The organism is Roseibium sp. TrichSKD4, assembly GCF_000148725.1.
Classification (GTDB): Bacteria; Pseudomonadota; Alphaproteobacteria; order Rhizobiales; family Stappiaceae; genus Roseibium.
Window position 1 is genome coordinate 440,235 of sequence record NZ_GL476320.1, and the last position, 53,918, is coordinate 494,152.

Consider the following 53,918-nt stretch of genomic DNA (forward strand, 5'->3'; position numbering starts at 1 on the left):
CATGTACTATTTGAAACATATACACACCGCTGCTGCGGTTGCTGCCGTTGCCCTTGGGGCGGCGGTGTTCTCTTCGCCGTCATTTGCAGAAGGTGATGCTGTAAATGGTGAGAATATTTTTCGCAAATGCCGCGCCTGCCACCAAATTGGCGAAGGCGCCCGCAATGGCGTTGGCCCTAATCTAACCGGTGTTGTCGGTCGGCCCATGGGAAGCTTCGAAGGTTATAAGTATGCCACCGGCCTGAAGGCTGCCAACGAAGCTGGCGGTGTCTGGGATGAAGAGATGATCGTCGAGTGGCTGGCGAGCCCGAAGGACTACATTCGCTCTTTCACTGGCAACGACAAAGCCCGCACGAAGATGACCTTCCGCTTGAAGAAAGAGCAGGATCGCCGGGATGTGGCTGCTTATCTGGCAACCTTTTCCAAGGCCGACGAAGCTAGCATGCCAGCCACTGAAGAGCGCATGACGCATGGCGATGCTCCAGCTGGTGACATAGCAGACGGAACAGAGGCGAAAGTTGACCTGTCCGGCTATGAGCGCGTGAAACAGGAACTCGTCATGCCGCCATTCGCGCCCAAACACGAGCAGGTCGCAACGGGCAAGCCGAAGATTGTGGAAATTGATTTCACCATCGAGGAAAAGAAGATCCAGATCGATCCGGATGGAACGGAAATCGTCGCACTCACATTTAACGGCTCTGTCCCCGGTCCGATGATCGTCGTTCATGAAGGCGACTATGTCGAACTGACACTGAAGAACCCTGAAACCAACTTGATGGAGCACAACATCGATCTTCACGTCGCCACAGGTGCGCTGGGCGGAGCGGGCATCACAACGTTACTTCCGGGTGAAGAGGCATTGTTGCGCTTCAAAGCAACCAAGCCGGGCGTCTTCATCTATCACTGTGCACCCGAAGGCTCCATGACACCGTACCATGTTACCCATGGCATGAACGGCATCATCATGGTTTTGCCGCGTGAAGGCCTGAAGGACGAGAAAGGCAACTCGCTTTCTTACGACAAGCTCTACTACATCACCGAGCAAGAGTACTACGTGCCACGTGACGAAAATGGGAACTTCAAGTCCTACAATTTCGCCGGCGAAGATTTCGCAGAGTGGGTTGATGTGATGCGCGGTTTGATCCCGAGCCATATCGTCTTCAATGGGGCAGTCGGATCGCTTGTTGGCGAGAACGCGCTGAAGGCCAGCGTCGGTGAAACCGTGCTGTTTGTGCATTCTCAGGCCAACCGTGACACCCGTCCGCACCTGATCGGTGGGCATGGAGACTACGTTTGGGAAGAAGGTAGCTTCAACAACCCTCCAATGAAGGATCTGGAAACCTGGTTTATCCGCGGCGGCTCTGCAGGCGCAGCGCTCTACAAGTTCCTTCAGCCAGGTGTTTATGTCTACCTGAACCACAATCTGATCGAGGCAGTTGAACTTGGCGCTGCCGCTCATGTGGTGGTCGATGGGAAATGGGATAACTCCCTGATGGAACAGGTCTATCATGGGCCCATCCGCAACTAATTCGTTGCTGCTCCGCGTGGCTCTCCTTCTCCTCCTTGGGGGAGCCTCCGGTTATGCAGCCGGTCCCATGATAACTGGCCTGATGGCGGCGCAATCGCCGCCATCAGGTTTCGTTCCTGTCGATGTTGGCGGCGAAAGCCCGCTTTTGGTTCAAAAACAACAGGTCACGACATCCGACTGGCTGGCATGCGTCGCAGATCAGGCTTGCCCGCAGGTTCCTGTGAAGTCGACGGCTGATGAGCCAATGTTCGGGATCAACCTTCTGGATGTTCACGCTTATATCCGGTGGAAGGGCAAGCGGGACCAGATTTCTTATCGTTTGCCGACCCACGAAGAATGGATGTTGCTGGCTGCCGAACAAGTGCCGCAAGCCGATGAGGTGTTGTTTGATGCCCCCGAACTCAGTTGGGCTTCAAATTTCCGGATGAGTGATCCAAACCCGGTTATTGAAACACCGAACCAGTTCGGGATCGAACAGCTCCGCGACACAACTTGGGAATGGACAGCCTCCTGCTTGGAAGCCGGGGAGACACGCAGCGGCAACTGCGAAAGCCTTCGCATTGCCATGGGGAACCACAAGGCAGTTCTGTCGGTGTTGGTGCGCGATACGGCCAAGGCGGGATGCGGAGGGGGAACGCCCCCGGCACGCGTCGGGTTTCGTCTTGTCGCAGATGGTTAGGTGCCTAATGCGTGGGTGTCAGCTGAGCGCTCAGCTGGCGCCCATGTGCCCCAGTCGATCCAGAAAACCTTGAAGGATGAAGGCTGCGGCCATCTTGTCGACAACCTCGGCCCGCTTTGCTCGGCTGGAATCGGCTTCCAGCAATGTTCGCGTGACTGCAGCAGTGGAGAGGCGTTCATCCCAATAGGTGATTGGAAGCTCGGTTTTCTGAGACAAGTTCCGGCAAAAGGCGCGGGTTGCCTGCGCACGCGGTCCTTCGGAGCCGTCCATATTAAGTGGCAACCCCAGAACCAGACCACTAACTTCCTGCTTGGCACAGATGTCGAGCAACTTTTCCGCATCCTGCGTGAACTTTTTGCGCCGGATGGTTTCCATCGGCGTAGCTATTCCGCGACCGAGATCGGAAAGGGCAAGGCCAATTGTCTTTGTTCCCAAATCCAGCCCGATCAAACGGCTGTTTGGGGGAAGGACGGACAGGAAGTCGTCCAGAGAAAGTGCAGGATCTGATGCCATCGTCGGCCTTTAGCAGGAAGAGAGCGGAAACGCCATAAAGGATGAACAGAAAACAACAATGCAGCTCAGATGTTGTGTGGCGGTGTGGTTCGGCTATCTTGCAACTGATTTGTTTTGTGGAGGAATTTAAATGAAGCTGACCTGGTATGGCCATTCTGCATTCAAGGTTGAAATTTCAGACGCATCGATCCTGATTGATCCGTTTTTGAGCGGAAACCCGTCCTTTCCGAACGACCTCAGTGTTGATCAGGTTGCGGAGGGTGTCACTCATGTTCTGCTGACCCATGGCCATGATGACCATGTTGGCGACAGCATCGAGATCTTGAAGAAGACTGGCGCACAGCTGACAGCCAATTTTGAGATCTGCATGTGGGCCGGGGCCAAGGGTATCGAAAACATAAACCCGATGGGAGCAGGTGGCTGTGTGGATGTCGGGCCGTTCAAGGTCGCGCTGACAACTGCGCATCATACATCTTCGACAATTCCGGAAAGCGGCGAGCCGGTTTGTCTTGGAAATCCAAACGGCATCATCGTGGAAGCACCGGGTGAGCCGACGCTCTATCATATGGGGGACACGGATGTATTTTCCGACATGGCTCTGATCAATGAGCTCTACGCTCCGAAAGTTGGGATCGTTCCTATTGGAGATCGGTTCACGATGGGAGCCAGAGCTGCAGCACTTGCCTGCCAGCGGTTCTTCGAGTTCAACACCATCGTGCCATGCCACTTTGGAACATTCCCGATCCTTGATCAGAAAGCGAACAGCTTTGTCTCTGCGCTGGGAACTGAGAGCGGCAAGGTCAGAGAAATGACGCCGGGTGGAGACCTGTCGGTTTAGGGCTTTGGAATAAGCGTTTGTAAAAACGAAAAAATCCCGCGAGAATCGCATCTCGCGGGAAAGTGGGTGGAGGCTGCTTGGGGAGGTTGATCAGCGAATGATCGGTTCTTTCAGGTCTTCAGGTTTCACGTCCTTGATGATTTCCCAGTTCAAGGTCGCATTATTGATGTGCTCGTCCGGATTTTTGTTGAAGCGTTCTTGAACCTTCAGCGAGTTGTTCAGGTAGAGCTTGCCGTCTTTGATTTGCCAAGCTTCAGCCACTACGGGAACCTTGAAGCCCTTGCCAGCTCCAAAGGCGCAAAAGCCACCGAATTGGGGAGCATATTTTTCAGGGTTTGCTTCAAACAAGTCACGGTTTTCTGCTGACGCGAACTTCCACGTCACATCATCATAAACGGCGGTAAATTCATCAGAACCTGCAACCGGTTTGCCTTGCGTGAAATAGGCAACCGGGTCAGTGCCGCCGATGGCTGCTCCGTTCTCAACATAGGTCGTGATCTCATCGGCAAATGCAGCGCCCGACAAAAGGCTGACGGTAAAAGCAGCTGCGGCGATGAGCGGTTTAAAAGTCATGTGAAGATCTCCCGAATTCTTGAAAACTGAGGCGGACGCTTCGCGTTGAGACGCCGCTTACAAACTCAAGGTGGGAAAGCCTGCGCAGTTCTGCCAATCACGCTTGATCACACAGACGCGACAGCGATGTCATTGAGTTGGTGTGGTCAGGCGGTGAGGCCCAAAACGGTGAGGATGGCGTGGTCCAGCTTTTGCGCACTGGAGAGGCCAGAAATGTCGTTCTCGGACACCTGCGCCTGATGCCACAGGAAGGCGATAAACAGCTCTATGCGAACCGCCATATCCGCTTCAAACGGTGTTGCAATCAGAATCTGACGGATATGAAACTGAAGTTCCTGTTCAAGCCCAAGCGCAATTGGCTCAAAAGCGGGTAGGTGCCGGATTTTGAGGAGCGCTCTGCCGGGATCATTCAAAAAAACATTCTGCCGGTAGGCTTGCAGGAGGCGAGATAAGTCTCGCGCCGGGTTGGAGCGCTCCGGAGTTGGTGGCAGAAACGTCGTCAGAGCGGCGTCCAGACTGGCGCGTGCGAGCTCCTCTTTCGACGAAAAACGCCGATAGAGAGCTTGCTTGCTGGTGCCAATGTCTGCGGCAAGACGGGCCAGAGACAGCCCTTCCAGCCCGCCAGCAGCAAGATGCGCCAGACAGGTTGTCAGGATGCGGTCGGTGAGTTCCGCATCAGGGCGCCGGCCTTTGCTCTCTTTTTCGGTCCTCATGGAGACCGTATTAGCGTTTTTCTCCCGCCACGCCAATGGCTTTTGCTTGTCATGATGAAAGGGTTTTCGGAAAAGAGGGTCACCAATTCCAACACAAGAGGCAGTTATGTCCGTTGATACAGATACCGTAAAGCGCGTTGCGCGCCTCGCTCGCATCAAGGTGAGTGAAGAGGAAGCCACCCGCATGACCGGGGAATTGAATGGCATTCTTGGCTTTGTCGAACAGCTCGATGAAGTGAATATTGACGGCGTTGAGCCGCTGACCTCCGTTGTCGAACAGGCCATGAAAAAGCGGGTCGACGGCGTGACCGATGGCGGAAAAGCGAACGACATCACAGCCAACGCACCAGCTTCTGAAGATAATTTCTTCATGGTGCCGAAGGTGGTTGAATAGCCGAGGCCAACTGGGATGGAACAAGAGACCACAGTCAGCATCAAGGTTGAGACACCGCTTTCCGATGACATGCGGGAGATGATTTCCGAGCTCAGCACCTTGCTGCTCAGCCTGTCATCAGAAGAGGCCTGCCACCACCTGACAGCCGAGCAGATGGCCAACGAACGGACCACCGTTTTTGTTGCGCGCGCGGATGGCAAGGTTGCTGCGTGCGGCGCTTTGTACCGCCACGAGAACAAGGTTGCCGAAGTCAAACGCATGTACACGCGTCCCGGCTTTCAAGGGCTGGGCCTTGGGCGAAAGATCCTCAAGGAAGTGATCCATTTGGCGGAGGAGGAGGGGTTTTCAGAACTCGTCCTCGAAACCGGTGTGAACTTTAAACCGGCACGAAGCCTATATGAGAGCGCTGGTTTTAAAAAATGTGGCCCTGTTCTCGATTATCCCGAACATCCTGAATCCGTTTTCTATTCACGGCCGGTAACGGCCTAAGAGACACAAAATCATGACCGATCTGACAAACAAGACCATTGCCGAGGCCCGCGAAGGGCTAAAGAACAAGGAGTTCACGGCTGTTGAACTCACCGACGCCTTCCTGAAGAACATTGAGGCAGGCAACGAAAAGCTGAACGCCTATGTTGCCGTCACCGGCGACAAGGCCCGTGAGATGGCCAAGGCGTCTGATGAGCGCCTTGCCAAAGGTGAAGCTGGCACGCTGGAAGGCATTCCACTTGGCATCAAGGATCTCTTTGCCACTGAAGGCGTTCACACCCAAGCCTGCAGCCACATTCTGGATGGCTTCAAGCCGAAGTACGAATCCACCGTTACTGCCAATCTCTGGGCGGATGGTGCGGTTATGCTTGGCAAGCTGAACATGGACGAGTTCGCGATGGGCTCCTCCAACGAGACATCCTACTATGGCGACGTGATAAACCCGTGGCGCAAGAACGGCTCCAATCAGGATCTGGTTCCAGGCGGCTCGTCCGGCGGGTCGGCGTCTGCGGTCGCGGGACGCCTGTGCATGGGCGCGACAGCAACGGATACCGGCGGGTCCATTCGTCAGCCAGCTGCGTTCACCGGCACAGTCGGCATCAAGCCAACTTATGGCCGCTGCTCGCGCTGGGGCACAGTTGCCTTCGCATCCTCGCTGGATCAGGCAGGCCCGATTGCCCAAACGGTTCGCGACAGCGCGATCCTTTTGAAGTCCATGGCCTCTGTTGATCCGAAAGACACCACTTCGGTCGATCTGCCGGTGCCGAATTACGAAGATGCGCTGGGCAAATCCGTCAAGGGTTTGAAAATCGGCATTCCGGCGGAGTACCGTCTAGATGGGATGCCTGCCGAGATCGAGGAACTCTGGCAAAAGGGTATCCAGTGGCTGAAGGATGCTGGTGCCGAGATCGTCGATATCAATCTGCCGCACACGAAATACGCGTTGCCAGCTTATTACATTGTGGCTCCGGCCGAAGCGTCCTCGAACCTTGCTCGTTATGACGGCGTTCGCTACGGCCTGCGCGTTCCGGGCAAGGACATCGTCGAGATGTATGAAAACACCCGCGCAGAAGGGTTCGGTGACGAGGTCAAGCGCCGCGTTCTGATCGGAACTTATGTTCTGTCCGCCGGTTATTATGACGCCTACTACCTGAAAGCCCAAAAGGTCCGCACCCTCATCAAGCGCGACTTTGATCTGGCTTGGGAAAACGGTGTTGATGCAATCCTGACCCCGGCAACGCCATCTGCTGCCTTTGGTGTCGCTGATCAGGACCTTCATGCTGACCCAGTGAAGATGTACCTGAACGACATCTTCACCGTAACTGTGAACATGGCCGGTCTACCGGGCATTTCCGTTCCAGCCGGTCTCGACAAGGACGGTCTGCCACTTGGCCTGCAATTGATTGGCAAGCCGTTTGACGAAGCAACCCTGTTCCAGGTTGGGCAAGTCATCGAAGACGCCGCTGGCACCTTCACTGCCGAGAAGTGGTGGGGCTGATCGCCACATAAGCTACGGCCCCAGACTTGATCCGGGGCCTTCTTTTGAAGTTGTCAAAGGTCCCGGCTCTAAGGCCGGGACTGCATCCTTTTTCGGGACATTGTCTCATGCATGACATTGAAACCATCGTGATCGGGGCAGGGGTCGTTGGTCTCTCCATCGCTCGGTCCTTGGCGGCATCAGGCCGCGAAGTGATGGTTCTTGAGCGTCATGATCTGATCGGCTCGGAGACGAGTGCGCGCAATTCAGAAGTCATTCATGCCGGGATTTATTATCCGCAAGGCAGCTTGAAGGCGCAGCTGTGTGTTGAGGGAAAGCACGCGCTATACGAGTTCTGTGCTGAGCGCGGCGTTTCTCACGACCGGATCGGAAAACTGATTGTAGCTTCTAATGAGGCGCAGCTTGGCGAGTTGAACACGATCCGTCAGAAAGCTGCGGCGAATGGAGTAAGCGACCTCATCCTGCTTTCGCGGGATGAAACACTGGCCATGGAACCGGCACTGGATGTAGCTGGCGCGCTGTTTTCTCCGTCAACCGGCATTGTCGATAGCCATGGGCTGATGTTGGCTTTGGAAGGAGAACTGACTTCCAACGGCGGGCAGGTTGTTTTGAACACGGCTGTGGAGCGCGTCGAACCACTGCCCGGCGGCGGATATCAAGTCCATGTGCGCGACAGTGAGGTCGGTGAATACGCGGTTACATCAAAGGAACTGATTATCAGCGCTGGCCACATGGCCCCGGAACTGGGCCGGCAATTGGTCGGTCCCAAAGCCCCACAAGCGTATCTTGCCAAGGGAAGCTACTTGAAACTTGATGGGCGTGCGCCGTTCTCAAAACTGATCTATCCCGTTCCTGAACCCGGTGGTCTCGGCGTGCATCTGACACTGGATCTTCAGCATCAGGCCCGGTTTGGCCCTGATGTGGAGTGGGTGGAGGAAATCGCTTACGAGGTCGACACGGCTCGCGGTGAGTCTTTCTATTCAGCCATCCGGCAATACTGGCCCGATCTGTTAGATGGGGCCTTGGTGCCGGATTATTCCGGCATTCGCCCAAAAATCGTGCCTGCGGGAGAAGCCGCCGCAGACTTCCGGATCGATGGACCTGAGGCCCACGGGTTATCCGGACTGATTGCGCTTTACGGGATCGAGTCGCCGGGGCTGACCGCGGCACTGGCAATCGGACGGCATGTCCGCGATATTTTGAATTGAGGGTAGGGGCCACCGATCTATGAACCGGTGACCCCTTTTATGATTATCGGTTGTCAAGCTGGGCGCGGACCCGCCTCAGGCCCAATTGGGTGATGTGATAAGGACCGCCGCCGCGCGACCCGATATATCCACGCCGTTTCAGTTTCTTGAAAAGGGCCAGATTGCAGCCTGACCAATACCAACCGTCTCGCGTGACAGTTCGATTTTCAACAATGCGCCCGCGGTCGTCCTTTTCCACGACGATGCGGCCACCTTGTGCAAGCAGGTGCAAGACCCGCTGCTCAGCCTTTGAGATGTCCATGAGTAATGAAGTCTTTTTGAATGCATGTCATCTTTTGCCGCAGCACACGCATGCGACACGATGTGGTTCAATGACCCGGCATTTCGAACATTAATCTACTGAGCCGGGCGTTACCGGGACTCTTGAGATCCGCGCATAAATACTCCAAAAAATGTGCGGTAGATCGTTAGCAAGTCAGCTGTTGATTTGCAACTGTGGCCTTGGGGCTTGCCTCTAACTTCCTTCGGCTGGCCAGTACCCGGTGCCCGGATGGCGTTCGACCGGGAATGTGCGAACATCCTCAGACCCGCACTGAGCGCAGCGCAGTTTCCTGGCAATTTTGGACACTATCGTGTTTGCCGGATAACGATGGGTGCGCATGTAGCGAAAGCGATGACACTCACAACACTTGAGCCCCAATCGGCGGTCAGACTGATCCAACTCTTCCACAGTAACCTTTTCGGGGCTGGTAACCTGACATGCGTCCATGCGTTTCTCTCTCTACCAGAGCGTGTTTCGACCTTGCCGATAACCAAATTAGTACACCACTTAGCATAAATAAAGGTTGTAACGCGGTTGTGTTGTTGAAAATTTTCGAAACTATGATGAATATGCAATAAAATTACACTCGAAAACAGCGCTGTCTCTTGGTAAAGACACGCCATGGATATTTTGAATGGAACATGGGCAGATCTGTTGACGCTGTCCGGATTGCTAAACCCGCCTGCGCTGTTGATCGGCCTATTACTTGGGCGCAAGGCCGATGCCTTTGCCAAGATCTGGATTGCTGGCTTTGCAGCGGCCGCCTTGTCTCTTATGGCAGAAACAGGCTTGAAACTATTGGGAGTTCCATTGCCGATCTCGCAGGATGCCGGCGCTTTGGCAATGTTCCCGTTTCGCTTTATTGGTGGCGCGGTGGTTGCGTTTGTCGCCTATCGGTTTTTCCCGGCGGCAAAGTAACGAACAGGTTGCAAGCAGCGGCGGCAGCGCCGTCGCTGGATTGCAAAACCATCACATTCTGTCGGCCCAGTTCTTGAAAACGCCTGCATTCGGACATGTCGGCATCGGAGCGCTCGTGCCATCTTTATGCGCCTCCAGCCAAGCATGGCAGTCGGTTGAGTGTTCACAGGAACGACAGCGCTCAACTGCAAGGCGTACTTCTTCCTTGTTGGATTTGGCGGTGAGTTCGGGTGCATTCACTCCCAAAGTGTCGAGCATACGGCCCATTAGTTCGGCCCGCTCGCTCATGCGGCTCATCCAGTCCATGCTTCCTCCCTCATGCCATGTTCCGGCCAGAAGGCTGTGAATTTGTTGCAATCAATGTATCTTCACCTTGATCAGGGTCAATCTGTCGCATTTTTTTGACCTAAGGTCACTTTTGAGCCTTTTAGACACTTTGTCTGGTGCACCTCGTTGAGGGTTTGAAAATGGTTGTTCCGGTGGAAGCAGTTCAGGCTTCACTGACGCAAAAGACGACTGGCGGCGGGTTTCCGCTGAAGCCGGGGGCAGAGGTCGCCGCCAAAGTTGATGCGGTTTTGCCCAATAATGTCGTGCGCTTGAATGTTGCTGGCACTTCGGTTGATGTGCGCGTCAGCCAGCCCCTGCCGGAAGGAACCGAACTGACGGTAAAGGTTGAGGGAAGTGCGGCCAAGCCGGAGGTCCAGCTGTTGCCGCGTCAGCAAGCAGCTCCGCCATCCCCGCAGGCACCGGCGCAAAACCCGGCGAATTCTCAAGGCGCTATTCCACAGCAGCAAACAGCGACAAATCAAACATCTCCTCCGCCCGACAGTGGACGCCCGGTTTCCCAAGCCGCTTTGCAACCTTTGAATGTGCAAACCGGTAGCAGCGGATTGCCGCAAAAACCTGTCGCCCTGCTGCTGGATGTCACCGGACGACCCGTTGGTGCTCCGGTTCTGCCACAAACAGGGGGAGGTGCGGGCGCTCCCCAGTCCGCTCACAAGTCTACCCCTTTAACCCCGCAAACGCCGGGTGCGCCCTCTCAAGGAACTCCGGCTCCCCAAGCGCCACAATCGAGAAGCACCAACGCTCCGGCAGCATCCGCGCCCTCTACGGCGGGGACAACACAGGCACAGGGTGTTCAAACTTCCTTGCCTGCGTCCACTACGCCCCCAACCTCAACAGGCGGTTCCTCTACCGGAGCTGCGGCGCCATTGCCACAAACTGGAGGCAACCCGACAAGTGTTCAGGGAGGCGGAACCATACCGACGACTGCGCAGGGCCAAACCGCTGCGCAAACCGGTACCCCTTCTGGCCCCTCGGCAGCGACCACTCCGACCGGTGCACAAGCCGGAGGCTCACCTCCACAGACAGGGCAGCCTCCAGTCACCAGTTCTCAGCCGACAACGGCGCAAGGGTTTGCGCCACAATCTGCCAACCCAGCGTCTGGCACCATTCCACCCTCGGGAACGCCAACAACGCCTGCTGCAGGTGGAGCGCCTCCCTCAAGTGGCTCGAATGTCGCTGCACCTCCAATTGCTCCTGGACAACAAGGAACGGTGCAGCAAACACCAAACCAAGGGGCGCCTGGCCAATCTACGCTTACACAGCCTGCAACCGGTTTACCGCAGGGTGCGCCTGCTTCCTCAGCGAATCCCGCCACATCACAATCGCCTTTACCGGCTCAGACACAGGCATCGGGGCGGGTCGGTCAGCCCGTTTCGCTGTCAGGACAAGCGTCTGTGCCGCAGGCACAAAGGGGTGGCCGCTCTGGACCAAGTCAAAACGCGAATGCGCCTTCCGTTCCCACGGGCTCAGCACCCCCGGGAACGCAAAAAGCTGCAAATGGCGCAACTCAAGCGACTGCCCAAACACTCGGCCAAACACTAGGTGGAACCAAGCCGCCGGTGAGCGCAGATGTTGCGAGAGCTGCACAAACCGTCTTGCCGAAATTGACCGAACAGCAAGCCAGTCTGTCTGGAGCCTTTGCACAATTGGCTAGCCTGTCGTCCAGATCCGCCATCGGTATCTCGAAAGTGCCAGAACCTGTTCAAACCGTTGTTCAACAACTGTTGGGGCTGAGGCTCGGAAGTGGCGAGACAACGGGCAAGGACGTGCAAAATCTGGTCAAGAACTCCGGCGTTTTTCGCGAGGCAGCTCTGGCGCGCGGCGGAGGACTTTTGCCGCCCGGAGCCTTGAGCGGGCAAGGCGCGCAGCAGGCGGGCGGTGATATCAAATCCCTGCTCCTCCAACTACGCGGTTTTTTGAAGGGTATGGGGATTGACCCAGCCCCCCAAAAACCTTTGACCCAGCCGCCTGTTCCAAGCCTCGTTGGCGGGCCAAGGGGGCAGCGTCCCTCATTGCCAAGCTCCGGTCCGGATGGAGATGAAATCCAGCAACTCTCCAAGCTCTTGAGCGATACGGATGCGGCCCTGTCGCGCATCCGCCTTACGCAAATGGTTAGCCGGGGCATGACGGAGGAAGTACAGGCGCAGGCTGGCCGCGCAATGGATGTGGTGGTGGAGCTGCCGTTAAATCTTGGTCAGGAAAACAGCGTCTTGCAAATGCAGGTCGGTCGTGATCCCGACCATACAGGCGAAGATGAAAACGGTGAACCCGGTTGGCGTTTGAGGTTCGCTCTTGATCTAACGGCCACTGGCCCGATGGAAGCCGCCGTTAGCCTGCGCGGCGGGGGAACCTTTGTCAGCCTCTGGATGGAGCGCGGGGAAACCTTCAAGGCTATGTCTGGTGAACGCGAGGCAATGGAAGCGACTTTTGCTCATGCCGGGTTGGACTTGAAGGAACTTCGTTTTCTGCGCGGATTGCCCAAAAAAGCCGACGCCCGATATGGCGTGAAACTGGATCGCACGTCATGAGCAAACAGCCGCCAAAAAAGTCAGCCCCTGAGAAGAAAGTCGCCGTCGCTCTGCGCTATGACAATGAGGGAGCACCGACGGTAACAGCCAAAGGCACTGGATCGGTCGCCGACCGGATTGAGGAAATTGCGCGGGAATCGGGTGTGCCTATCGAGCAAGACCCGATGATGGCCGAGGCCTTGTCACAAATTGATATTGATGAGGAAATTCCGATCGAACTTTATCAGGCGGTCGCGGTGTTGATCGGATTTGTCATGCGAACGGGAAAAGCGCAGCACCCGCCAGAGAACGAGTGACGCGTCAACAAACGTCAGGTGTATTTAACAAACAGATATGCCGCACCCACGGCAAGCCCAGCGCCAAACAGGGGCCAGAGCAGAAAGACAATTTCGACATTGCTCATACGCAATCAAGCCTCTCCAGAATTCGATTTCCTCCATAATGTAATACGAAACTGGTAAAAAACAAAACCGCACTGCCAATGGGAATGCGCCAGACAAGGGCGGCATTCATGTTTTCAAAGTCATAGACCAGAGAAAAAAGAGGCGCGATGACACCTGTCACCATGGTTCCCGCTGCCATGATGTTCAGCCAACTTGCTGTCAGCTTGATTTTTTCCTTTTGTGCTTCGCTCATCCGATTACCTTTGCCCAAAGGGCAAGCTATCTTTGTTCAGTGAATTGAACAACTCTTCAGCATTTTATGCCCGGATGATGTGCAAGACAGCGCTTTGCCCAACGAAACCCTTGCGACAAACGAAAATCCCGACTAGGCATCATTTCCAAAGATTTGACCGCGCCGGGCAGGGGGCTTCCCCGGTTTTGGCCCAATGCGCACAGTTCAAAACAACAGGACAGAAGACGCAATGACACTTGTCGAAGCCCGCACACCCGATCCGAAGAAGTTTATCAAGGGCGCGACCGGCGACTGGGAAATCGTAATCGGCATGGAAGTGCATGCTCAGGTCACGTCTGAAGCAAAGCTCTTTTCCGGCGCTTCCACTGAGTTCGGCAAGGACCCGAATGACAACGTTTCGCTGGTTGACGCGGCCATGCCCGGCATGCTGCCGGTTATCAACGAAGAATGCGTGCGTCAGGCGATCCGCACCGGCCTCGGCATGAAGGCAGAGATCAATCTGAAATCTGTCTTTGACCGCAAAAACTATTTCTATCCGGATCTGCCGCAGGGCTATCAGATTTCCCAGTTCAAGCAGCCGATCGTTGGCGAGGGCATCATCCTGCTGGATATGGAAGAGGGCCGCGTGGAAATCGGCGTCGAGCGTCTACACCTGGAGCAGGATGCCGGCAAGTCGCTGCACGATCAGCACCCGTCCATGTCTTTCGTGGATTTGAACCGCTCTGGCGTTGCCCTGATGGAAATCGTCTCCAAGCCGGACCTGCGCTCGTCAGACGAAGCCAAGGCGTATCTAACCAAGCTGCGCACCATCTTGCGCTATCTTGGCACCTGTGACGGAAACATGGACCAAGGCTCCATGCGCGCTGACGTGAACGTCTCCGTGCGCCGTCCGGGCGAAGGTTTTGGCACACGCTGCGAAATCAAGAACGTCAACTCCATCCGCTTTGTCGGTCAGGCGATTGAATATGAAGCGCGCCGTCAGGTCTCTATTCTGGAAGATGGTGGCTCCATCGATCAGGAAACCCGCCTGTTTGACGCCGTGAAGGGCGAAACCCGTTCCATGCGCTCCAAGGAGGAGGCGCACGACTATCGCTACTTCCCGGACCCGGATCTGCTGCCGCTGGAATTCAGCCAAGCTTATGTCGACGAGCTGGCCCAGCATCTTCCCGAACTTCCGGACGACAAAAAGGCTCGTTTCGTCAAGGATTACGGCCTGACCGAATATGACGCCGATGTTCTGATCATCGAAAAGGTCTCGGCTGACTTCTTCGAAGAGGTGGCAAAGGGTCGCGACGCGAAACTGGCCGCGAACTGGGTGATTAACGAACTCTTTGGCCGCTTGAACAAGGAAGGCAAGGACGTTGAGACCTCCCCGATGTCCGCCGCACAATTGGGCGCGATCATTGATCTGATCAAAGCCGGCACGATCTCTGGCAAGATCGCCAAGGACTTGTTCGAAATCGTCTGGACCGAAGGCGGTGATCCGGCACAGATCGTAGAAGATCGCGGCATGAAGCAGGTGACCGACCTTGGCGCGATTGAAGCCATCGTCGACGAAATCATGGCCGCCAACCCGGACAAGGTTCAGCAGGCCAAGGAAAAGCCAAACCTCGTTGGTTGGTTCGTCGGTCAGGTCATGAAAGCCTCAAAAGGCAAAGCTAACCCACAAGCCGTGAACGACCTTCTGAAACAGAAGATCGGCGTGGAGTGATTGGTTTGAAGACCGCTGATTGAATGCAAGGAGGCCTGCGCAAGCGGGCCTCTTTTTTTGTAAAATTAGGAATTGAATATGCCGGACATCCAAATCCAAAAAGCCAACGCAGATCACCTCGAAGCCATCGTTGCTATCATCAATGCAGGCGCAACGAGTGTACGCAAAGACAAGAAGTTTGCGAACTGGCAGGACTATCGCCCCTCATTTGAAGCGCTCCAGAATGCACCCGAGATGGACATCTATGTGGCGCTTGAGGGCGAAGAGGTTGTTGGCACATTCCAGATCCACTTCCTGAAAGGTCTGGCGTTTCAGGGGCGTCCGCGCGTTGAGCTGGAAAGTGTTCATGTCCGAAGGGATCAGCAATGCAAAGGCATTGGCCGGATCATGATGGACTATGCCGAAGACCTCGCCAAGGAAGCGGGTGCCTGCATGGTTCAGCTGACGTCCAACAAGGAGCGTGAAGGCTCGCACCACTTCTACGGTCGCCTCGGCTATGACCAAAGCCACCTTGGCTACAAGAAGATGCTGGTGTAGCGCAGTTTAAACCCTCCGGTTATCGTCAAGGCAGACAAGCGCAGCAAGGCTGTGCGCTGATCTGGAATCCAGAAATCAGCTGCGCCAACGGCGCTCAATCCATCAACAAGCCGGAACTATCACATGAACAGGCGAGACGTGCTCTTGGGAGGAGCGGTGATGGGGATAAGTGCTCTGGTGAGCGGTCGCGGTGTAGCCGTATCGCCGAGCGGCTTTCATGTGCCGCCCGAGGAAGTGCCGCATGAGTGGACGTTCATGCAGTGGCCGGTCAGCCGGAAGGTCTATGCCGATCCCGTGTTTCTGGAGATGACGCAGCAGACCATTGCGGATATCGCAAATACGATAGCGGATTTTGAGCCAGTTGTGCTCATGGCTGACAAGAGCGACCATGCGCGGATCAAACGTCAGGTCTCGTCAGACGTCGAGCTGTGGGATATCCCGACAGAAGATCTGTGGTGCAGGGACGCCGGTCCGCTGTTCGCCATTAACGGGGCAGGGAAGCGCATTGCCAGCCACATTCAGTTCAACGGCCGGGGCGAAAAGCAGGCTCATGCCCGTGATGCCAAGATTGCCGAGCGAGTTGCGGTCCGTCTTGGGGTGCCGCTGGTTCCCTCAGATCTGAAAGGTGAAGCGGGCGGCGTAGAGCAGGATGGTCACGGCCTTTTATTGGCACATGAAAGCTCGTGGGTGAATGACAATCGTAATCCCGGCTTGTCACGGGAGGAAATTGAAGCGCGTCTTCTTAAAGCCTACGGCGCAGATCGAATGATTTGGAGTGACGGTGTCTGGGGCGAAGACATCACCGATTATCATATAGACAGTCTTGCCCGCTTCACCGGGCCGGGCCGGGTGCTGATCAATCTGCCGGATGAACCAGATGTAGATGATCCGTTCCATCAGGCCGCGCTGCAGACATATGATGTCGTCGTTGAAGCTGGACTGGACGTCGAAGTCATCCCCGAGCCGCACAAGCGACGGGTACGCAGCCCAGAATTCGTAGCCTCCTATGCCAATTATTATGTCTGCAATGGCGGTGTAATCTCGGCGCAGTTCGGAGACCCGGAAACCGACGCCATCGCCAAGGAGGCGTTACAGCGACATTACCTTGACCGCGAGGTGGTGCAGCTCAATATCGATCCACTTGGCGAACTCGGCGGCGGCATCCATTGTGCCACTCAACAAATGCCGAAGGTGTAACAGTCTGGGGGCAGATGCAGGTTGAAGTTGCAGGTCGTGTCACTTACCTGATTAAGTGATTAGAGCGCGACAAACGGCGAAAGCCGACCGGGAGGAGCACAAAATGTCCGTCACGCAGACCAAACCGATTGAACTTCACTACTGGCCGACACCGAACGGCTGGAAAGTCTCCATTTTGCTTGAGGAGCTTGGCGTTCCCTATGACTTGAAGCTTGTGAACATTGGCACAGGCGATCAGTTCAAGCCGGAGTTTCTGCAAATAGCTCCAAACAACCGGATGCCAGCGATCGTCGACCCGGAAGGGCCGGGCGGAGAACCGATCTCGGTTTTTGAATCCGGAGCCATTCTCCAGTATCTGGGCCGCAAGTTTGACAAGTTTTATCCCAGCGATGAGCGAGCCCGTGTGGAAACGGAAGAGTGGCTGATGTGGCAGATGGGCGGCTTCGGGCCCATGCTTGGTCAAAACCACCATTTCCGCATCTACGCACCGGAAAAGATCGACTATGCCATGGACCGCTATCTTAACGAGACCCACCGGCTCTACGGTGTACTCGACAAACGCCTGGAAGGACGAGATTTCGTGGCGGCCGGCGAATACACCATTGCAGATATGGCTATCCTTGGCTGGGCCCAGGGGTGGGAGCGTCAGGGCACGGACCTGGAGGAATTTCCCAATGTCAAACGCTGGAAAGAAGCGTTGGACGCCCGCCCTGCGGTGCAAGCCGGTTTGAAAGTGGGCAAGGAAGAGCGTGAAAAGTTTGCGCTCGACACTGACAAGAATGCGCAAAGCGTGCTTTTTGGTCAGCGTGCCCGTTAGGCAGAGTAAATGATTAGGGCAACTAGCGATGCCGCTAGCTGCCCCAAAAAAATGTCTTCTAGAACTTCTTTTCCAACTTTTTGGCGAGGTCCTTAAAGGCCTTTTTCTTCGGGTGAAGCTCGTCATGCCAACGTGATCCGACAATGCCCCGGAAATTCGCATAGTCAAAGCGGCCCGGATACTGGAACTTGACTCGGCGCAGCATGCCATAGAGGTGGTCTATCATCACGACGACGATTTTCTTGCCAAGTTTTTGCTTAAGTATTCCTTGACGCGCCATCGGCTTACCGATCCAGTATCCGTTTTGCGGAAATGCATAATCGTATCCATGGCTCAGGATCTTTATGTCACCGTTTTGGGAGTGCTCAAGAGTCTCCTCAATAATCTCGCAGTAGAGCGTTTCCATGTGAGCGAGTTTAGTGAAAAAGGACGCTTTGAGATAATCTTCCGGTTCCCGATCCTTGTCGTAGACCCTTAAGTGCCTGTAGAGGTCTCCGCCGCCAAGAAGGTCATTTCCGCTGCCACACAGGAGAAAGACGTCATAATTGGTTTTCTCCAATGCTGACTTATAGTCTCCGGCCGCTGCGATCTGGGTAAGCGTATCGCCAAAATGGGCGATGCTGTCGATGGTATGGCCGCGTTTACGCAAGCTGCGCACCAAGTCAGTATCAACCCCACCAACAATCGGAAGTCCAATAGGAAAGTCTGGTAGGTTGAACCAGCTATCGCCCTCCGCCAGCGCCTAGATCTTTGCGGGCATGAAATCCTCCCTCGTTTAATGAATGACTTAAAACCACAGCCAGTTAATCAAACGAGGGAAGAAATTGTCAATTTTAAGGGGGGCGGGGTTTACTTCACACGCGACCAGGTTTCGCCCTTGCAGATGAGGCCACCAAGAACGCAGCCTTCCAACTTCATCTTATTTGCACCGTTAAGCTGAACATAGCCGGTGTAGGTCTTGCCATCCTCGGCGTTATAGAGCTTACCCTTCCATTGGCCCGCCTTTTTGGTTGGCTTCATGCCACGAATAATCTGCACACCAACCAGTGGACGGCCCCGTTTGGACGCATCGCGGTTCTGGGTGTCGTTGCGCGGGCTTTTCAGCCACGCAATCTTGCCACACAGGTTTGCCCCGCAAGAGTAGATCTTGATCTGGGACGCTCCGTTTGGCCGCGCCCAGGTACCATTTGCATCAGCCGCGAAGGCTGGGGTTGCCAATTGCAGGGCTGCGCCAACGGCAAAAAACATAGCGGTTTGTTTCAGTTTCATATGTTCCTCCCGGCGGAAAATAGTTTCCGTTAACGGAAGCTATCGGCTAATTTGCGGGCTGAAAAGACGTGTCCCTACGTCAGGCCGTCAGATTTTTTTCAAAAACTGCCGTTGCGGGGTCAAATACACACCTGCAAACAAGCAAAAAATCGCCCAAAAGAATCCAGGGTAAATAGAAGCTTGCTAGCTAAAAAGCAAATTGAGTCAATGCGTGCTGAAAAATCAGAGAAAATCGGTCCGTTATTATTACCAAATAATGAAGTAAAATATTTGATAAGTAATTGTTCGTCTTGTGTTAAGCACATTATTTAACCGGCCCTTTAATCGCTTTCCCGAATATATCTTCAAGAAACGCAACGTAAGTTTGTCAGTCAGCGTTTCGGGGATACGCCGAAAAGGCAAAGTAAACAGGGGAGAGCACAATGGCTCGTTACGAAGTACATTCAGAAGAACTTGCAGGCTTTGGCGAAAGCCAGATGTCCGCCGACATTCTCTTTCAAATGGGTCTGGACAGTGCATGCGGCCGCAACGGCTTCACAGATCTGGTGACCGCACACAAGTGGTTCAACATTGCCGCATTGAAGGGCAACAAGGCCGCCGTTCAGTACCGCAAGGAAATTTCCGACGAAATGACCCGCGAAGAAATTGCAGAAGCGCAGCGCTCTGCGCGTGAATGGTTGTCAATGCATTGATCTGCCATCTGCGTCGACCGGCGGCGGGGTGCCGGACGCGCGATCTGACAGGGCAGAAGCCTGTCAGGAACCATGACATTTCAGGCGAATGAGCGTACGCAGAAGCAACGTCATTCGCCTCTTATTTGCCAAGGGCTCGATAGGAGCCTGATGATTTTCTTTTTTGGATTTAACGATGAAAAATTCAGTCAATTTGCCTTGGTTTGCGCTGGTCTACATCGCGACAATTGTTGGATTAATCGCCTTCATGTTTCTCGTGGCACTTGTCTTCAACATCAAAATTCCAATGAGCGCTATTCAGTTGGTCCCAGTGTTGGTGGCAACCGTGCATGTAGGAAAAATGTACTTTGAGGATTATCAAGAAGTGCCGGATGCAAAAGAAGCTTGGGTGGCTTCGTGGCGGATGACGCTAGTGGAAATAGCAATTGCATTACCAGTTTTGACCGGACTTTTTTTCTTAACGTTTGGAATGGAACCACTCAGACATTGGTCCTTTTTGCTTCCATTGGCATTGATTGGAGCACTGTTCGTTTTTTGGGTGTCGCTGTGGGGCAAGAAAACGCTTTTTCTACACGCTGCAATAGCTGCCCAAACCCAGCAGAACAAAGAGCAGAACCCCTAAGTTATCCCAAGTCTCGGATCAAAGCGCAAAAGATAAAAATCCCAATTATCTAAAGAAATTATCGAAAACAGATGACGTTTTCAGTCGAGATAATCGGTAGTTGTAATGGTGGTGTAAAAGAGAGGTGGAGTGATGATTTCCATAAAAAAGCTAACGCGTTTTTCTTTGTTTTTTTTAGCGAGTTGGCTCAGTATAATTATAACGGCTCTTGTAGTGACGTACGCAGGGGTGGACTATTCTTCGGATATATTATGGTTGACGGTAGTTCCTGCGTGTCTGGCAGCGACAGATGCAGGGAGTCAATACTATGAGGATTGCGAACGCCTTCCAGACAGTCGGTTCTCTTGGCTAGCGTCATTTCAAATGACGCTTGTTGAGATTGCGATCTCATTCCCTGTCATTCTTGCCCTTCACTATGCGGTTATTGCGGAGAACGAGGGCGAAGTTATGCTTGGTAGGCTCATTCTAGCAACTATGGCCGCTTTTGCAGTTCCCTATGCTATTTCATTTGTTGGCAAGAGATTTGCCTTTTCAATCGCTGCTGAAAGTAAGCGTAAAGAGGTCAGAAGAAAAAACGACAAAATCTATATCACGGAGTGACTTATGGGCGTAGGCAATGAAAAACGCTCTGTAGTCGAGCAATAATGTCTTAAGGGAATTCCGGAGTGTCAGGCGAATGAGCGTGCGCAGAAGCAACGTCATTCGCCTTTTTGTTAAAGTGCCGCAGTTCGTTGCAGGGCGACTTGAAAATCGGCTCCACCAGCTGCGTGATTTTGCACCCAGATGCGCCCGTTTTGGGCTTCTACGGCCTGTTTACAAAAGGCCAATCCCAAACCGGAGGCCTTTAGGCCGGGCTTTTTGTGTTCCGGAATTCGATAAAATTGTTCGAATATCCGCTCTCTCTCCGGTTCTGGAATACCAGGACCCTTGTCTCGGACACTGATGATCACTTCCTGATCAGAGTCTTTTTGAACCGAGATTTTAATCTGCCCATGTTCTCCAGCATATTTTTTGGCGTTGAAACACAGGTTGGCAAGCACGCGATTGGTCAATTGGCTGTCTGCATAAACCGAGTGTTCCGACTGTTCGAACTCAAACAGGGGGTCTCGTCCGAGGATTTCCGCGGTTTGCTGGAACAGCTCAGTCACCTTCATCGGAGCCAGCTGAACTGGCATCTTACCCGTTTTGATTTTACTGACCTCAAGCATGTCATCAACGAAGCCGATGGCTTGGCTTAAGCTGATTTGAGCTCTCTCAAGTTTTTCGGTCAGCCCGGGGTCGCTGGAGATTTTCTGGTTTGCCAATACGAGCTCGTGAACGCCAGAAATGATCTGTAGCGGAGAGCGAAGGTCGTGAACGAGCATTGCCGTTTGATCTTCTTTTTGTTTTTCAGCAACAATGCGTTCTTTAAGGAGCTGTTCAAGCAGGGAAGAACGGGCGTTTTGGGCACGCCTTGCAGCTTCCAGACCAAGGTGAACATTAAGTCGAGCCGCCACTTCCTGAGCATTGTATGGTTTTTCAATGTAGTCGCTGGCACCAATGGAAAAGGCCTGAACCTTGTCTTCAGGGGTAATCCGTCCACTGAGGAAAATGATTGGAATGTGCCGATATTGCGGGCTTTCCTTCAATATTCGGCAAAGTTCCAATCCACCCATTCCAGGCATCACGACATCAAGGAGTATCAAATCTGGCGCGGACGCCTTTATCGATTTGAGACCTATTTCGGCGCTGGTCCCGGCTCGAACTTCGTACCCAAGGCCGCGTAAGATGTGCGACAGCAATTTAAGGCTGTCGTTTGTTGATTTTCACTGAGAACTGACCCGGTGGCCCCATAAATTGTCACTGAGAACTGACCCATGTGAACACACTACCCCGACGTTTTTGGCTCGGGGGATATGGAGTGATCGACATGGGATTTTTGAGTGTCATTCGACGCTGGGCATTGCGTGACAAAATGCCAATCAGAGAGATTTCCCGTCGCACGGGTTTATCTCGCAACACGGTGAAGAAGTATCTGCGCGAGGGCATTGTTGAGCCGAAGTTCAAAACCCCGCCGCGACCAACCAAACTTGATCCGTATGCGGACCGTTTGTCTTCTTGGTTTGTGGCCCAGACGCGCAAGTCGCGCAAAGAGCGTCGAACCGTCAAACAGATGCACGTGGATCTGGTGCAGTTAGGGTATGATGGCTCCTATGAACGTGTGGCGGCCTTTGTCCGTGCGTGGCGTGCGGACCGGCAGCGGGCGGAACAGACGACAGGGCGCGGCACATTTGTGCCTCTGATCTTCCAGCCCGGCGAAGCTTTCCAGTTTGATTGGAGTGAAGACTGGGCCAATATTGGCGGCGAGCGACTGAAGCTTCAGGTCGCGCATATCAAGTTGTCACACAGTCGGGCGTTTTTGGTCCGGGCTTACCTGCTGCAAACGCACGAGATGCTGTTTGACGCCCATTGGCACGCGTTCCGCGTGTTTGGCGGCGTTCCTGGCCGAGGGATCTATGACAATATGAAGACAGCGGTTGATCGCGTCGGCAAAGGCAAGCAGCGGGACATCAACGTCCGTTTCAAGGCGATGGCTAGCCACTACGTCTTTGAGCCTGAGTTCTGCAATCCGGCTTCAGGTTGGGAGAAAGGCCAGGTCGAGAAGAACGTCCAGGACGCGCGCAATCGGCTTTGGCAGGTCATGCCCGTCCTTGCAGATCTGGCTGAACTGAACCAATGGCTTGAAGATCGGTGCATCGCCCTTTGGGCGGAGACGCCGCACAAAGCCTTGCCGGGGTCTCTCGCCGATGTGTGGAAAGCTGAGAAGCCAATGCTGATGGCTCTGCCGCCGGCCTTCGATGGATTTATCGAACATAGCAAGCGAGTGTCTCCCACATGCCTGATCACATTCGAACGCAACAGGTATAGCGTGCCCGCCAGCTTTGCGAACCGCCGTGTCAGCCTGCATGTCTACCCTGACCGACTGGTCGTTGTGGCCGAAGGGCAAACAGTTTGTGAACATGCACGGCTCATTGATCGGTCCTGCCGCAAATCAGGCAAGGTTGTTTATGACTGGCGGCACTATCTTGCTGTCATTCAGCGCAAACCTGGCGCCCTTCGCAATGGCGCGCCCTTCACCGAGATGCCGGAAGCCTTCCAACGGCTGCAGGAACGCATGTTACGCAAGGAGGGGGGTGACAGGGAAATGGTCGACATCCTCTCATTGGTTCTGCAGCATAACGAAGAGGACGTGTTACGCGCCGTGGACAAGGCGCTGGAAGCGGGTGTGCCAACCAAGACGCATATCCTGAACCTTCTACACCGGTTGATCGACCGTAAGCCGACGGAACATCCAGAAGTCGACCCACCGGACGCCTTGGCATTGCAAACCACGCCCGAGGCAAATCTAAATCGTTACGATGGCCTGAGACAGGCTGGGGAGAAGCGCCATGCGTCATGACCCAGCCGGAGCCTCTATCGTCATCATGCTGCGCAGCCTCAAGCTCTATGGCATGGCAAATGCCGTCGAAGACCTGGTCGCCCAAGGTGCCCCAGCCTTTGAAGCCGCGACCCCGATGTTATCACAGCTGCTCAAGGCTGAAATGGCGGAACGAGAGGTTCGATCCATCGCTTACCACACAAAGGTCGCCCGCTTCCCTGCATACAAAGACCTCACCGGCTTTGATTTTGCGTCCAGTGAAATTAACGAAGCGAAAGTCCGGCAGTTACACCGGTGTGAGTTTATCGAAAACACCGAGAATGTCGTTCTGATCGGTGGGCCCGGCACGGGCAAAAGCCACACCGCCACAGCAATCGGCGTTCAGGCGATCGAACACCACAGGCGCAAGGTTCGGTTCTTCTCAACAGTGGAGCTGGTCAATGCACTGGAGCAAGAAAAAGCGATTGGCAAGGCTGGGAAAATCGCTGATATGCTGACCAAAGTCGACTTGGTCATCCTGGATGAGCTCGGTTACCTGCCGTTCAGTTCATCAGGTGGGGCGCTGCTCTTTCACCTGCTCAGCAAGCTCTACGAGCGCACAAGCGTCATCATCACAACCAACCTTAGCTTCTCAGAATGGGCGCAGGTCTTCACAGATGCAAAGATGACCACCGCTCTCTTAGACCGCCTCACGCACCGCTGCCACATCTTGGAAACAGGCAACGACAGCTACCGCTTCAAAGCCAGTTCCAAGGATACAAAGAAAACTAGAAAGGAGACCCCAACATTGACCGCGTCATAGACCACGACGCATAACTAAAGGTGGGTCAATTCTCGGTGAAAATACCGGGTCAGTTCTCAGTGAAAATCAACAGTAATGAAACTCACCCTCTGACAGGACCTGCATCAGCGGTCCCCGGAGTTCGTACAGCCTCGGAAACCCGCGTCAAATCCCTTGCTGTCGATTGGTACATCAAGGCAGCGGATACGGTTGATGACCCGGAAACCGTACAGGCGCTGGCCTATGTTGCATCGCTCAATGCTGTTGTTTCCAAAGCAGATGCGCTGGAGGCTCAAGTCGCAGAGAAGCAAAACAGCTCTGACTTTGTGATGCTTACAGGGCATGTGTTCAACGTGAATAATTACGTTATCCCGCTACCTGCCGGGTTTGCCGAGAGCGAATGCGATTTCTTTTGGTGCGCTGCGGGGACGAACAATTCCAGTTATTCGATGGCTTTTGCCCGAACAGGTGCGGGCAGAACAGCAGCTATGCATAACGGCGCAAAATATTACCGTTCAATTGCCTATATCGTAGTTGGGAGGAAGTCTTGAATTACTACATCATCACAGACGGTAAAATTCTCTCAACATTAAGTGGGCCGGTCGATGAGGCTGATCTGGCAACACGCGGTGAGACGTTATTGGTTACTGACCAAAACTATGAGCCGGGTTTTGTCAAACAGGCAGACGGAAGTTTCGTTGCACCTGTCCGCCCCCTTGATGAAGTCAAATCCGAAGCGATTGAAGTCGTCAAACAACGCCATGCGGAAACACTGCGACAGCTATCAGGTAATGCCAGCGATGAAGAGATGCACTCTTGGCCGCGCAAGGCGCTTGCCGCTGAAAAGTATCTGGAAGGTACAGCCAGCGAAAAACAGAAGCGGATCATTCAAGGTGGCGCGGACCGCCGCGATATGGTCTTTGATGCTTTTGCCAAGTTGATTTTGAAGAAGGCAGAAACCTTCGATGATCTGATCGGTCAAGCGGATGATCTGAAAGAGCGAACCGATGCAGCCATCAAGGCGGCAGAAACTGCGGAAGAGGTCGCCGCTATCCTCGAAGCGTCAGAAGCGGAAGCAGCGGCGGCTCTAAAGCAGTGGCTCTCGACGGCCTGATCCATGTCCAGCTTTTCGAACTTCGACCAGTTCTCCCGTGTTCCCATTACACGAAAGCTCTACAGGCTCAACGCACCACTGACATGGGAGATTGGCAAGAAACACTCAGGCCACGAAATCACACTGGAAACCGGGACAGCATTCGATATCTCGGTTCCTTGGCTTCTGGAATGGCTACAAAGCCCCTACGACCGCCAAGTGCTCCCCGCTGCGGCTCTCCATGATGAATTTCTGAAACGTGGCTATGACGTTGGGTTTGCTTCGGCTGAGTTTAGGCGCTGCCTGATTGCCCGTGGTTGCTCCCCGCCGCGAAGTTGGATGCTCTTTACCGCTACTTTGATCTGGACCGCCTTCGGGCGGTTTTTTCGTTCCTGAAAGGGGCAATTCCATGCATGTAAGTAAAAACGGCGTGGCCTTCATTGAGGGCCATGAAGGATTTGTTGCGCGCGCTTATCTGGACCCGGCAGGCGTCTTGACTATCGGAACCGGCTTTACCAATCGAAGCGGGGTGTTTCGGGAGTTTTGGGGGGGCAAGCTTAAACCCGGTGACCGGATCACCCGCGATCAGAACAAGAAAGTTCTGAAAGCCGCGCTTAAGGGGGAATACGAACCGCCAGTCAAAGCGGCGATGCCCAAAGGCGCAAAGCAGCACGAGTTCGACGCCGCTGTTTCTGCCGTCTTCAACCTAGGGCCGAAGTTTGTAACGTGGAAAGCATTCCAGCTCTGGAAGGCTGGCGAGCATCAGGCAGCGGCCAATCATTGGGCGAAGAACTACAACAAGGCGGGAGGCCGCAAGCTTGCCGGTTTGGTTCGTCGCCGCGAAGAAGAGGCGCATTTGTTCCTGACTGGCGTTTATGCCGGGATAGGTGAGGGCGTCCAGCGCAAAGAGACAGCCAAGCCTTCACCCCAACCAGATCCAGTTGTTGAAGAGGCTCAAGAGGCGTTGAAGCGGTTCGGGTTTGATCCTGGCGCAATTGATGGCTGGATGGGACGGCGCACAAAGGCGGCTGTTCTGGCCTACCAGAAAACGCACCCGCACCTGACCAATGACGGGATTATTGGACCGGCAACACTTGCGCAACTCAGACGTGACGCCGTTGCTACAAAGGAAACGCTCACACAGGGCGGGGGCTTTCCGTGGTGTCTACCCTTGGTGCGTTCTTTACCGGCCTTCCTTGGGGCTTCATTGCACTGGCTGTTGTTGCTCTGGCGCTGGTCTGGTTTGGCTGGCGGTATCGGGACGTATGGCAACGCCGGTTCAACACGCTGTTTGGCCGTGAGGTGGAGTGATGTTGAAGCTCTTTAAGCTGATCTTCTCCGGGCCGTTCGATCGGATCATGGGGAGCGTTGACCACTATGTCAGCAATGAAACCAAGCGCGGGGATATCGCGGCCAGCGCTTTAGCCCGTTACGCAGAAACAGCGGCAGAAGAGCGGGCAGACGCAAGGCGTTATCGCGTGTTCTGGTTTGTCTGGTGTCTTTGGTCTGGTTCAGCCGGCATATGGTTTGCCTTGATCACATTGGACACGATCGGCGGGTTTTCATGGTCCATTGCGGATTACCCGCCATCGGTGAAACCGTATGTCGACACTATCGTTGCCTCAATCTTCGGATCGGGCGGGCTTGTCGCTACGGCTCAAGCAATCTCTAGCGCAATTAGGGGGCGTCGTTGAACATCGACACTGAGAAGTTTTTAGCAGGCGTGTTCAGCACCATAATTGGCGGTGTTCTCTGGCTGATCCGCCGTGTCATCACTAATGAAAGACAGATCGCCTTGCTTGAGCAAGCCTTGAAGGCGCGAGACGATGACCTGAAAGAAATGAAGCAGGACATCAAGCACTTGATCGGCAGAGGGCCAGCGGGCGACGGGTGAGGGGGCTAGCCGCTCCATCCGTCCTCCGTCATCACGGCCTCTGTGTGCCCATCGTCTTCAACGTCTTCCGTTGCAGCTCCGGAAAGCAACAATTGCTCAAACCTCTCCTTGCTGACCTTCGCCGAGAGGAAATAGCGCTCTCCCACCTCAAATACAGCAAATTCAATGCTGGGATCATCAATGTGTTTTTCGGGATTGAGTTTAACTTTCCTCATCCGACTATCCCTTGTCCAATGCCACGGGACTAATGGAAGGTATTGAACTCGGTAGTGCAACATTTTTGTGCACTTGGAACCGATGAGGGTGGTTGGTGGTAACTGTCAAACCATTGGAAAGGTGCCAAAAAATGTCTTTGAGTATTGCTGAATTCAAAATTATTCAGGACGCATATGTGCGAGCTGCAAAAAGGATTACCGATGCGGGCTACAGCATCCGGGTTTTAGATGACTTTGAGGCCGTAAAGACCGAAATCGAAGCAGCACAGAAACCTCTCACGCCATTCTTTTGGGAGAGCTACAATGACTTCAACGGGCATGACGCATTTTGTCTTGTGCTAGAGCAAGGCGGCAAAGGGCTGGCTTACATCTGCACATTGCTCATCGAATGCGGAAAGAGGAATTTCCACCAAACATATACGGCACGATTGAACCGGGTATATTCCCATGACCCAAAGGCAAGGCTTGATCCAAATTGGGTTTGCGACCCCATGCTTGAGATCAATGGGCTCGTTGCTTACTCCGGCGATGCTGTACGCCACCCGGAATTTACCGGAAAGGATACCCTCAAAGCCTTTGGCTGGCTTTCAACGGCCTCGCTGTTCTTCACTGTCTGCTACAACAAGGATGTTTCTTGGGTAGTGGGCACGGTTCGAGAACGAGATTATCGACGAGGACTAGGCCAAGTCTACGGAGCAACTCGCGTTGACCCGATGGCGGAGAAATGGCTTAACTTACCTGATGAACGCGAAGCGAATTACGCGTTCTGCTCCAGCTCTCGTTCAGATATTCTCTACCGTGCCAAATGCGCCATTCATCAGTCGGAACAACCAGAACCGACAGGATATAATTTGGCGTCCTTAAACCAGTCACGCCGATTTGAAAACGCCTGATTATTCGGAAATAGTCGACCGGGTAGGGCTTCAGGTGCCCTGGCGGTGTAACCTCCATTTCTATCCGGTCTGCTACCATATGTCCCTTTGATGCTTCTACGAAACCAGCAGCAGCAGTTTGGTAAAAGCGTGGGTCTTGGTTTTGTACAGACGCGGAATAGTCCTCCCCGAATTGACCTTCCATGATTTCATTCAGAAACGACTTTTTTCCGAGATAACCCATCTTTGGCAGGTTTTCACCATCAGCCCAATTTACATAGAGAAGTAGGGAATTGCTGTGCGGCATTCCTGAACGGAAAATTCCATTCTGATCCCTCCAGTAACCATTCAGGTTTCGGATCATATCGCCAGCGGTGCCGGGGATGTTGGCAGGTTCAAACTTCGTTATCTGCATATCCATCCTCCATAGCCGCCATCATTGTTGCAAGCCGACTGAGGAGCTCGTCTTGCTGCTCATGCGACAAATCGCGAATATCTGTGGGGCTGCCGGTTTCCTCCAGCATCATGGAAATGAATTCGACGTAGTATTGTTCGAGGTCACTTTCAGGCGCGATAAACAGTTTCTCGCCAAGTGATCGGGGGTATTCACTGGATGGAGGTCTCTTGATCATCAATTAAACCCTGAGATCGTATTTCCCTAACGGCGCGAAGCACTAGAAGGGCAAAATCGGTTGGGGCCACTTGCAAATTGCGTTGTTCGATCATCTGTCGAGCGCCTTGTCCGACATCTTGAATAAAGGCTTTAAAGTTCGGATGGTCCATCGGTATTGGGACTCTAGTAAATGCAATTTCAGACTGCTGGTCGATGCTTATATCATTAGTATCCGCGTGAAATTCGCGTGAAATTTCCTTAAAGTCATCAATGTATTTATTGACCAGTGCTTGAATAATATCGTCCATCAGGTGCCCCACTGAGGATCGCCGGTTGAGTCCCGATCAGTATCATACGCAACTTTCGGGAGTAAGTTAGCGTTAATTGACCACGGGCGACACGATCAGGTGAGGCACCCCCTTTTGCAAGCTGGCCTGCAATATATGTCAGCGTGAAGAACAATCTAAGAACAAAACTGTCGGGGTTTTGCAGAAATTTTGCAGCATTTCCGTTTTCGTTCTCTGCATGTTCCTGCATGAAACTGCAAGGGGCAGGGGAGTGGAAAAACCACCATCAACCCCAAAAAGGGCTTGCGTCTCAAGGCGTCGGCTTATAAACGAAACGAACCGGAGAGGTGGCCGAGTGGTCGAAGGCGCTCCCCTGCTAAGGGAGTAGGCGGGCAACCGTCTCGAGGGTTCGAATCCCTTCCTCTCCGCCACTAGCCCCAGCGAAAGCGTTCTCCCGATCCGGCAGCGGCCGGATTTTTCCGTTGTTTTGGAGGGTTATGTGGGAGGGGCTGAGCACTGGCCCCTGCGCAAGACAGCCAAAATCGTTCTCTCAAGGGCCGTATTCTCCAGACCTCATGACTGCGCCGATTTGGTGCAGAGCTTGTAAGTCATTGGGGTGCGGATGTTTTCTCGAGTACCCCTTTAATCACTTCGACGCCGGTGGCATTCGCCGAGATGGAACTGAAATCGATCTATCGCAGTTCATCCTGTTTCGCTCGTAGGTGAGGGGTCACCAGTACCAAGCCGAAGAAGGCCCCTTATCTCATCTACTGTGAATGGCGGGTTGCCCTGGACGCCGAACCGGACGTTCGCACAATCCGCGGCGAATGCGGACTCAGAGCCCGCAGCGGAAGTCTTTAATTTGTGCTGCGTGCGCTCGCAGCGGACAAATTGCTGCGGAGGCGTTAACAGAGGCGCTGTCTTGCAGCAGGAAAACCAGCCATTCCTTCGGAGCGCAGATATTTGTTTTTACCTTTTCGCACCGGCGGCGGGGCTTTGTCGCAATTTGGCACGCCAACGCGAACGTTGGTTCCAAGTAATTCGCGGAATTTGTCAGTCGAAGGGCTTATTGCGTGTCCAGTCGAATGTTCCGGTGTCCCGTTCCTGCACCGCCTGTTTCCAGCCGACTTGCTCCACGCGGGCCTTGAAGTTCATGCCCTCTGGCGAATGCCGAGTGATGCCGTCGAACACCGTCGCGAGGCGCTGGGTCTGGTTGATCTTTTCCTCGACAGCGGAATTGATCACCATCTTCTGCATGGCCAGTTGGTTGATGGGAACGGTCGCCATGCGCGTTGCCAGTGCCTCGACCTCATCATCCAGTTGGTCATCGGGCACGGATTTCAGCACCAACCCCATTTCGGCAGCCTCAACCCCGCTGATCTTGTCGCCGGTGAACATCATCCGCTTGGCCTTTTCCGGTCCCATTCTGTGCACCCACATCGCCGTGGTCGGGCACCCCCAGACGCGGGTGGGCATGTAGCCGATCTGCGCCGTGTCGCCCATGATCGTGAGGTCCGCACAAAGCGCGATGTCCGATCCGCCCGCAACCGCAAATCCGTGCACCTTGCAGATTACTGGCTTCATCGCGCGAAAGAGCGACATGAAGGCCTGCGTATTGGCCCACATGAACTGGAAATCCTGCATCGGGTCCCAGGGCATCTCCTGTACGACCTGATTGGGGCCATTGCCTTCGGCATAATGGGCCAGATCGTAGCCTGCGCAAAAGGCCTTTCCTGCGCCGGACAGAACCATAACGTGGATGTCGCGATCATGGTCGGCTTCTGCCACCGCCGCCGCCAGTTCGCGTGGCAGATCATCGTCGATGGCGTTCATTACATCGGGTCGGTTCAGGGTGATCCGCCCGATCCGGCCGTCTTTCTCGTACAAAACTTTTGTCATGCTCACCCCCAATCGCTGACAGCCTTGACCTCCAGAAACTCCTCCAGCCCCCAGACACCGCCTTCGCGGCCAGTACCCGATTGCTTCATTCCGCCAAAGGGTGTTCCGGCCCCGCCGAATTTGCCGTTCATCTCGACCATGCCAGAGCGGAGTTGCCGTGCAACCCGTTGAGCGCGAGCTTTGTCTGCTGTCTGAACGTAGTTGGTCAGCCCATAGGGGGTGTCATTGGCCAGAGCGATCGCCTCTTCTTCGGTATCGAATGGTGTTAAGGTCAGAACCGGTCCAAATACTTCCTCCCGCCAGATGGTCATGTCGGGTGTGACATCGGCAAAGACCGTGGGCCGGACGAAATACCCTATGCTCAATCCGTCCGGTTTTCCCATTCCGCCGGCGACGAGCCTGGCACGTTCATCGATTCCTTGCTTGATGTAATATTGAATCCTGTTGAACTGAACCTCAGAGACGACCGGGCCGATCTGACGGCCTTCGACGTCGGCAGGGCCGACCTCTGTATTCTCGGCCACAGTACGGGCGGTTTCAACGGCCTGCTCGTAGATCGAGCGCTCCACCAGCATCCTTGTGGGCGCATTGCAGGACTGGCCGGTATTGTTGAAGCAGTGGCGCACGCCGCGTGTGACCGACTTTTCGTCGGCATCCGCAAAGATGATGTTGGCACCCTTTCCGCCCAATTCCAGGCTGACACGCTTGACCGTGTCCGCTGCTGATTTGCTGATGGCTACGCCTGCGCGGGTTGAGCCGGTAAAGCTGACCATGTCCACTTGCCCGTGCGACGTGAGATGTGCTCCTACGCCTGCACCATCACCGTTCACAAGGTTGAACACGCCGGGCGGGAAACCGGCGGCGTCGATCATCTCGGCCAGCAGCATGGCGCTGAGCGGGGCCTGCTCCGCTGGTTTCAGCACCATGGTGCATCCCGCAGCCAGCGCAGGCGCAACCTTGAGCATGACCTGGTTCATCGGCCAGTTCCAGGGCGTGATCAGGGCGCAGACCCCGACCGGTTCATAGAGGATCATGTCGCCCGGCGCGTGGTCGCCTAACGGGCGCTCAAAGGCAAAGCCCTTCGCCGTGCGGATGGTGTGTTTCAGATGCCCGGCCCCGGCCCCCACCTGAGCCGTCTGTGCCAAGGCAATCGGCGCGCCCATCTCGGTGCTGATCGCCTGTGCCATTTCACCCGCGCGTTCCTTGTAGATGTCCATCAACCGTTCCAGCGCGGCGATCCGGGCATCTGGTTTTGTCTCTGCCCAGCCAGGAAAGGCTGCCTTGGCTGCGTTAACGGCCGCATCGGCATCCGCGTCGCCGCCGAGCGTGATCGTGGCGATCTTCTCTTCCGTGGAGGGGTCTTCCACGGCCATCTCTCGGCCGTCAATCGAAGCAACCCATTGTCCATTGATGTAATGTTTTGTGGCATCTTGCATGGCGTGTCCTGTTGTTCAGAGTTCAGTGAATTCCCCAGCGACAAACCGGTCGCGGAGGATGAATTTCTGGATTTTGCCCGAGCCGGTCAGGGGGAAGTCCTCGACCTGCACCCAAACATTCGGGGTTTTCTGCGGCGACATGTTCGCGCGGCAGTGGGCATGAAGCGCGGATTTGTCGAGCGGTCCTGTGCTGCGGATGAAGGCACCGATGACCTCGTCCCATTTCGGGTCCGGCAAGCCGACCACGGCGACCTCGGCCACGCAGCCATATTCCAGCAGACAGTTCTCGATCTCGGCCGGGAAATGTTTCTCGCCACCGCGGATGATCATTTCCTTAACCCGTCCCGTCACGGTGACGTAGCCGCGCGCATCCATCCGGCCCAGATCGCCGGTGTGTAGCCAACCCATCGCGTCGACAGTCTCGGACGTGGCCTTTGGGTTGTCGTTGTATTCCAGCATGACACATGGGCCGCGGGCACAGATCTCCTCAACCTCGCCAATGGCGACGGCGCAATTGTCATCGACGCTGCGGATTGAGACCTCGGTCTGAGCCACCGGTTGACCAGCGGTATTGCAGATGTCGTCAATACTGTCTGACAAATGATGTTGCGTGATCACCGGACAATGTTCAGTTTGGCCATAGAGCGTCGAAAATCCGGCCCCCATCAGGGCCTGCACTTGGCGCACCAATTCGGGTGCGACCATCGAGCCGCCGCAGCTGACAAGCTTCAGGGCCGACAGGTCGCGTGGCCGAGTTTCCTGTGCGTCGAGCAGCGCCACCACCATGGTCGGCACGCCAAGGATGATGTCCGTGCCGTTTGCTTCCAACTGATCCAGCACGACGTCCGGATCGAACAGGCAGATCAGCACCATCCGGCAGCCCGCCTGAAGGCAGCCCAGCGTGACCATGCCGCAACCCGAAGTGTGGAACATCGGCATGATATTGACCCAGGTGGTGGCCCTGGTCGCGCCGCAGCGGGACGCGTAGAAGCGCGCATTGTTGACCAATCCGCGATGGCTCAGCACCGCCCCTTTGGGAAAGCCGGTCGTGCCGGATGTATACTGGATCATCGCCGCAGCCTCGGGGGTCACATCGGTCAACGCGGGTGGACGGACGCCCTCTGCATAAAGCGCTTTGCTTTCCATGTCCGTGACTTCGCGGATGGCTGGGATACGAGCCGCGACCTCAGCCCCAATCCGGCCCATCGGGTTGCCGCGGAATTCCTCGACAAGGAACAGGGCAACCGCGCCGGATTGCTCCAACACATAGGACAGTTTGCGCGCCTGAAAGGCTGGGTTCGCGGTCACCAGCACCAGCCCGGACAGCGCGCAGGCATATTCCATCAATACCCATTCGGGACTGTTGGGCGACCAGGCGGCTACGCGTTCACCGGGGGCGAAACGGGTGGCGAGCGTCATGGCCAGCCGTTCAGCATCGGACAGCAGTTCGGAATAGGTCCAACGTCGCCCCTCTGATCCGTCCTGCCGGATTTCGACCAAAGCCTCGGCATCCCGGCGCGCCGCAGCCACCTCGCGCAGCAATGCGCCGATGGTGATGTCGCGCGTCTCCATGTCGGACTGGGCCGGAGCATGGGATGTCGTGAGGCTCAGCTCATACATCGCTGAAATCGCCCCCTCGACCCTTGCCGCTGGAGAAGCGGGCTGCACCTTCGACACCTTTGGTGACCTCGGCCTTGCTGCCCCGCCATTCCTGTCGAAGAGCGTCACGTTCAGTTAACCCGTGCTGTGTCCGCACGGACCGCCGATCTGCGCGCATGCAGCTTTGTGGGAAACGTGCGATGTCCTGGGCCAGGGCTTCGGCCTTGGCGCGCGCGTCACCTTCGGGCACGATATATTCGCACAACCCGATCCGCAGGGCCTCGTCCGCATTCACGCGCCGCCCGGTCAGGATCAGGTCCATGGCGCGACCTTCGCCCACCAGACGCGGCAGGCGCACCGTGCCACCGTCTATCAGCGGAATACCCCAACGGCGGCAATAGACCCCCATGAAGGCGGTTTCTTCCATCACCCGGATATCGCACCAAAGCGCCAGTTCCATGCCACCCGCCACGGCAGGCCCGGCCACAGCGGCGATCACCGGTTTGGACAGATCTAACCGGCTTGGCCCCATGGCGGCCATCGGTGGTTCGCCCTCATCGGGAAAGTCGAACGGATCTAGCGCTTCGGCCCCGGCAAGAGACGCCGCATGTTTCAAATCCCACCCGGCGCAAAAGGCACCGCCTTCGCCCCAGAACACGGCAACGCTGGCGGTGACGTCCGCATCAAACGACTGGAACGCCTCAAAAAGTGCCGTGGCACTTTCCGGATCCATGGCATTGCGAGCCTCTGGGCGGGAATGGATGATGGTCCAGACCGGACCATCCTTTTCGACGCGAACGCTCATTGCAGAACCTCTCCGTAGTTACCTGCGAGGAACTTCTCGCGAATCGCGAATTTCTGCACCTTGCCAGAGCCCATTAAGGGCAAGTCCGGCACACGCACCCAGACCGATGGCGTTTTCTGCGCGGACAGATACGCCCGGCAATGGGTGCGCAAATCAGCCACGTCGAACGGCCCATCGGACAGGATGAATGCCGCGATCACCTCTCCCCATTTCTCGTCCGGCAGGCCAACCACGGCGACTTGTGCCACATGCCTGTGGGTCACCAACACCGCTTCGATCTCGGCCGGGAAATGGTTTTCACCACCGCGGATGATCATGTCCTTCACACGGCCCGTCACCCGCACGAACCCCTGAGCGTCCATCGTGCCCAGATCGCCGGTATGCAGCCAGCCTTCGCCATCGATGGCGGCGTCAGTGGCTTCGAGGTTGTCGTTGTAGCCGATCATCACCGCGTAGGATCTTGCGCAAATCTCGCCAACTTCACCTATTGAGAGCACCCGATTATCTTCAGGCGAACGGATTGAAACTTCGGTCTGTGGCAGCGGCTGGCCTGCCGTCTCCACGATCTGTTCAAGCGTGGCCTCGACAGGGTTCAGGCAGATCATCGGGCTGTGCTCCGTCTGCCCGAAAGCGCTGAGCAGATGGCATCCAAGACGATCCTTCACCCGCCGCACCAGATCGGGTGGCACCGGTGCGCCACCTGTCGTAATGACCTCAAGCGAGGACATGTCGCGCGAGGTTCTATCCAGCGATTCCAGCAGGTTGAACAGCATGGTGGGAACGGCAAAACAGGTTGTGACGCCCTGTTCCTCGATCAATCGCGCAAAAACATCCGCATCGAACCGCTTGATCAGCAGCATTTTGCAAGCGGCCTGAAGGCACCCGAGCGCCCCCGTCGCACAGCCCGCCGTGTGAAAGAGCGGCATGAAATTGGCCCAGACCGAGTGCGGCCCGACCTGCTTGCGCGCGCAAAACAGCCGCGCGTTGTTCACCAGGTTCTTGTGGCTGAGCACCGCGCCTTTGGGAAAACCGGTTGTTCCCGAGGTATATTGGATCTGCGCGGCATCGTCTGGCTGGACGTCCGGCAGCACGGTGGGCCGCTCTCCATGGGCATAGAGCGCATCTTCGTCTTTCAGATTGACGACCTCGCGCAATGCTGTGTTGCCGCTTGTCGCCTCGTGCGCAATCTCATCCATCGGATTGCCTCGGAACCCGTCCACCATGAACAGGCCGACGGCACCGGATTGTTCCAGCACATATCTGAGTTCAGCGGCCTGAAACGACGGATTGGCCGTGACCAGAACCAGCCCTGCCAACCCACAGGCATATTCCATGAATATCCATTCCGGGATGTTGGGGGCCCAGACAACGACCCGCTCGCCGGGTGCAAACCGAGTGCTGAGCGACAGAGCCAACTGCTCGGACCGCTCCAGCAGTACAGCATACGTCCACTGATCTCCGCAAAGCCCGCTGTCATCCACATCCACCATTGCCACCTATGCAGGATGCGTCGCCGCAATCTCGCGTAGCAAACCGCCAACGGTGATATCGCGTATCTCGGTTCCGGGCTGTGCCGGGTAATAGGATGTTGTCAGCTTCACGACGGATGCCCCTGTTTTGCGTGATCGCGCAGACCATTGCACAGGCAGGGCGCGCTGCATAATATCAATGGATCATATTTTGATAACTTTTGGATATCGCAATGAATCTTACTCTGCGCCAGTTCCATGTCTTCAAGACCATCGTGGAAAGCGGTGGCTTTCGGAAAGCGGCCGAGGTGCTTCACACCTCGCAACCGGCGCTCACCAAAACGGTTCAGTCGCTTGAGGCCGAGCTTGGGTTTCAAGTGCTTGACCGCTCTTCCCATACCGTCGGAATGACCAAGGCGGGTGAGGCGCTTTATGCGCGGTTGGGTGAGCTTTTCGATCTGGTCGACCAGATTACCCAGAATGCCAGTGATGTCGCCGCCGGGCAACGGGGCAGCCTCAACATCACCTACACTGATTTTGCCATTCTCGGGCAGCTTCCCGATATCATCGAAACCTTTCGCGGGCAGACACCCAATGTAAAGATCGGCGTGCGGTTCTATCCCAGTCCAAGGCAGATCGAGCTGTTGCTGAACGCGCAGGTGGATATCGCCTTTATCTGGCACTTCATGGATCGGCTTACGCCTGACCTGGAGCATCGCCCGATCTCGCGGGAGGCGCTGGCTGTGGTATTGCCCGACCATCACCCTCTGGCCTCGCGCACAGCCATCGACCTAGCGGAATTGCGCAATGAGACCTTTCTGGTCGGTGATACGCCTTGGCTGCCCTTCACCAACCTTGTGCGTGACCTGCGTCTTGAACGGGGATTTGTCTCCAAGACCGGGCAGGTCGCGTATCTGCGCGACGAATTCTTTACCTTTGTGCTGCTGGGAATGGGCATTCTGATCTACCCCGAAAACGTGGTCCACGCGAAACGCGCGGGCCTCAGTGCGGTTCCCATCCGGGATGTGGGTAAGGTGATCGATATCTCGGCTGTCTGGCATCGGGAGACACGCAATCCAGCACTTGCGGGGTTTCTTGATCTGTTGCCAGACCGGATTGCGTGAGCCGTATTCGTCATGGCTGACCTCATTCTGCAGCGATCGGTTTGGTCGGGATGTCCACCGGCTTGCCGCGCGGGATCAGGCGGTCGGCGTCATACATCGGCAGGGTGCAGAGCTCACCGCTTCGAGTGGACCCATCAGCACAGAGCACGTCTACCTTTGTGCCCGGACCCTGCGCGGGGTCATCCATGCGCACGATGCAAACGCCGCAACCCTGATAGGGCGAATAGCCGGAGGAACAGACCTGGCCGACATCCTTGCCATCAATCGTCATGACGCGTCCAAGCTGAGCCACGCCACCGGTGACCCGCATGCCCCAGGTGCGGCAGGATTTGCAGGCCTCCTCCAGCGCCTTGCGGCCAACAAAGTCACGGTCGTCAAATTCGACAAAACCGCCAAGACCCGCCTCGAACGGCGTCGTCTCGGCTCCGAAGTCCGACCCGGCGTTGAGCAACCCGGCCTCGATCCGCCGAGCGCGGAACACCGGCGTTCCGGTTAGCAGGATATCGAACACTGCGCCGACCTCCATGATCCGGTCGCCGATGGCCTGGATGTCGGTGTCGGGCAGCAGGTAGACTTCCCAGCCCAACTCATTGGTGAAGCCCGAGCGGCTGATCCAGCAGGTCTGGCCCGCGATGGAGACCTCGGCGCAGTCGAAATAGCGGAAAGGATCGGGCATTGGCCCGTCCAGCACAGCGGCCAGCAGGTCCAGCGACCGCGGGCCCTGAATCTGGCTGACCCAGACGTTGGGGTCGTGGATTTTCACGTCCAGCCCCTCGGCATGGGCCTTGTACCAGCTGAACAGGTCGCCGTCGACCTGCGCCATCCAGAACCTGTCCGGCGACAACCGCAGCAGCACGCCGTCGGTGATCATGCCACCATCGTGGTAGCAGGCAAATTGATAGGAGCAACGGCCCGGCTTTACCTTGCTGACGCTCCGGGTGAACACCATGTTCAGCAGGGTTTCCGCATCCGGCCCACTGATCTCGATTGGCAATTCGCCGGTGTGACGAAAAGTGACATTGGTGCGCACGGCCCAATACATTTCGTCATCTGTGGCCGTATCGAGTTTCTCCGGCGTCAGGCGAGAGTTGTAGAGCGTGTATTCGGGATCGTAAGGCAGTTCCATGTAGCTTAGCGGATGGGGCGGCATTGTGCGGGTCAGCTCGCGCGGGCGCTCACCTTTGTTCTGGAAGGCTTTGACTGCGAAACGATAGTGCGAGAGGTCGGTTGTCATGATTTCACCGTTCAGAGTTGTTAGACGCCTGCGGGTGATCTTCGACAAGGACAGATGGATGCCACGCATTGTTTTTAGGATATTCGGCCGCCTGGGCTTGGCGCAAATCTAATGATTTGCACAAGTCGTTCGAAAAAATTAGACAATAGTAATGCGCTTTCGTTCCTATGATGCCCTCAAAATATTTGATTCCGTTGCCCGCAATCTGTCGATGACCAAGGCGGCGGATGAATTGCATCAGTCGAAAGGGTCGATCAGTTACCAGGTGGGCAAGCTTGAAGCTGAGCTCGGCTTTCGCCTGTTTGAGCGTGCGCACGCAAAACTGGAACTGACGGAGGAAGGGCGCAGGTTGTGGCATGTGTCCCAAACAGCCCTTCGCCAGATCGACCGTGAAATCGAAGACCTGCGTGGCTCTGCCTCAGGTGCCGTAACTATTGGCGCACTGACCTACTTCTCGTCACGCTGGCTATCACCAAGGCTCACCCGCTTCTTCGAGGCCAATCCCGGTATCAGCCTGAGGATCGAACCCATCAGTTCTTTGGACATGCTGAAGAGCGTCAGGGTGGACATGGCTGTCCTCTGGGGAATTGGCGGCTGGGAGGGCCACAAAAGCGAACTTCTTCTGTCCTTGCCTGCTGTTCCAACCGCCAATCGCGCGGTCGCAGAGCAGGTGAGGCAGCTTGGACTGGCCGAGGCGGTCAGGCACCTTCCTCTCTTAGGGGACAGTTCCGGCGATGCGGGTTGGCGGGCCTGGCACAAAGCCGCGGGGCTACCTTACGCGCCCAGCCGATCCAGCCTGACCATCCCGGACTCAAACAGCCGCGTTCAGGCGGTGTTGGATGGCCAGGGGATTGCCCTTTGGGATGATCTGGTCGCACCTGAATTAACCGACGGAACGCTTGTCAGATTGTCCGATGTCAGAGTCGAAAACGCGGGTTACTTTGTCATTTCCACGGATCGGCCGATGTCTCAGGGTGCGGAGGCATTTTTGGACTGGTTGCGGGCTGAAAGTGATCGCAGCGATGGGCCGGTTTAGGATCCCGCGGACCCGCAGCGCTTGAACGGCGGGTTTGGCGAATCCTGCCGCGCCGCCGAATTAGCCCCTCCGCATGAGCGAGAGCTTTCTGCGTCAGCAATAGCTGCGATTGCGCAAGTCCGGTTTGTCCCGCAGCGTTATCATTGAGGCGAGGCGTAGCGAATGTCCGAAGACGGCAATGCCTTTTCCCAATTTCGCGCCGCCGACTACAGGAAACTGGCCAGACAGAATCTGTTCGGTTTTGAGGAATCCGCGTGCGGTGAGAAAAATGCGGTCGGTGGCTTGGAGGGCAGGGAGGCGATCTCTAAGGTGCATAATTTCAATAGGTTAGAGGTAGAGAAGGTTGGCTGCCAGTCCCGTTCCCACCGCCATCATCTCAAAAATCTCCGATTTCTTTGTTGTTGTTCCGCCGCCATCGCGGTCAGAGCGGTTTGAGCTCCAAATGCTTGGTTTTGTGCGGGCACTTATCCCGCTGCAAAAGGGTATCTCCCGACATAAACCCGCGTTTTTCGGCTCTCATGTACATGTCAAAAATACAGAGCTATCCGGCGAAAATAACTCGCATTGCAGGCGAAAAAGTCTTAGTTTCAAGGACATGAAGCTTATGATTTGCCGAGATGTATGACCAAAAAAACTCCGGACGCGATAAACAGAAAGAGACCAACACTTAAGTCAATTGCCGAGCGGACGGGGTTGGCCGTTACGACTGTTTCCAAGGTTTTGAGAGGTCAGGGCAACTTCAGCAACGACACGATCAAACGAATACAGCAGGTCGCAGAGGAAATCGGCTACCGACCAGACCGATCAGGCGTGGGGCTGCGCACCGGCCGCAGCTATGTAATTTCGGTTGCTTTCAACCAGTCTGAGGATATTTCTGATTTCGAGCGGCAAATCGTGTCAGGTGTCGCATCTGCACTTCACGAAACTCCGTATCAACTATCCCTCAACGTGACCTTTCCCGGAGCGGACGAGGTTGCAGCCTACCGGAATATTGCAGAGTTCCGCCGGGCGGATGGCATTATCTTTGCCGATACATTTCCTGACGACGCCCGGGTCAAGCTGCTTCAAAACCTTGATTTTCCTTTTGTCACTCATGGTCGCACGAAACTGTCAGAACCCCATGCGTTCTATGACTTCGATAACGAGAAATTCGCTTACCTGTCAGCGCTCAGATTGGCGAGCAACGGGCGGCAAAGAATCGCCATTGCGTCTGAAGATGTTGGTCTGACATTTTATGAATATGCGATGGATGGCCTTCGCCGGGCAGCGCAGGAAACAGGGGTTTCCGTGTCGGTTTTAAGACCGGCACCAGGTGTGAAAACCTATGCGGCGGCGATCCATGAAGGCGTGCGAGCTGCTGTCGCCCAAAATGAGCTGCCAGATGGCATCATCTCATCCAGCGATATTGGAACGCTCGCCATTCTTGACGCTCTGGCGATCGAGGGGATCAAAGTCGGGACAGATGTTGATGTTGTCTCACGAAAAACATCCTCGATCCTCGATTTCTGTCAACCGCGAGTGGACACGATTTCCGAGGATTTGGCAGAGGCCGGCGAGGTGATGGCGCGTCTGTTGGTACGCCGAATTGAAGGGGAGGCGCCCGCCAATTTGCAGATCATTGGCGAGCCGTTTCCTGATTGGGAGCAATGACCCAAACGCCGGTTGGACGACTTGGGCGGCCAAAGGCCTCTAATCCAGCCGTTCTTTCATATCATCGAAGAAATGCGCCCGGTTGGTATCAAACCCCAAAAACACTGACTGGCCGATTTCACACTCAACAGGTTCATGAGAACGCGCCGTGATGCGTTGATCGCCAGCCAGTAAGTGAATGACGCTCTCATCGCCGAGGTTTTCAACGAGATCTACCGTTGCGTTAAGGCCCGTGCCGGCGGCTTCTGTTTTGAGCTTGAGGTGTTCCGGACGAACCCCGATGACAGCGGCGTCTGACAAAAGCGCCATACTCGCATCAGGCAAGCGGATTTCGGCGTTCTCGTCTGTGGTGACAAGATGATCTGTCGCCGAGGAGACACCGAACAGGTTCATCTGAGGCGAGCCGATGAAGCTGGCGACAAACGGATTTGCAGGCTTGTCGAACAGGATGCGCGGCGTGTCGTATTGACGGATATCGCCTTTCTCCAAAACGGCAATTCGATCCGCCATTGTAATCGCTTCAACCTGATCGTGGGTGACATAGATCGTCGTGATGTTGTGGCTACGGTGAAACTTCATCAGCTCCATCCGCATTTCTACGCGCAGCTTTGCGTCGAGGTTTGACAGCGGCTCGTCAAACAGGATGATCCGCGGCTTGCGCACAATGGCTCTGCCAATGGCCACTCGTTGGCGCTGACCGCCGGACAATTGGGAGGGTTTGCGGTCAAGATATTCGGTCAGCTGCAGCGTATCCGCGACTTCGCGCACCGCCTCGGTAATCTGCTGTTTGGTCTTGCCCTCCAGCTTCAAGCCGAACCCGATATTGTCGTGTACGCTCATATGCGGATAGAGCGCATAGGATTGAAATACCATCGAAATGCCGCGCTCCCGCGGGTGCAAATCATTGGCGCGCCGACCGTCGATCAAAAGATCACCAGCGGTGATGTCTTCCAGTCCGGCAATCATCCGCAGAAGGGTAGACTTCCCGCAGCCTGATGGGCCGACCAAGACGGTGAAATCGCCTTCCTGCACCTCAAGGCTGAGGTCGGAGATGACGTTGATCGTATTGTAGTCCTTGCGAATGTGCTTTGCTTCAAGAATGGCCATCGGTTTTCCCATTACTGTTCACGCCGCACGGAGACGGCAAGGCTGACAATTTCAAAAGGGGTGAAGGAGAGTGGCAAAGTGCCAGACGCGCTAAGGTCAAGGGTCTCTATGGCTTGATCCATAAGGTCAACGCGGCGGACCTGATCAACCGGGAAACCGAAGCTCACCTCTGCGATTGAGCGCAAATTGCCTTCTTCTACCAAGCGAAGGATGATCTCCTCGCTGTTTTCGCTCGCCTTGAAGGCATGCACAGCGATGTTGTCGCAGCTGACTTTAATCGCCCCAGCCTCAAAGGCAGGCGCCTGTGTTTGCTCAGATTGGCCGACAGGGAAGGTGCGCAGCGGATGGCTAAAACACTCTGCCCGGCGCGCAATATCCGTCAGGACCGAATGGCCGTTTGCAACAGTCAGTCCATAGCGGAAGCGGTGTTCTTCCTGATCCGCTGTTTCAAACGGATAAGTGCCTGACTTGACGAGTGTAATGCGAAGGCCGCCATCGCGCGCGTCATAGCCGTATTTGCTGTCATTGATGAGCGCTACGGCATAGTCCTGTTCGCTGAGCGCCACCCACTTGTGCATGCTGGCTTCAAAGCGTGCGAAGTCCCAGCTTGTGTTTTCGTGCGTGGGGCGGGTGACATGGCCGAACTGGATATCAGACTTCACCTCGGTGGTCTGAACATCAAGGTCAAAACCAGCCTTGAGCAGGGTCTGGCTTTCCTTCCAGTCCACAAAACTGTCAAACTCAAGAACAGTACCATCCGCTGTCAGCGAGATGATCTGAACGATCCGCGACTTGTTGTAAGTCCGGTCCACACGCAAGGCTGCACGATAAGGACCCTGTTCGATGACCTCGAACGATGAGGCGGTCTCAATCGGCCATGACTTTTGGTCGAAATACCATTCGATATCCCAGGCATCCCAACGCAGCGGCTTGTCTTCAAAGGCGACAAGGCGGTTGCCTCGTCCCCCGGGCCGCAAAATGGAACGTCCGGTTTTCTTGTCAATCAGCGCGGCAATTTCGCCGGTGTCTGCAAATTCGGCCCGAAGATGGGCGTTTTCCAGATGGCGTGGGCCGACCGACAGCTCTTGTGTCGGCTGGTTCGCTGGGGTCTCGACGGAGGACGGAGACAGCCCGGTGATCGACATGGGGGCGAGGCGGTCAAGCGCGGCCACATGTTCGCTTGTGCCATCTGCACGGCAAATGGACTGAAGCGGAACCGGGTGACCGTCTGTTGCGACAATCGACAGGACATCTTCGTCGATGTCTCGAACATGAACCAATTCGCTAGACCGCTCATTGCCTATTGCGTTGATGATCGCCAGCGGCGTTTCAACAGACTTGGAAAGCGCGTCCGTTAGAAGCGCTTCACTCTCGCGGAAGAGGTCTTCGTATTCAGCATCGCTAACCTCGTAGACTTCTTCAATTGAGGTTCCTGGCAAAATGTCGTGGAACTGATTGAGCAGAGTGAAGCGCCAAAACTCGCCAAGTTCCTCACTGTGCAGCTCGGCATTTTGGTTGGCAATCCGATTGCTGGCGATAACAAATTCAAGATCTTTCAACCGGTTTTCGGCATCGCGGTTGAACTTCTTGTTCTTGCCAAGTGACGTCAGAGTGCCACGATGGAACTCAAGATAAAGTTCGCCAACCCATTTCGGAAAGGCATCAGGAGCCTTGTCCATCTTGTCGCCGAGGCGATCGAGAAACGGCTTGATACCCTCAAATGTGACCTTGGGGCTGCCGGGAATGCCGCGCATCATGCGTCGGCCAACTTCGATCATTTCCTGCGTAACACCACCGCCGCCATCGCCGTGGCCATAAGGAACCAGCACATTGTCGTGAGACTGCTTCGGTTCAAACCGTTTCCACGCGCCTTTGACGTAGGACACATCAAGATCTGGCTCGTAGTAGGTTCGGAAGGTCGTAGCATCATCCCGCTGAGTGGTAATCAGGTAGGTGTTGACGGCGGTTCCATCGATCCCATGCCAGAAGAAGGCGTCATAAGGGATCCGGTTGGTGTCGCTCCAGGACAGCTTGCTTGTGACCAGAAAGTCCACTCCGGCTTTCCGCATGATTTGCGGCATGGCAGCGGAATAGCCGAACGTGTCCGGTAACCACAGGATTTTGGGCTCTACGCCAAACTTCTCCATGTGATAGCGCTTGCCGCGCTGGATCTGGCGGATCATGGATTCACCGGAGATGATGTTCACATCCGGCTCCAGCCACATCGCGCCTTCGATTTCAAAGCGTCTGCCGCGAACGTGCTCCATCACACGCGCAAACAGATCCGGCGCGTCCTGTTCCAGATAGTCCAGAAGCACACACTGGTTGTACATGAAGACGAAGTCGGGGTTTTCATCCAGCAGCTTCAAGGCCGTTGCCATGGAGCGCACCATCTTTTCGCGCGTCTGGGAGACGGGCCACAGCCACGCAACATCAATATGTGTGTGCCCCACGCAGCTGACGAGCGGCTTGTCGTCAGTGTCCTTGAGTGCGTAGATTTTTTCGGCAATCTCGGCCGCATGGGGGAGGGAGGTTGCGAATTTGTCCCTGTCCCGATAGTCCAGCTTGAGCAGGGCTTCGTCGATCAGCTCCAGAATGCGGTACTTGCGAAGGTCTTCATCATCAAGGCGAAGCGCGACTTCGAAAGGAACATTCAGGTCATAGAAAAGAGCGGTTGCCGCCGTATCGCGCCAAATCTGCTCGATCTGATAACCGCAGAGGGTGCGCTCATCGCCGGTGTAATGGTTGATGTGAAGTGTCGCGGTTTCGCCATGCTTTACATCGTTGGCCAGCGTAATGTCCGGGTGATAGCCGTCGACACCCTGCAATGTCTTGCCATTCAGCCATACAAGCCCTTGGCCCTGCGTGCGGCCCATCAGGACGACGTTTTCGCATTTGATCCGCAGGACGAGTTCTGCATTTTCGGGGCCTACCGGCATTTCAACTTCAGTTGCGAACCAGTGATGGCGCTTGGCTCCGCCCCAAACCAGATCGGCAGGAGCCACCGGCCAGTTCTGCCAGTTTTCCCGCAGAACCTCAGTCTCAGACGCTTCTGTAAACTGATAATGCAGCTTCAGCGCAGAGCCTGCGGGCCACTCGGTGTGAGCCTTCAATTCGTCCAGAAAGCGCTTCAGCTTCTGTTGGCGTTTTTCAATGTTCATGGCGTTAACCCTTGACGCCGACGCCTGCAAAGCCGGTCGTCAGGTTTCGTTTGAGAAGGAAGTACACAAAGATGGCGGGCGCGGTGTAGATGATCGAATAGGAGGTCAGGAACCCGTAGTCGGTTGCGCCATATTGGCCGAAGGCCGCGTACAGCCCAATAGCCATCGGGAAGGCTTGGTCGCTGCGCAGCATCAGGAACGGAAACAGAAATTCGTTCCATGCTGTTGTGAACGCCATGAACCAGATGACTGCAAGTCCTGCTCTGGAGAGCGGGAACACGACATGCGCCAATGTCTGGTACAGCGTTGCGCCCTCCATGTAGGAGGCTTCCTCGAGTTCACTCGGGATTGTGTCGAAGAAGTTCTTCAAGAGCAGGATCGCAAACGGCAGGTTCATCAAGGTGAGCACCAGAATGACACCGCCAGTGTTAAGCAGTCCTAGGGCCCGTCCGGTCAGAAACACCGGAATGATGATCGCCGTTTGCGGGAGAATGCGAAGGAGCGCGAGGCTCCAAAGGATTGTGTTTTTATATGGAATGTTCAGCCGTGAGAACGGGTAGGCTGCAAAGGCTGCAAGGATCGCGGTCAGCGTCGCTGACGTGAAGGCGATGAACAGCGAGTTCAGGAACTGGCGTAATGAAGTGCCGGACATCACCGTCACAAAGTGATCCAAAGTGAAGCTGGTTGGTACCACAAATCCGCCCGATGCATTCGGGTTGACTGAGGTCATCAGCAGCCATGACAGGGGGCTGAGCCAGGCGATAACCACCACCGCCAGCAGGATATTTGTTGAGGCCGATTGGGTGAACGAAGGTTTGACGGATGTCATCATCGGGTCTGGTCCTTGTTCTGGCGGACATAGAAGATCGAAAGACCACCGACGATCAGCATCATCGCAATTGCAACGGCAGACCCGTATCCCAGTTTTCCGACGTCAAAGGCTTGTTTGTACATGTAAATCGACAGAACTTCGGTCTCCCGGCCTGGTCCGCCACCGGTGAGGGCGTAGATTAGGGAGAAGAACGCGTAGGTCCAGATGGTCACGAACAGGAGGTTCGTTGCGATTTGCGCACGCAGAAGCGGAAGCAGAACATGGCGAAGACGCTGGAGCGCATTGGCACCATCCATATAGGCGGCCTCAATCACCTCGCGTGATACCGTATCAAGGGCTGCGGAAAAGAGCAGGTAGGACCACGCTGTTCCCTTCCAGATATTCGAAATGATAACCACCTCAATGGCGTATTCATTGAGAAGATTGACGCTCTCAAAGCCGAGCGGCTGCAGGATTATGACATTGATCATGCCGTCGGAACTGGCAAACGCATTCCACATGAAAGCGGCCACAACATCAGGCGCCAGCCAGCCGAACAGAATGGCGAACTCAACAAAGCTCTTAAGCCGAAAGCGGCTGCTTTTCATGATGATGGCCAGCAACAGGCCGATTCCACACTGGCCGACAATGGCAGAGAAGAATGTGAAGACAGTGGTGGTCCAGACGGACTGCAAAAAGCCGTCTCTTGTGATCAGCCGAATATAGTTGTCAAAGCCGACGAAACTCGGATTGATCGACTTGCGCCCGAGCAAGGACAGATCCGTGAAACTCGTCCATATCGTCCAGCCCGCGTAAAAGATGAACAATAAAATGAACAAGACAGCGGGGATGGCTGCTATGGCCATGGGCTTTGCCGAACGGCGCAGCCACACATGCGATGTGGATATCATCCTGGATCTCGCCAAGCTGGAGCTGAAAACGGCAGGGAACCGTCAGATGGCTGAACGGTTCAGCCATCTGCATGCCCTGGCGCAGAACCGACGGATCGGTTCACAGGCGGTTCCGGCAGCCGGAGCTGCCGGGAGATCAGATCATTACTCGATGATCTTGACTTCTTCTTCGCCAAACTCGTCTTCCAGGTTCTCACGAAAGGTCGCAACGGTTTCGTCAATGGACTTGCCGTCGAGAATGTCCGTGGTTGCCTGTTGGACAAATGCAGATACGGAAGAATAGCCCGGGAAGGTGTCACGGCCCGTGGTGTCTTCCAAAAGCGGGGAGAGCGATGTCAGGTAGGCATCGGCCTTATAAGCCGGAGCTTCCAGCGCATCGCGCCGTACAGCAGGACGGCCTTGACCAGCGACCCACTCGGCATAACGATCAGCCTCGAAAATTGCTTCCATCAGCTGCCACGCCAGATCCTTCTGCTCAGAAGACTCGGCAATCGCGATGTTCCAGCCACCAGAGATATTGCTGGTTGCAGGCGCGTTTTCCGACCCGTCACCCGGAAACTTGGTCCAGGCCATGAATTCGTTCCGCTCGTCCGTGGACTTTTCGATGCCAGCAGACCGCCAGATGGAATTGAACTCCCAGGAACCATTGGCCATGATGCCGATATTGCCGTTGGCAAAGGCGCGGCGCATGTCGCCCCAGACGTCCGGCGTGTAATACAGCTCGCGTCCTGACAGTTCCTTGTTAACGAAAACGTCCTGATAGAAGGAGAGTGTCTTGCGAATGGCCGGGCTGTCGCCGATCCATTGGCCTGCATCCCAGTCACGCAAACGGTTTGCACCACCTTCAGCGCCATCTGCTCCGAGAAGAGCCATGTAAAAGCCCTGCATTGTGGTTGCTTCACCAAGCTTTGTGCCAACCGGGAAGTAGAGCGGGTATTCGACGTCCGGATTGGAGGCCTTGATCTTTTCCGCTGCTGCGAAAATGTCGTTCCAGTTCTTCGGCTCCCAAGGCTCTGCAATGCCCGCCTTTTCAAAGATCGCGCGGTTATACCAGAGCATGCGAACATCGGTGTAAACCGGAATACCGCGAACAGCGCCGTCGATGGTTGAAATGTCCTTCAGGGAGCCAAAATAGTGGTCCCAATCCGCCCAGCTGGCTGTGTAGCCGTTGAGGTCAGCCAGATAGCCGCTTTCCGCATATTCGGAGGTGCGGTAGCTGTCGTAGACGATCACATCCGTTGCAGCGCCGCCAGCCAGATCGATCGTGATGCGCTTGTCGATTTCCTTTGGGACGACAGTGGCGACGACTTTTTCGCCGGTTTTCTTCTCAAATTCTTCAAAAGCCGGTTCCATCAAACCTTCCCATCCAGACGGATAGGTGATGGTGATATCTGCAGCAGCAGCGGACACCAGAGCCCCCGTGGCAACGCTGGCTGTCAGCACGGATAAAAGAAGATTGCGCATATCGATCCTCCCAAGGATTCATAACAAGTACAACGATGTACTAACTGAAAAATACAACGTTGTACTTACTGCTGTCAAATCCGATAAATTCGCACCAAACTGCCGTCGGGTTTTGAGTGGGTTAGAGATAAAAGCTCATGCTCGCCCTTGAGCTGACTTTAAAAATTCCGGTCATCAGGTGGACTGAGTGCTATCGGAGCAGGGCGTTAGGTCTGGTCATTTATCTTGTAAAAATTCGTAAGATCTGCGCGGCCCGAAATGACATACAAGTGTGGCTCGTTATCCATCCGGATCGATGCAATTTCGTGTACCTATCACTGCCGCAAATGCATGCCACCTCAGTAATTGATCACGAGATTGACGAAGCCACCGTACCAAACAGGCAGATCGCGCCCGGCGGCCAAATCAAGTCCCTTGCCCGGAAGTGATGCGCTCAAGCCAGCTGTCAGAAACGAATTTGGGGTGACAACGCGGCTGTACTCCAGAAAGAAGTCGTCTGCGAGATGAGCATCGGTGACACCGGCTACGATATTGTCTCCTCCAGCAATCTCAAATCGGGTGGCTTGTCCGAATTGGATTGGGCTGCGCAGTTCGTTGGCTCGGATATGAGCATATCTGAGAGTTATGGAATCGCGCGGGCTCGGCTTGAGATTAAATGCCAATTCATGCGCCCGAACATTGGAGTTGATGAAGGTCATCGAGGACTTTGACCCCGTCGCCCAAGTGCTTGGCGATCCGTCATAATAGAGCGGATCGAACCGCTCCTGTTCGGGTGTGTTTGGGTTATCCCCAGAGAAGGTTTTGTAGGTGTAGGTCAGCGACGGAAGCCATCTCATGTCGGTCCAGATATGGCCCACCTGAAAGTGGCCGCCCCAAGCGAACATGTCGTTTTTATTGTTGGTTTCGATTGCTCCATCCAGAGCGAAATATGCAGTCCCAAACCGGTGCTTCAGTGGCCCTGAGTGGGCATAGAAGTTGATGGCGTTCAGACCATCCCGCGCACCCGGAATAACCGTAGGCGGCCCTATGCCCTGAGAGGCCGCTTTGGGGTAAGAGCTGTTGGAAGACAGCACATTCACAAATGAAACGCCGGCGAACCCTCCACCCTTTCCATCATAACGAACATCAATGCCAGCCAGTTCGTTTTCATTGTCTGTAGAGGGCATCTCGTTCGGGTCGAGATAAAAAGCTGTCGCCGAAACATCACCCAGTTTTGCCTGGCTGATTGCAGCCATTTCCCACGCTTTTCGCGGGCCAAATTTCAAAGCGCCTCGTTCGAACCCGCTTGACCCGCCATTTGCAATCAACATGCCGGTGCCCAAACGCAACTCTCTCGGCCCTATAGAGAAGTCGAGCTTGGCCAGATTATCGAAGCGTTTCTGGATGCCTATATAGCCTTCTTCGAGCGTTATGCGTCCCGTCTGACCAATATCGTAAGCATCTGTGCCTCGTGTGTAGGAGGCGACTGCAGAAGCTTTGCCATAAAGGGTGAGGGTTGGGGTTAGTGCCTGAGAGAGGCTTATGCCCGGTTTGAGATAGCTTTCGACCCATCCTTTATCCGGATCATAGTCTGCAGTGCGGGCGAAAGTGTCTGATAAAGTCCAGAATAAATTGCCCTCAGCGACCAGATTTAACCCAGCTTGAAAATGCAATTTGGCTTCAAACCCGCTGTCATTCTTGAATAACAACGGGTCGGTTGTCTGCGCCATGCCAGCTGTAGGAGCGCCAAGCAGGATGAACAAAATGATCGCACTGCAGTCAGATAGGCGGCGCGCTCGAGAAGGGCAGGCCATGCCGATGAACTCTCAAATGAAACAAGTTCATCATCTTCATCGCGCTTGACAGATTGTCAAGGAAGCAGGGCGAACACGTCAGTCTTAACGTCGCTCGTCAACAAACCGCCCAGCCCCATCTGGCAAAGGCAATTTTGAATGGTCTTGCGCGAATTGCTCAAGCTTCTCCGAAATGGTCGCCTGCGGCGCGCAGCTCGATCGTGTCGTCAGATCAACGTGCAACAGCAAGGTTTCCATGGTCGCTGCCAATTGCCCCTTTGATCCATGGAGAAAGTGAAACAGGTGCAGCTTCTTGCCTTCGCCCTTCAAGACCTGTGTTGTGATGGTCAGGTGCTCGCCTGCATGGAGTTCATCCAGATAGCGGATGTGGTTTTCTACGGTGAAGTAGCTCTTGCCTGAGACGATGTAATCGGCATCCGCTCCGATCATTTCCATGAAGCGATCCGTCGCCGCCGCGCCGGCTTCCAGATAATGGGCCTCGTTCATGTGACCATTGTAGTCGGTCCAGCTTTGCGGGATCTGGCGACTGGCCGTGATGGGCAAGTCAACGGGCTTCGGCTCGGGAAGGACAGCTTCATGCGTATTCAACACACCGCCAGCTCCTGTGCCCGTCTTTTTGAGTGCGCGCATCATGCCAACAAGATTGTCATCGCGCAGGCGCTCCAGCTCGCGAATGGACATATGACCGGACTGGGCATCTGATTGATCGGCGATCAGGTCAACGAGCTCTTCGGTAAACTCGGGCACGTCCATCAGTTTGCACCAGGGCCATTCCAGCGCCGGGCCGAACTGGGCCATGAAGTGTTTCATGCCCGCTTCACCGCCTGCAATCCGATAAGTCTCGAACAGTCCCATCTGAGCCCAGCGAATACCGAACGCCATGCGAATGGACTCGTCGATTTCTTCTGTCGTGGCAATGCCATCTTTGACGAGCCACAGGCTCTCCCGCCAGACGGCCTCAAGGAGGCGGTCAGCGATGTGCGCTTCGATTTCCTTGCGCACGACGAGCGGGAACATGCCAATCGACGTCAGGATCTCTGACGCTCTAGCGGTTGTCTCGGACGTGCCGACGAGTTCGACCAGAGGTAACAGATAAACCGGGTTGAACGGGTGGGCGACAATGGCACGCGCGCCGTTTTCATTCAATTCGGACGGCTTAAAGCCGGACGTGGAGGACGCAATAACTGCAGTGTCCGGAGCAAGGTCAGAGAGCTGACCCAAAACGGAATGCTTCAGTTCAATGCGCTCCGGTACGCTTTCCTGAACCCACGCAGCACCAGCGACGGCTTCTGTCAAATCTGAGTGAAATCTCAAAACCCCTTCGCAGGGGAGGGACTTGTCGTAAAGCGCTGGGAGGCTTCGACGCGCATTGGCGATCACTTCCCCAATCTTGCGCTCAGCTTGCGGGTCCGGGTCAAAAACGGCAACATCCCAACCGTTCAGCAGAAATCGTGCGGCCCATCCGCCGCCAATGACGCCGCCACCAACAATTGTCGTCTTCATTGTGGAGCCCTCTTGGTCAATCCCAGCCGCTTGCGCACATCTTCAGGGCCGATGATCCGCGCGCCCATGCCTTCGATGACGCCAACAGCCTTTTCAACCAGCTGCGCATTGGTGGCGAGAACGCCTTTTTCCAGAAAGAGATTGTCTTCCAGCCCGACCCGTACATTGCCGCCAGCCAGCACCGCCGCGGCTGCATAGGGCATTTGATCCCGTCCAAGACTGAAGGCAGACCAGTCCCAGTCCTCGGGAATAGCGTTGACCATGGCGAGGAAGGTGTTCAAATCATTTGGTGCACCCCACGGCACACCCATGCAGAGCTGCACAAGAGCCGGGGAGGCCAGCGTACCTTCTTTCACCAGCTGTTTGGCAAACCAGAGATGCCCTGTGTCAAAGGCCTCTATTTCCGGTTTCACGCCGAGCTCGGTCATCATGGACCCCATGGCCCGCAACATGCCTGGCGTGTTGGTCATCACGTAATCGGCCTCGGCGAAGTTCATCGTGCCGCAGTCGAGGGTGCAGATTTCCGGCAGGCACTCGTTGATATGCGCCATCCGCTCGGTGGCACCAATCATGTCGGTCGCGCCTTCTTTGACCGGGAGGGGCGCTTCGGTGGAGCCAAAGACAATGTCACCACCCATGCCTGCGGTCAGGTTCAACACGACATCCACATCGGCAGCACGAATACGGTCTGTCAGTTCGCGGTAAAGATCAAGACGCCGAGACGGTGCGCCCGTTTCCGGGTCGCGCACATGGCAGTGAACGATGGCGGCACCGGCCTTTGCCGCATCAATGGCGCTGTTTGCAATCTCTTCTGGGCTGCGAGGCACATGGGGTGACTTGTCCTGTGTGCCGCCCGATCCGGTGACCGCACAAGTGATGAAAACATCCCTGTTCATTTGCAATGGCATGTTGTTGTTCCTTATCGGCCTTTCCAGACCGGATCGCGTTTTTCGGCAAAGGCGCGGGCGCCTTCCAATTGATCTTCCGAGCGGTAGAGTTTTTCGACAGTTGCAAACTGGCTCTTGGTGATGCGGTTCATTGCATCCTGAAACTTCATGTCCTCTGCTTCCCGCACAACTTCCTTGATTGCCGCATAAACAAGCGGTGGACCGGAGGCGAGAAGCTCAGCCAGCTTGCGGGCTTCAGTTATCAAGTCGCTTGCTGGATAGATGTGGTTGATCAGTCCCCAGCGGGCGGCTTCTTCCGTATCAAGCCAGCGACCGGTGAACAGCATTTCCATGGCAATGTGATAGGGAATGCGTTTGGGCAGCTTGATACTGGCGGCATCTGCGACCGTGCCCGAGCGAATTTCCGGTAGGGCGAATGTGGCGTGTTCTGCCGCTAAAATGATATCGGCAGATAGGGCCAGCTCCAATCCGCCGCCGCAGCAAATGCCGTTAATCGCTGCGATCACTGGCTTGTTGAGACCGCGCAACTCCTGCAAACCGCCAAAGCCACCAACTCCATAGTCCCCGTCCACCGCATCGCCGTCAGCAGCTGCCTTCAGATCCCAGCCGGGGCAGAAGAACTTCTCTCCAGCCGCAGTGATAATGGCAACACGCAGCTCCGGATCATCGCGAAATTCCGTGAACACATCGCCCATGATGCGGCTTGTGGCTAGATCAATCGCATTGGCCTTTGGTCGGTCCAACGTGACCTCCAAAATATGACCCCGGCGTTCTGTCTTGATCGGATTATCCGTCATCTTGTCCTCCA

At 55.3% G+C, this 53,918-nt stretch carries 59 protein-coding genes, 1 tRNA gene and 1 pseudogene (1 of these 61 only partly in view); 32 read left to right on the plus strand and 29 right to left on the minus strand.

Annotation, left to right across the window (positions count from 1 at the left end):
• Position 1: 1 nt before the first annotated feature.
• From TRICHSKD4_RS31835 to TRICHSKD4_RS22835, 3 genes and pseudogenes are all read left to right on the plus strand, one after another.
• Positions 2-406, plus strand: a pseudogene (locus TRICHSKD4_RS31835) (cytochrome c family protein); the annotation flags it as partial.
• A 57-nt stretch (positions 407-463) separates the two neighbouring features.
• Positions 464-1,528 carry a copper-containing nitrite reductase gene (gene nirK / locus TRICHSKD4_RS22830; RefSeq protein ID WP_050763542.1) on the plus strand — a complete coding sequence of 355 codons (1,065 nt, stop codon included), beginning with the start codon at positions 464-466 and terminating at the stop codon, positions 1,526-1,528.
• Between the two features lie 67 nt (positions 1,529-1,595).
• Positions 1,596-2,207 (plus strand): SUMF1/EgtB/PvdO family nonheme iron enzyme, encoded by a 612-nt coding sequence (locus TRICHSKD4_RS22835; RefSeq protein WP_009469357.1) that lies wholly within the window; start codon positions 1,596-1,598, stop codon positions 2,205-2,207.
• A 30-nt stretch (positions 2,208-2,237) separates the two neighbouring features.
• Here TRICHSKD4_RS22835 and ruvX read toward each other — a convergent pair whose 3' ends face one another.
• A complete protein-coding gene (ruvX, locus tag TRICHSKD4_RS22840; RefSeq protein WP_009469358.1) occupies positions 2,238-2,720 on the minus strand; it encodes a Holliday junction resolvase RuvX in 483 nt (160 codons plus the stop codon).
• A gap of 130 nt (positions 2,721-2,850) precedes the next feature.
• Between ruvX and TRICHSKD4_RS22845 the strand changes: the two genes are divergently transcribed.
• Positions 2,851-3,558 carry a metal-dependent hydrolase gene (locus tag TRICHSKD4_RS22845; RefSeq protein WP_009469359.1) on the plus strand — a complete coding sequence of 236 codons (708 nt, stop codon included), beginning with the start codon at positions 2,851-2,853 and terminating at the stop codon, positions 3,556-3,558.
• Between the two features lie 90 nt (positions 3,559-3,648).
• Here TRICHSKD4_RS22845 and TRICHSKD4_RS22850 read toward each other — a convergent pair whose 3' ends face one another.
• Positions 3,649-4,131, minus strand: a complete 483-nt coding sequence (locus tag TRICHSKD4_RS22850) for a YHS domain-containing (seleno)protein (RefSeq protein WP_009469360.1) — start codon at positions 4,129-4,131, stop codon at positions 3,649-3,651.
• Positions 4,132-4,277: 146 nt separating this feature from the next.
• Positions 4,278-4,844 (minus strand): TetR/AcrR family transcriptional regulator, encoded by a 567-nt coding sequence (locus tag TRICHSKD4_RS28575; protein ID WP_050763522.1) that lies wholly within the window; start codon positions 4,842-4,844, stop codon positions 4,278-4,280.
• 106 nt (positions 4,845-4,950) lie between these two features.
• Here TRICHSKD4_RS28575 and gatC point away from each other — a divergent pair, with 106 nt between their 5' ends.
• From gatC to TRICHSKD4_RS22875, 4 genes are all read left to right on the plus strand, one after another.
• On the plus strand, positions 4,951-5,238 hold the full coding sequence (gene gatC / locus TRICHSKD4_RS22860; RefSeq protein WP_009469362.1) for an Asp-tRNA(Asn)/Glu-tRNA(Gln) amidotransferase subunit GatC: 288 nt from the start codon (positions 4,951-4,953) through the stop codon (positions 5,236-5,238).
• A gap of 15 nt (positions 5,239-5,253) precedes the next feature.
• Positions 5,254-5,727, plus strand: a complete 474-nt coding sequence (locus TRICHSKD4_RS22865; RefSeq protein WP_009469363.1) for a GNAT family N-acetyltransferase — start codon at positions 5,254-5,256, stop codon at positions 5,725-5,727.
• Between the two features lie 13 nt (positions 5,728-5,740).
• A complete protein-coding gene (gene gatA, locus TRICHSKD4_RS22870) occupies positions 5,741-7,225 on the plus strand; it encodes an Asp-tRNA(Asn)/Glu-tRNA(Gln) amidotransferase subunit GatA (RefSeq protein ID WP_009469364.1) in 1,485 nt (494 codons plus the stop codon).
• Between the two features lie 107 nt (positions 7,226-7,332).
• Positions 7,333-8,433: an NAD(P)/FAD-dependent oxidoreductase gene (locus TRICHSKD4_RS22875; protein WP_009469365.1), complete on the plus strand. Its 1,101-nt coding sequence runs from the start codon at positions 7,333-7,335 to the stop codon at positions 8,431-8,433.
• Between the two features lie 43 nt (positions 8,434-8,476).
• Here TRICHSKD4_RS22875 and TRICHSKD4_RS22880 read toward each other — a convergent pair whose 3' ends face one another.
• Complete coding sequence (locus TRICHSKD4_RS22880) at positions 8,477-8,734, minus strand: YjhX family toxin (RefSeq protein ID WP_009469366.1); 258 nt, start codon at positions 8,732-8,734, stop codon at positions 8,477-8,479.
• Between the two features lie 642 nt (positions 8,735-9,376).
• Here TRICHSKD4_RS22880 and TRICHSKD4_RS22885 point away from each other — a divergent pair.
• Positions 9,377-9,673 carry a hypothetical protein gene (locus TRICHSKD4_RS22885; RefSeq protein ID WP_009469368.1) on the plus strand — a complete coding sequence of 99 codons (297 nt, stop codon included), beginning with the start codon at positions 9,377-9,379 and terminating at the stop codon, positions 9,671-9,673.
• 51 nt (positions 9,674-9,724) lie between these two features.
• Here the strand turns inward: TRICHSKD4_RS22885 and TRICHSKD4_RS22890 are convergent, their stop codons facing one another.
• The gene (locus TRICHSKD4_RS22890; protein WP_009469369.1) at positions 9,725-9,979 is read right to left on the minus strand and encodes a DUF6455 family protein; all 255 of its coding nucleotides are present in this window, start codon (positions 9,977-9,979) and stop codon (positions 9,725-9,727) included.
• A gap of 161 nt (positions 9,980-10,140) precedes the next feature.
• Between TRICHSKD4_RS22890 and TRICHSKD4_RS22895 the strand changes: the two genes are divergently transcribed.
• Both TRICHSKD4_RS22895 and TRICHSKD4_RS22900 read left to right on the plus strand, forming a co-directional pair.
• Positions 10,141-12,546 carry a flagellar hook-length control protein FliK gene (locus TRICHSKD4_RS22895; protein ID WP_009469370.1) on the plus strand — a complete coding sequence of 802 codons (2,406 nt, stop codon included), beginning with the start codon at positions 10,141-10,143 and terminating at the stop codon, positions 12,544-12,546.
• Positions 12,543-12,842: an EscU/YscU/HrcU family type III secretion system export apparatus switch protein gene (locus tag TRICHSKD4_RS22900; protein WP_009469371.1), complete on the plus strand. Its 300-nt coding sequence runs from the start codon at positions 12,543-12,545 to the stop codon at positions 12,840-12,842. Before TRICHSKD4_RS22895 ends, TRICHSKD4_RS22900 begins: the two co-directional genes overlap by 4 nt.
• Before the next feature lie 103 nt (positions 12,843-12,945).
• On the opposite strand, the gene TRICHSKD4_RS22905 is transcribed toward TRICHSKD4_RS22900, so the two are convergent.
• A complete protein-coding gene (locus TRICHSKD4_RS22905) occupies positions 12,946-13,182 on the minus strand; it encodes a hypothetical protein (RefSeq protein ID WP_009469372.1) in 237 nt (78 codons plus the stop codon).
• Positions 13,183-13,411: 229 nt separating this feature from the next.
• On the opposite strand from TRICHSKD4_RS22905, the gene gatB reads away from it, so the two are divergent.
• The 4 genes from gatB (at position 13,412) to TRICHSKD4_RS22925 (ending at position 17,444) form a co-directional block, all read left to right on the plus strand.
• Positions 13,412-14,893, plus strand: a complete 1,482-nt coding sequence (gene gatB, locus TRICHSKD4_RS22910; protein WP_040617500.1) for an Asp-tRNA(Asn)/Glu-tRNA(Gln) amidotransferase subunit GatB — start codon at positions 13,412-13,414, stop codon at positions 14,891-14,893.
• A gap of 78 nt (positions 14,894-14,971) precedes the next feature.
• Positions 14,972-15,430, plus strand: coding sequence for a GNAT family N-acetyltransferase (locus tag TRICHSKD4_RS22915; RefSeq protein ID WP_009469375.1), 459 nt, complete (start codon positions 14,972-14,974; stop codon positions 15,428-15,430).
• A gap of 123 nt (positions 15,431-15,553) precedes the next feature.
• On the plus strand, positions 15,554-16,627 hold the full coding sequence (locus TRICHSKD4_RS22920; protein ID WP_040617355.1) for an agmatine deiminase family protein: 1,074 nt from the start codon (positions 15,554-15,556) through the stop codon (positions 16,625-16,627).
• Between the two features lie 103 nt (positions 16,628-16,730).
• Entirely contained in the window at positions 16,731-17,444 is a 714-nt protein-coding gene (locus TRICHSKD4_RS22925) for a glutathione S-transferase N-terminal domain-containing protein (protein WP_009469378.1), read from the plus strand.
• 58 nt (positions 17,445-17,502) lie between these two features.
• On the opposite strand, the gene TRICHSKD4_RS22930 is transcribed toward TRICHSKD4_RS22925, so the two are convergent.
• Entirely contained in the window at positions 17,503-18,093 is a 591-nt protein-coding gene (locus TRICHSKD4_RS22930; protein ID WP_139052260.1) for a hypothetical protein, read from the minus strand.
• Positions 18,094-18,293: 200 nt separating this feature from the next.
• On the minus strand, positions 18,294-18,713 hold the full coding sequence (locus tag TRICHSKD4_RS22935) for a DUF2147 domain-containing protein (protein WP_009469380.1): 420 nt from the start codon (positions 18,711-18,713) through the stop codon (positions 18,294-18,296).
• Positions 18,714-19,135: 422 nt separating this feature from the next.
• On the opposite strand from TRICHSKD4_RS22935, the gene TRICHSKD4_RS22940 reads away from it, so the two are divergent.
• From TRICHSKD4_RS22940 to TRICHSKD4_RS30395, 3 genes are all read left to right on the plus strand, one after another.
• Positions 19,136-19,405 carry a hypothetical protein gene (locus tag TRICHSKD4_RS22940; RefSeq protein ID WP_009469381.1) on the plus strand — a complete coding sequence of 90 codons (270 nt, stop codon included), beginning with the start codon at positions 19,136-19,138 and terminating at the stop codon, positions 19,403-19,405.
• Positions 19,406-19,580: 175 nt separating this feature from the next.
• On the plus strand, positions 19,581-20,027 hold the full coding sequence (locus tag TRICHSKD4_RS22945) for an ABZJ_00895 family protein (RefSeq protein ID WP_009469382.1): 447 nt from the start codon (positions 19,581-19,583) through the stop codon (positions 20,025-20,027).
• A 132-nt stretch (positions 20,028-20,159) separates the two neighbouring features.
• Positions 20,160-20,627 carry an ABZJ_00895 family protein gene (locus TRICHSKD4_RS30395; protein ID WP_247642857.1) on the plus strand — a complete coding sequence of 156 codons (468 nt, stop codon included), beginning with the start codon at positions 20,160-20,162 and terminating at the stop codon, positions 20,625-20,627.
• A 113-nt stretch (positions 20,628-20,740) separates the two neighbouring features.
• Here the strand turns inward: TRICHSKD4_RS30395 and TRICHSKD4_RS22955 are convergent, their stop codons facing one another.
• A complete protein-coding gene (locus TRICHSKD4_RS22955; protein ID WP_009469384.1) occupies positions 20,741-21,808 on the minus strand; it encodes an ATP-binding protein in 1,068 nt (355 codons plus the stop codon).
• Positions 21,809-21,936: 128 nt separating this feature from the next.
• Here TRICHSKD4_RS22955 and istA point away from each other — a divergent pair, with 128 nt between their 5' ends.
• From istA to TRICHSKD4_RS22995, 8 genes are read left to right on the plus strand one after another with little or no spacing between them, the layout of a single operon-like run.
• A complete protein-coding gene (gene istA / locus TRICHSKD4_RS22960; RefSeq protein WP_139052042.1) occupies positions 21,937-23,466 on the plus strand; it encodes an IS21 family transposase in 1,530 nt (509 codons plus the stop codon).
• Positions 23,456-24,247: an IS21-like element helper ATPase IstB gene (gene istB, locus TRICHSKD4_RS22965; protein WP_009469385.1), complete on the plus strand. Its 792-nt coding sequence runs from the start codon at positions 23,456-23,458 to the stop codon at positions 24,245-24,247. The genes istA and istB overlap by 11 nt, the downstream gene beginning before the upstream one ends.
• Positions 24,248-24,306: 59 nt before the next feature.
• Positions 24,307-24,777 carry a hypothetical protein gene (locus TRICHSKD4_RS31355; protein ID WP_040617358.1) on the plus strand — a complete coding sequence of 157 codons (471 nt, stop codon included), beginning with the start codon at positions 24,307-24,309 and terminating at the stop codon, positions 24,775-24,777.
• A complete protein-coding gene (locus TRICHSKD4_RS22975) occupies positions 24,774-25,340 on the plus strand; it encodes a hypothetical protein (protein ID WP_009469387.1) in 567 nt (188 codons plus the stop codon). The genes TRICHSKD4_RS31355 and TRICHSKD4_RS22975 overlap by 4 nt, the downstream gene beginning before the upstream one ends.
• Before the next feature lie 3 nt (positions 25,341-25,343).
• Positions 25,344-25,715 (plus strand): DUF1353 domain-containing protein, encoded by a 372-nt coding sequence (locus TRICHSKD4_RS28580; RefSeq protein ID WP_009469388.1) that lies wholly within the window; start codon positions 25,344-25,346, stop codon positions 25,713-25,715.
• Positions 25,716-25,728: 13 nt separating this feature from the next.
• The gene (locus TRICHSKD4_RS22985) at positions 25,729-26,646 is read left to right on the plus strand and encodes a glycoside hydrolase family protein (protein ID WP_009469389.1); all 918 of its coding nucleotides are present in this window, start codon (positions 25,729-25,731) and stop codon (positions 26,644-26,646) included.
• Entirely contained in the window at positions 26,630-27,013 is a 384-nt protein-coding gene (locus TRICHSKD4_RS22990) for a hypothetical protein (protein WP_040617359.1), read from the plus strand. Before TRICHSKD4_RS22985 ends, TRICHSKD4_RS22990 begins: the two co-directional genes overlap by 17 nt.
• Positions 27,010-27,213 carry a hypothetical protein gene (locus tag TRICHSKD4_RS22995; RefSeq protein ID WP_009469391.1) on the plus strand — a complete coding sequence of 68 codons (204 nt, stop codon included), beginning with the start codon at positions 27,010-27,012 and terminating at the stop codon, positions 27,211-27,213. Before TRICHSKD4_RS22990 ends, TRICHSKD4_RS22995 begins: the two co-directional genes overlap by 4 nt.
• Positions 27,214-27,218: 5 nt before the next feature.
• Here the strand turns inward: TRICHSKD4_RS22995 and TRICHSKD4_RS23000 are convergent, their stop codons facing one another.
• Complete coding sequence (locus TRICHSKD4_RS23000) at positions 27,219-27,428, minus strand: hypothetical protein (RefSeq protein ID WP_009469392.1); 210 nt, start codon at positions 27,426-27,428, stop codon at positions 27,219-27,221.
• Between the two features lie 131 nt (positions 27,429-27,559).
• On the opposite strand from TRICHSKD4_RS23000, the gene TRICHSKD4_RS23005 reads away from it, so the two are divergent.
• The gene (locus TRICHSKD4_RS23005; RefSeq protein WP_009469393.1) at positions 27,560-28,321 is read left to right on the plus strand and encodes a hypothetical protein; all 762 of its coding nucleotides are present in this window, start codon (positions 27,560-27,562) and stop codon (positions 28,319-28,321) included.
• A gap of 374 nt (positions 28,322-28,695) precedes the next feature.
• Here TRICHSKD4_RS23005 and TRICHSKD4_RS30400 read toward each other — a convergent pair whose 3' ends face one another.
• Both TRICHSKD4_RS30400 and TRICHSKD4_RS23010 read right to left on the minus strand, forming a co-directional pair.
• Positions 28,696-28,932, minus strand: coding sequence for a hypothetical protein (locus tag TRICHSKD4_RS30400; protein ID WP_009469394.1), 237 nt, complete (start codon positions 28,930-28,932; stop codon positions 28,696-28,698).
• Positions 28,907-29,221, minus strand: a complete 315-nt coding sequence (locus TRICHSKD4_RS23010) for a hypothetical protein (protein WP_040617360.1) — start codon at positions 29,219-29,221, stop codon at positions 28,907-28,909. Before TRICHSKD4_RS23010 ends, TRICHSKD4_RS30400 begins: the two co-directional genes overlap by 26 nt.
• A 320-nt stretch (positions 29,222-29,541) precedes the next feature.
• On the opposite strand from TRICHSKD4_RS23010, the gene TRICHSKD4_RS23015 reads away from it, so the two are divergent.
• Positions 29,542-29,631, plus strand: a tRNA-Ser gene (locus tag TRICHSKD4_RS23015).
• Positions 29,632-30,253: 622 nt separating this feature from the next.
• Here the strand turns inward: TRICHSKD4_RS23015 and TRICHSKD4_RS23020 are convergent.
• The 6 genes from TRICHSKD4_RS23020 to TRICHSKD4_RS31360 are packed head-to-tail and all read right to left on the minus strand — an operon-like array spanning position 30,254 to position 36,600.
• Complete coding sequence (locus TRICHSKD4_RS23020; protein WP_040617361.1) at positions 30,254-31,099, minus strand: crotonase/enoyl-CoA hydratase family protein; 846 nt, start codon at positions 31,097-31,099, stop codon at positions 30,254-30,256.
• A gap of 2 nt (positions 31,100-31,101) precedes the next feature.
• Complete coding sequence (locus TRICHSKD4_RS23025) at positions 31,102-32,535, minus strand: aldehyde dehydrogenase family protein (RefSeq protein WP_009469398.1); 1,434 nt, start codon at positions 32,533-32,535, stop codon at positions 31,102-31,104.
• A gap of 15 nt (positions 32,536-32,550) precedes the next feature.
• On the minus strand, positions 32,551-34,155 hold the full coding sequence (locus TRICHSKD4_RS23030) for a class I adenylate-forming enzyme family protein (protein WP_009469399.1): 1,605 nt from the start codon (positions 34,153-34,155) through the stop codon (positions 32,551-32,553).
• Complete coding sequence (locus tag TRICHSKD4_RS23035) at positions 34,148-34,939, minus strand: crotonase/enoyl-CoA hydratase family protein (RefSeq protein WP_009469400.1); 792 nt, start codon at positions 34,937-34,939, stop codon at positions 34,148-34,150. The genes TRICHSKD4_RS23030 and TRICHSKD4_RS23035 overlap by 8 nt, the downstream gene beginning before the upstream one ends.
• A complete protein-coding gene (locus TRICHSKD4_RS23040; protein ID WP_208993165.1) occupies positions 34,936-36,429 on the minus strand; it encodes a class I adenylate-forming enzyme family protein in 1,494 nt (497 codons plus the stop codon). The genes TRICHSKD4_RS23035 and TRICHSKD4_RS23040 overlap by 4 nt, the downstream gene beginning before the upstream one ends.
• A 6-nt stretch (positions 36,430-36,435) precedes the next feature.
• Positions 36,436-36,600: a hypothetical protein gene (locus TRICHSKD4_RS31360; RefSeq protein ID WP_208993166.1), complete on the minus strand. Its 165-nt coding sequence runs from the start codon at positions 36,598-36,600 to the stop codon at positions 36,436-36,438.
• 41 nt (positions 36,601-36,641) lie between these two features.
• Between TRICHSKD4_RS31360 and TRICHSKD4_RS23045 the strand changes: the two genes are divergently transcribed.
• Positions 36,642-37,532 (plus strand): LysR family transcriptional regulator, encoded by an 891-nt coding sequence (locus TRICHSKD4_RS23045; protein WP_009469403.1) that lies wholly within the window; start codon positions 36,642-36,644, stop codon positions 37,530-37,532.
• A gap of 22 nt (positions 37,533-37,554) precedes the next feature.
• Here the strand turns inward: TRICHSKD4_RS23045 and TRICHSKD4_RS23050 are convergent, their stop codons facing one another.
• Entirely contained in the window at positions 37,555-38,766 is a 1,212-nt protein-coding gene (locus TRICHSKD4_RS23050; protein ID WP_040617503.1) for an aminomethyltransferase family protein, read from the minus strand.
• A gap of 151 nt (positions 38,767-38,917) precedes the next feature.
• Here TRICHSKD4_RS23050 and TRICHSKD4_RS23055 point away from each other — a divergent pair, with 151 nt between their 5' ends.
• The 3 genes from TRICHSKD4_RS23055 (at position 38,918) to TRICHSKD4_RS23070 (ending at position 41,452) form a co-directional block, all read left to right on the plus strand.
• Positions 38,918-39,802, plus strand: a complete 885-nt coding sequence (locus TRICHSKD4_RS23055; RefSeq protein ID WP_009469405.1) for a LysR substrate-binding domain-containing protein — start codon at positions 38,918-38,920, stop codon at positions 39,800-39,802.
• 162 nt (positions 39,803-39,964) lie between these two features.
• Positions 39,965-40,237 carry a hypothetical protein gene (locus TRICHSKD4_RS30405; RefSeq protein ID WP_139052262.1) on the plus strand — a complete coding sequence of 91 codons (273 nt, stop codon included), beginning with the start codon at positions 39,965-39,967 and terminating at the stop codon, positions 40,235-40,237.
• 186 nt (positions 40,238-40,423) lie between these two features.
• Positions 40,424-41,452, plus strand: coding sequence for a LacI family transcriptional regulator (locus tag TRICHSKD4_RS23070; protein ID WP_009469407.1), 1,029 nt, complete (start codon positions 40,424-40,426; stop codon positions 41,450-41,452).
• Positions 41,453-41,491: 39 nt separating this feature from the next.
• On the opposite strand, the gene TRICHSKD4_RS23075 is transcribed toward TRICHSKD4_RS23070, so the two are convergent.
• The 10 genes from TRICHSKD4_RS23075 to TRICHSKD4_RS23120 all read right to left on the minus strand — a co-directional run.
• Entirely contained in the window at positions 41,492-42,559 is a 1,068-nt protein-coding gene (locus tag TRICHSKD4_RS23075; protein ID WP_009469408.1) for an ABC transporter ATP-binding protein, read from the minus strand.
• 11 nt (positions 42,560-42,570) lie between these two features.
• A complete protein-coding gene (locus TRICHSKD4_RS23080; protein ID WP_009469409.1) occupies positions 42,571-45,720 on the minus strand; it encodes a glycoside hydrolase family 38 C-terminal domain-containing protein in 3,150 nt (1,049 codons plus the stop codon).
• Between the two features lie 4 nt (positions 45,721-45,724).
• Entirely contained in the window at positions 45,725-46,552 is an 828-nt protein-coding gene (locus TRICHSKD4_RS23085; RefSeq protein WP_009469410.1) for a carbohydrate ABC transporter permease, read from the minus strand.
• Positions 46,549-47,397 (minus strand): carbohydrate ABC transporter permease, encoded by an 849-nt coding sequence (locus tag TRICHSKD4_RS23090; RefSeq protein WP_168157067.1) that lies wholly within the window; start codon positions 47,395-47,397, stop codon positions 46,549-46,551. Before TRICHSKD4_RS23090 ends, TRICHSKD4_RS23085 begins: the two co-directional genes overlap by 4 nt.
• A 189-nt stretch (positions 47,398-47,586) precedes the next feature.
• Positions 47,587-48,906 carry an extracellular solute-binding protein gene (locus TRICHSKD4_RS23095; protein WP_009469412.1) on the minus strand — a complete coding sequence of 440 codons (1,320 nt, stop codon included), beginning with the start codon at positions 48,904-48,906 and terminating at the stop codon, positions 47,587-47,589.
• A 338-nt stretch (positions 48,907-49,244) separates the two neighbouring features.
• Positions 49,245-50,699, minus strand: a complete 1,455-nt coding sequence (locus TRICHSKD4_RS23100; protein ID WP_009469413.1) for an alginate export family protein — start codon at positions 50,697-50,699, stop codon at positions 49,245-49,247.
• Positions 50,700-50,783: 84 nt separating this feature from the next.
• Positions 50,784-52,202 (minus strand): carnitine 3-dehydrogenase, encoded by a 1,419-nt coding sequence (locus TRICHSKD4_RS23105; protein WP_009469414.1) that lies wholly within the window; start codon positions 52,200-52,202, stop codon positions 50,784-50,786.
• Positions 52,199-53,110, minus strand: a complete 912-nt coding sequence (locus TRICHSKD4_RS23110; RefSeq protein WP_009469415.1) for a 3-keto-5-aminohexanoate cleavage protein — start codon at positions 53,108-53,110, stop codon at positions 52,199-52,201. Before TRICHSKD4_RS23110 ends, TRICHSKD4_RS23105 begins: the two co-directional genes overlap by 4 nt.
• A gap of 11 nt (positions 53,111-53,121) precedes the next feature.
• A complete protein-coding gene (locus TRICHSKD4_RS23115; protein ID WP_009469416.1) occupies positions 53,122-53,907 on the minus strand; it encodes a carnitinyl-CoA dehydratase in 786 nt (261 codons plus the stop codon).
• Positions 53,897-53,918 carry the final stretch of an acetate--CoA ligase family protein gene (locus tag TRICHSKD4_RS23120; protein WP_009469417.1) on the minus strand. 2,012 nt of this gene lie beyond the right edge of the window, so the window shows 22 of its 2,034 coding nt (coding positions 2,013-2,034); the start codon falls outside the window, past its right edge — the gene reads right to left on this strand; its stop codon occupies positions 53,897-53,899. The genes TRICHSKD4_RS23115 and TRICHSKD4_RS23120 overlap by 11 nt, the downstream gene beginning before the upstream one ends.

What these genes read in the sequence shown, in the direction of transcription:
- nirK (WP_050763542.1), top strand. Translation starts at nt 464, where the DNA reads ATGACGCATGGCGATGCTCCAGCTGGTGACATAGCAGACGGAACAGAG.
- TRICHSKD4_RS22835 (WP_009469357.1), top strand. Translation starts at nt 1,596, where the DNA reads ATGATAACTGGCCTGATGGCGGCGCAATCGCCGCCATCAGGTTTCGTT.
- ruvX (WP_009469358.1), bottom strand. Translation starts at nt 2,720, where the DNA reads ATGGCATCAGATCCTGCACTTTCTCTGGACGACTTCCTGTCCGTCCTT.
- TRICHSKD4_RS22845 (WP_009469359.1), top strand. Translation starts at nt 2,851, where the DNA reads ATGAAGCTGACCTGGTATGGCCATTCTGCATTCAAGGTTGAAATTTCA.
- TRICHSKD4_RS22850 (WP_009469360.1), bottom strand. Translation starts at nt 4,131, where the DNA reads ATGACTTTTAAACCGCTCATCGCCGCAGCTGCTTTTACCGTCAGCCTT.
- TRICHSKD4_RS28575 (WP_050763522.1), bottom strand. Translation starts at nt 4,844, where the DNA reads ATGAGGACCGAAAAAGAGAGCAAAGGCCGGCGCCCTGATGCGGAACTC.
- gatC (WP_009469362.1), top strand. Translation starts at nt 4,951, where the DNA reads ATGTCCGTTGATACAGATACCGTAAAGCGCGTTGCGCGCCTCGCTCGC.
- TRICHSKD4_RS22865 (WP_009469363.1), top strand. Translation starts at nt 5,254, where the DNA reads ATGGAACAAGAGACCACAGTCAGCATCAAGGTTGAGACACCGCTTTCC.
- gatA (WP_009469364.1), top strand. Translation starts at nt 5,741, where the DNA reads ATGACCGATCTGACAAACAAGACCATTGCCGAGGCCCGCGAAGGGCTA.
- TRICHSKD4_RS22875 (WP_009469365.1), top strand. Translation starts at nt 7,333, where the DNA reads ATGCATGACATTGAAACCATCGTGATCGGGGCAGGGGTCGTTGGTCTC.
- TRICHSKD4_RS22880 (WP_009469366.1), bottom strand. Translation starts at nt 8,734, where the DNA reads ATGGACATCTCAAAGGCTGAGCAGCGGGTCTTGCACCTGCTTGCACAA.
- TRICHSKD4_RS22885 (WP_009469368.1), top strand. Translation starts at nt 9,377, where the DNA reads ATGGATATTTTGAATGGAACATGGGCAGATCTGTTGACGCTGTCCGGA.
- TRICHSKD4_RS22890 (WP_009469369.1), bottom strand. Translation starts at nt 9,979, where the DNA reads ATGGACTGGATGAGCCGCATGAGCGAGCGGGCCGAACTAATGGGCCGT.
- TRICHSKD4_RS22895 (WP_009469370.1), top strand. Translation starts at nt 10,141, where the DNA reads ATGGTTGTTCCGGTGGAAGCAGTTCAGGCTTCACTGACGCAAAAGACG.
- TRICHSKD4_RS22900 (WP_009469371.1), top strand. Translation starts at nt 12,543, where the DNA reads ATGAGCAAACAGCCGCCAAAAAAGTCAGCCCCTGAGAAGAAAGTCGCC.
- TRICHSKD4_RS22905 (WP_009469372.1), bottom strand. Translation starts at nt 13,182, where the DNA reads ATGAGCGAAGCACAAAAGGAAAAAATCAAGCTGACAGCAAGTTGGCTG.
- gatB (WP_040617500.1), top strand. Translation starts at nt 13,412, where the DNA reads ATGACACTTGTCGAAGCCCGCACACCCGATCCGAAGAAGTTTATCAAG.
- TRICHSKD4_RS22915 (WP_009469375.1), top strand. Translation starts at nt 14,972, where the DNA reads ATGCCGGACATCCAAATCCAAAAAGCCAACGCAGATCACCTCGAAGCC.
- TRICHSKD4_RS22920 (WP_040617355.1), top strand. Translation starts at nt 15,554, where the DNA reads ATGAACAGGCGAGACGTGCTCTTGGGAGGAGCGGTGATGGGGATAAGT.
- TRICHSKD4_RS22925 (WP_009469378.1), top strand. Translation starts at nt 16,731, where the DNA reads ATGTCCGTCACGCAGACCAAACCGATTGAACTTCACTACTGGCCGACA.
- TRICHSKD4_RS22935 (WP_009469380.1), bottom strand. Translation starts at nt 18,713, where the DNA reads ATGAAACTGAAACAAACCGCTATGTTTTTTGCCGTTGGCGCAGCCCTG.
- TRICHSKD4_RS22940 (WP_009469381.1), top strand. Translation starts at nt 19,136, where the DNA reads ATGGCTCGTTACGAAGTACATTCAGAAGAACTTGCAGGCTTTGGCGAA.
- TRICHSKD4_RS22945 (WP_009469382.1), top strand. Translation starts at nt 19,581, where the DNA reads ATGAAAAATTCAGTCAATTTGCCTTGGTTTGCGCTGGTCTACATCGCG.
- TRICHSKD4_RS30395 (WP_247642857.1), top strand. Translation starts at nt 20,160, where the DNA reads ATGATTTCCATAAAAAAGCTAACGCGTTTTTCTTTGTTTTTTTTAGCG.
- istA (WP_139052042.1), top strand. Translation starts at nt 21,937, where the DNA reads ATGGGATTTTTGAGTGTCATTCGACGCTGGGCATTGCGTGACAAAATG.
- istB (WP_009469385.1), top strand. Translation starts at nt 23,456, where the DNA reads ATGCGTCATGACCCAGCCGGAGCCTCTATCGTCATCATGCTGCGCAGC.
- TRICHSKD4_RS28580 (WP_009469388.1), top strand. Translation starts at nt 25,344, where the DNA reads ATGTCCAGCTTTTCGAACTTCGACCAGTTCTCCCGTGTTCCCATTACA.
- TRICHSKD4_RS22985 (WP_009469389.1), top strand. Translation starts at nt 25,729, where the DNA reads ATGCATGTAAGTAAAAACGGCGTGGCCTTCATTGAGGGCCATGAAGGA.
- TRICHSKD4_RS22990 (WP_040617359.1), top strand. Translation starts at nt 26,630, where the DNA reads ATGTTGAAGCTCTTTAAGCTGATCTTCTCCGGGCCGTTCGATCGGATC.
- TRICHSKD4_RS23000 (WP_009469392.1), bottom strand. Translation starts at nt 27,428, where the DNA reads ATGAGGAAAGTTAAACTCAATCCCGAAAAACACATTGATGATCCCAGC.
- TRICHSKD4_RS23005 (WP_009469393.1), top strand. Translation starts at nt 27,560, where the DNA reads ATGTCTTTGAGTATTGCTGAATTCAAAATTATTCAGGACGCATATGTG.
- TRICHSKD4_RS30400 (WP_009469394.1), bottom strand. Translation starts at nt 28,932, where the DNA reads ATGATCAAGAGACCTCCATCCAGTGAATACCCCCGATCACTTGGCGAG.
- TRICHSKD4_RS23010 (WP_040617360.1), bottom strand. Translation starts at nt 29,221, where the DNA reads ATGGACGATATTATTCAAGCACTGGTCAATAAATACATTGATGACTTT.
- TRICHSKD4_RS23020 (WP_040617361.1), bottom strand. Translation starts at nt 31,099, where the DNA reads ATGACAAAAGTTTTGTACGAGAAAGACGGCCGGATCGGGCGGATCACC.
- TRICHSKD4_RS23025 (WP_009469398.1), bottom strand. Translation starts at nt 32,535, where the DNA reads ATGCAAGATGCCACAAAACATTACATCAATGGACAATGGGTTGCTTCG.
- TRICHSKD4_RS23030 (WP_009469399.1), bottom strand. Translation starts at nt 34,155, where the DNA reads ATGTATGAGCTGAGCCTCACGACATCCCATGCTCCGGCCCAGTCCGAC.
- TRICHSKD4_RS23035 (WP_009469400.1), bottom strand. Translation starts at nt 34,939, where the DNA reads ATGAGCGTTCGCGTCGAAAAGGATGGTCCGGTCTGGACCATCATCCAT.
- TRICHSKD4_RS23040 (WP_208993165.1), bottom strand. Translation starts at nt 36,429, where the DNA reads ATGGTGGATGTGGATGACAGCGGGCTTTGCGGAGATCAGTGGACGTAT.
- TRICHSKD4_RS31360 (WP_208993166.1), bottom strand. Translation starts at nt 36,600, where the DNA reads ATGCAGCGCGCCCTGCCTGTGCAATGGTCTGCGCGATCACGCAAAACA.
- TRICHSKD4_RS23045 (WP_009469403.1), top strand. Translation starts at nt 36,642, where the DNA reads ATGAATCTTACTCTGCGCCAGTTCCATGTCTTCAAGACCATCGTGGAA.
- TRICHSKD4_RS23050 (WP_040617503.1), bottom strand. Translation starts at nt 38,766, where the DNA reads ATGACAACCGACCTCTCGCACTATCGTTTCGCAGTCAAAGCCTTCCAG.
- TRICHSKD4_RS23055 (WP_009469405.1), top strand. Translation starts at nt 38,918, where the DNA reads ATGCGCTTTCGTTCCTATGATGCCCTCAAAATATTTGATTCCGTTGCC.
- TRICHSKD4_RS30405 (WP_139052262.1), top strand. Translation starts at nt 39,965, where the DNA reads ATGTCCGAAGACGGCAATGCCTTTTCCCAATTTCGCGCCGCCGACTAC.
- TRICHSKD4_RS23070 (WP_009469407.1), top strand. Translation starts at nt 40,424, where the DNA reads ATGACCAAAAAAACTCCGGACGCGATAAACAGAAAGAGACCAACACTT.
- TRICHSKD4_RS23075 (WP_009469408.1), bottom strand. Translation starts at nt 42,559, where the DNA reads ATGGCCATTCTTGAAGCAAAGCACATTCGCAAGGACTACAATACGATC.
- TRICHSKD4_RS23080 (WP_009469409.1), bottom strand. Translation starts at nt 45,720, where the DNA reads ATGAACATTGAAAAACGCCAACAGAAGCTGAAGCGCTTTCTGGACGAA.
- TRICHSKD4_RS23085 (WP_009469410.1), bottom strand. Translation starts at nt 46,552, where the DNA reads ATGATGACATCCGTCAAACCTTCGTTCACCCAATCGGCCTCAACAAAT.
- TRICHSKD4_RS23090 (WP_168157067.1), bottom strand. Translation starts at nt 47,397, where the DNA reads ATGGCCATAGCAGCCATCCCCGCTGTCTTGTTCATTTTATTGTTCATC.
- TRICHSKD4_RS23095 (WP_009469412.1), bottom strand. Translation starts at nt 48,906, where the DNA reads ATGCGCAATCTTCTTTTATCCGTGCTGACAGCCAGCGTTGCCACGGGG.
- TRICHSKD4_RS23100 (WP_009469413.1), bottom strand. Translation starts at nt 50,699, where the DNA reads ATGGCCTGCCCTTCTCGAGCGCGCCGCCTATCTGACTGCAGTGCGATC.
- TRICHSKD4_RS23105 (WP_009469414.1), bottom strand. Translation starts at nt 52,202, where the DNA reads ATGAAGACGACAATTGTTGGTGGCGGCGTCATTGGCGGCGGATGGGCC.
- TRICHSKD4_RS23110 (WP_009469415.1), bottom strand. Translation starts at nt 53,110, where the DNA reads ATGCCATTGCAAATGAACAGGGATGTTTTCATCACTTGTGCGGTCACC.
- TRICHSKD4_RS23115 (WP_009469416.1), bottom strand. Translation starts at nt 53,907, where the DNA reads ATGACGGATAATCCGATCAAGACAGAACGCCGGGGTCATATTTTGGAG.